This window comes from Planctomycetota bacterium, assembly GCA_038746835.1.
Classification (GTDB): Bacteria; Planctomycetota; Phycisphaerae; order Tepidisphaerales; family Tepidisphaeraceae; genus JBCDKH01.
The window spans coordinates 1-43,188 of sequence record JBCDKH010000008.1 but is presented as its reverse complement, the minus strand read 5'-3'; the positions used below and the strand labels follow the sequence as shown (position 1 = coordinate 43,188).

General features: G+C 65.9%; 39 protein-coding genes. 14 read left to right on the top strand and 25 right to left on the bottom strand.

Annotated elements, in window-relative coordinates:
- Positions 1 to 189 precede the first annotated feature (189 nt).
- On the top strand, positions 190 to 402 hold the full coding sequence (locus AAGI46_02075) for a DNA-directed RNA polymerase subunit omega (protein ID MEM1010990.1): 213 nt from the start codon (positions 190 to 192) through the stop codon (positions 400 to 402).
- Between the two features lie 25 nt (positions 403 to 427).
- Here AAGI46_02075 and AAGI46_02070 read toward each other — a convergent pair whose 3' ends face one another.
- The 6 genes from AAGI46_02070 to AAGI46_02045 form a co-directional block, all read right to left on the bottom strand.
- Complete coding sequence (locus tag AAGI46_02070; GenBank protein ID MEM1010989.1) at positions 428 to 3,274, bottom strand: hypothetical protein; 2,847 nt, start codon at positions 3,272 to 3,274, stop codon at positions 428 to 430.
- A gap of 29 nt (positions 3,275 to 3,303) precedes the next feature.
- Complete coding sequence (locus AAGI46_02065; protein MEM1010988.1) at positions 3,304 to 3,759, bottom strand: biopolymer transporter ExbD; 456 nt, start codon at positions 3,757 to 3,759, stop codon at positions 3,304 to 3,306.
- Between the two features lie 21 nt (positions 3,760 to 3,780).
- The gene (locus AAGI46_02060; protein ID MEM1010987.1) at positions 3,781 to 4,266 is read right to left on the bottom strand and encodes a biopolymer transporter ExbD; all 486 of its coding nucleotides are present in this window, start codon (positions 4,264 to 4,266) and stop codon (positions 3,781 to 3,783) included.
- Between the two features lie 22 nt (positions 4,267 to 4,288).
- Positions 4,289 to 5,209 carry a MotA/TolQ/ExbB proton channel family protein gene (locus AAGI46_02055; protein ID MEM1010986.1) on the bottom strand — a complete coding sequence of 307 codons (921 nt, stop codon included), beginning with the start codon at positions 5,207 to 5,209 and terminating at the stop codon, positions 4,289 to 4,291.
- A gap of 144 nt (positions 5,210 to 5,353) precedes the next feature.
- The gene (locus tag AAGI46_02050) at positions 5,354 to 6,436 is read right to left on the bottom strand and encodes a hypothetical protein (protein ID MEM1010985.1); all 1,083 of its coding nucleotides are present in this window, start codon (positions 6,434 to 6,436) and stop codon (positions 5,354 to 5,356) included.
- A gap of 22 nt (positions 6,437 to 6,458) precedes the next feature.
- Complete coding sequence (locus tag AAGI46_02045) at positions 6,459 to 7,466, bottom strand: hypothetical protein (GenBank protein MEM1010984.1); 1,008 nt, start codon at positions 7,464 to 7,466, stop codon at positions 6,459 to 6,461.
- Between the two features lie 170 nt (positions 7,467 to 7,636).
- Here AAGI46_02045 and AAGI46_02040 point away from each other — a divergent pair, with 170 nt between their 5' ends.
- Positions 7,637 to 8,575 carry a hypothetical protein gene (locus AAGI46_02040; protein MEM1010983.1) on the top strand — a complete coding sequence of 313 codons (939 nt, stop codon included), beginning with the start codon at positions 7,637 to 7,639 and terminating at the stop codon, positions 8,573 to 8,575.
- 116 nt (positions 8,576 to 8,691) lie between these two features.
- On the opposite strand, the gene rsmA is transcribed toward AAGI46_02040, so the two are convergent.
- The gene (gene rsmA, locus AAGI46_02035) at positions 8,692 to 9,522 is read right to left on the bottom strand and encodes a 16S rRNA (adenine(1518)-N(6)/adenine(1519)-N(6))-dimethyltransferase RsmA (protein ID MEM1010982.1); all 831 of its coding nucleotides are present in this window, start codon (positions 9,520 to 9,522) and stop codon (positions 8,692 to 8,694) included.
- A 23-nt stretch (positions 9,523 to 9,545) separates the two neighbouring features.
- Here rsmA and AAGI46_02030 point away from each other — a divergent pair, with 23 nt between their 5' ends.
- The 5 genes from AAGI46_02030 to nth all read left to right on the top strand — a co-directional run bounded on the left by AAGI46_02030 (position 9,546) and on the right by nth (position 12,321).
- Positions 9,546 to 9,878: a hypothetical protein gene (locus AAGI46_02030; GenBank protein MEM1010981.1), complete on the top strand. Its 333-nt coding sequence runs from the start codon at positions 9,546 to 9,548 to the stop codon at positions 9,876 to 9,878.
- A gap of 30 nt (positions 9,879 to 9,908) precedes the next feature.
- Entirely contained in the window at positions 9,909 to 10,136 is a 228-nt protein-coding gene (locus AAGI46_02025) for a small basic protein (protein ID MEM1010980.1), read from the top strand.
- Positions 10,137 to 10,231: 95 nt separating this feature from the next.
- Positions 10,232 to 11,200: a dihydroorotate dehydrogenase gene (locus tag AAGI46_02020; protein ID MEM1010979.1), complete on the top strand. Its 969-nt coding sequence runs from the start codon at positions 10,232 to 10,234 to the stop codon at positions 11,198 to 11,200.
- A gap of 143 nt (positions 11,201 to 11,343) precedes the next feature.
- Complete coding sequence (locus AAGI46_02015; GenBank protein ID MEM1010978.1) at positions 11,344 to 11,544, top strand: hypothetical protein; 201 nt, start codon at positions 11,344 to 11,346, stop codon at positions 11,542 to 11,544.
- 15 nt (positions 11,545 to 11,559) lie between these two features.
- Positions 11,560 to 12,321, top strand: coding sequence for an endonuclease III (nth, locus tag AAGI46_02010; protein ID MEM1010977.1), 762 nt, complete (start codon positions 11,560 to 11,562; stop codon positions 12,319 to 12,321).
- Here nth and AAGI46_02005 read toward each other — a convergent pair.
- The 7 genes from AAGI46_02005 to katG all read right to left on the bottom strand — a co-directional run bounded on the left by AAGI46_02005 (position 12,219) and on the right by katG (position 22,214).
- Complete coding sequence (locus AAGI46_02005; protein MEM1010976.1) at positions 12,219 to 13,769, bottom strand: hypothetical protein; 1,551 nt, start codon at positions 13,767 to 13,769, stop codon at positions 12,219 to 12,221. The genes nth and AAGI46_02005 overlap by 103 nt on opposite strands.
- A gap of 24 nt (positions 13,770 to 13,793) precedes the next feature.
- Entirely contained in the window at positions 13,794 to 14,984 is a 1,191-nt protein-coding gene (locus AAGI46_02000; protein ID MEM1010975.1) for a TIGR00730 family Rossman fold protein, read from the bottom strand.
- 25 nt (positions 14,985 to 15,009) lie between these two features.
- Positions 15,010 to 15,594: a hypothetical protein gene (locus AAGI46_01995; GenBank protein ID MEM1010974.1), complete on the bottom strand. Its 585-nt coding sequence runs from the start codon at positions 15,592 to 15,594 to the stop codon at positions 15,010 to 15,012.
- Positions 15,595 to 15,783: 189 nt separating this feature from the next.
- Positions 15,784 to 16,635, bottom strand: a complete 852-nt coding sequence (gene lpxI, locus AAGI46_01990; protein MEM1010973.1) for a UDP-2,3-diacylglucosamine diphosphatase LpxI — start codon at positions 16,633 to 16,635, stop codon at positions 15,784 to 15,786.
- A gap of 126 nt (positions 16,636 to 16,761) precedes the next feature.
- The gene (locus tag AAGI46_01985) at positions 16,762 to 17,703 is read right to left on the bottom strand and encodes a bacteriorhodopsin (protein MEM1010972.1); all 942 of its coding nucleotides are present in this window, start codon (positions 17,701 to 17,703) and stop codon (positions 16,762 to 16,764) included.
- Between the two features lie 22 nt (positions 17,704 to 17,725).
- Complete coding sequence (locus tag AAGI46_01980; protein ID MEM1010971.1) at positions 17,726 to 19,963, bottom strand: beta-carotene 15,15'-dioxygenase, Brp/Blh family; 2,238 nt, start codon at positions 19,961 to 19,963, stop codon at positions 17,726 to 17,728.
- A 76-nt stretch (positions 19,964 to 20,039) separates the two neighbouring features.
- Positions 20,040 to 22,214 carry a catalase/peroxidase HPI gene (katG, locus tag AAGI46_01975; GenBank protein MEM1010970.1) on the bottom strand — a complete coding sequence of 725 codons (2,175 nt, stop codon included), beginning with the start codon at positions 22,212 to 22,214 and terminating at the stop codon, positions 20,040 to 20,042.
- Between the two features lie 149 nt (positions 22,215 to 22,363).
- Here katG and AAGI46_01970 point away from each other — a divergent pair, with 149 nt between their 5' ends.
- Positions 22,364 to 23,185 carry a hypothetical protein gene (locus AAGI46_01970; GenBank protein MEM1010969.1) on the top strand — a complete coding sequence of 274 codons (822 nt, stop codon included), beginning with the start codon at positions 22,364 to 22,366 and terminating at the stop codon, positions 23,183 to 23,185.
- Between the two features lie 156 nt (positions 23,186 to 23,341).
- On the opposite strand, the gene AAGI46_01965 is transcribed toward AAGI46_01970, so the two are convergent.
- Positions 23,342 to 25,162, bottom strand: coding sequence for a DUF4132 domain-containing protein (locus AAGI46_01965; protein ID MEM1010968.1), 1,821 nt, complete (start codon positions 25,160 to 25,162; stop codon positions 23,342 to 23,344).
- An 841-nt stretch (positions 25,163 to 26,003) separates the two neighbouring features.
- Positions 26,004 to 26,429, bottom strand: a complete 426-nt coding sequence (locus AAGI46_01960) for a hypothetical protein (GenBank protein ID MEM1010967.1) — start codon at positions 26,427 to 26,429, stop codon at positions 26,004 to 26,006.
- Positions 26,430 to 26,665: 236 nt separating this feature from the next.
- Here AAGI46_01960 and AAGI46_01955 point away from each other — a divergent pair, with 236 nt between their 5' ends.
- Positions 26,666 to 27,055 carry a VOC family protein gene (locus AAGI46_01955; GenBank protein MEM1010966.1) on the top strand — a complete coding sequence of 130 codons (390 nt, stop codon included), beginning with the start codon at positions 26,666 to 26,668 and terminating at the stop codon, positions 27,053 to 27,055.
- Positions 27,056 to 27,063: 8 nt separating this feature from the next.
- On the opposite strand, the gene AAGI46_01950 is transcribed toward AAGI46_01955, so the two are convergent.
- The 6 genes from AAGI46_01950 to AAGI46_01925 form a co-directional block, all read right to left on the bottom strand.
- Positions 27,064 to 30,189, bottom strand: coding sequence for an efflux RND transporter permease subunit (locus AAGI46_01950; GenBank protein MEM1010965.1), 3,126 nt, complete (start codon positions 30,187 to 30,189; stop codon positions 27,064 to 27,066).
- A complete protein-coding gene (locus AAGI46_01945) occupies positions 30,186 to 31,448 on the bottom strand; it encodes an efflux RND transporter periplasmic adaptor subunit (protein ID MEM1010964.1) in 1,263 nt (420 codons plus the stop codon). Before AAGI46_01945 ends, AAGI46_01950 begins: the two co-directional genes overlap by 4 nt.
- Positions 31,449 to 31,455: 7 nt before the next feature.
- Entirely contained in the window at positions 31,456 to 32,874 is a 1,419-nt protein-coding gene (locus tag AAGI46_01940) for a TolC family protein (GenBank protein MEM1010963.1), read from the bottom strand.
- A 91-nt stretch (positions 32,875 to 32,965) separates the two neighbouring features.
- Positions 32,966 to 33,166, bottom strand: coding sequence for a hypothetical protein (locus AAGI46_01935; protein ID MEM1010962.1), 201 nt, complete (start codon positions 33,164 to 33,166; stop codon positions 32,966 to 32,968).
- Between the two features lie 187 nt (positions 33,167 to 33,353).
- Positions 33,354 to 33,725 carry a PQQ-binding-like beta-propeller repeat protein gene (locus tag AAGI46_01930; GenBank protein MEM1010961.1) on the bottom strand — a complete coding sequence of 124 codons (372 nt, stop codon included), beginning with the start codon at positions 33,723 to 33,725 and terminating at the stop codon, positions 33,354 to 33,356.
- Between the two features lie 26 nt (positions 33,726 to 33,751).
- Positions 33,752 to 35,218, bottom strand: a complete 1,467-nt coding sequence (locus tag AAGI46_01925; protein ID MEM1010960.1) for an NADP-dependent isocitrate dehydrogenase — start codon at positions 35,216 to 35,218, stop codon at positions 33,752 to 33,754.
- 57 nt (positions 35,219 to 35,275) lie between these two features.
- Here AAGI46_01925 and AAGI46_01920 point away from each other — a divergent pair, with 57 nt between their 5' ends.
- On the top strand, positions 35,276 to 36,727 hold the full coding sequence (locus tag AAGI46_01920; protein MEM1010959.1) for a hypothetical protein: 1,452 nt from the start codon (positions 35,276 to 35,278) through the stop codon (positions 36,725 to 36,727).
- Between the two features lie 162 nt (positions 36,728 to 36,889).
- Here the strand turns inward: AAGI46_01920 and AAGI46_01915 are convergent, their stop codons facing one another.
- The gene (locus AAGI46_01915) at positions 36,890 to 37,669 is read right to left on the bottom strand and encodes a suppressor of fused domain protein (protein MEM1010958.1); all 780 of its coding nucleotides are present in this window, start codon (positions 37,667 to 37,669) and stop codon (positions 36,890 to 36,892) included.
- 72 nt (positions 37,670 to 37,741) lie between these two features.
- Here AAGI46_01915 and AAGI46_01910 point away from each other — a divergent pair, with 72 nt between their 5' ends.
- Positions 37,742 to 37,972 (top strand): hypothetical protein, encoded by a 231-nt coding sequence (locus tag AAGI46_01910; GenBank protein MEM1010957.1) that lies wholly within the window; start codon positions 37,742 to 37,744, stop codon positions 37,970 to 37,972.
- Positions 37,973 to 37,980: 8 nt separating this feature from the next.
- A complete protein-coding gene (locus tag AAGI46_01905) occupies positions 37,981 to 38,940 on the top strand; it encodes a DUF368 domain-containing protein (GenBank protein MEM1010956.1) in 960 nt (319 codons plus the stop codon).
- Here AAGI46_01905 and AAGI46_01900 read toward each other — a convergent pair whose 3' ends face one another.
- A complete protein-coding gene (locus AAGI46_01900) occupies positions 38,941 to 39,498 on the bottom strand; it encodes a YraN family protein (protein MEM1010955.1) in 558 nt (185 codons plus the stop codon).
- Here AAGI46_01900 and rpsP point away from each other — a divergent pair.
- Positions 39,488 to 39,847, top strand: coding sequence for a 30S ribosomal protein S16 (gene rpsP / locus AAGI46_01895; GenBank protein MEM1010954.1), 360 nt, complete (start codon positions 39,488 to 39,490; stop codon positions 39,845 to 39,847). The two genes, AAGI46_01900 and rpsP, sit on opposite strands and share 11 nt — an antisense overlap.
- 8 nt (positions 39,848 to 39,855) lie before the next feature.
- Positions 39,856 to 40,548 carry a tRNA (guanosine(37)-N1)-methyltransferase TrmD gene (trmD, locus tag AAGI46_01890; GenBank protein MEM1010953.1) on the top strand — a complete coding sequence of 231 codons (693 nt, stop codon included), beginning with the start codon at positions 39,856 to 39,858 and terminating at the stop codon, positions 40,546 to 40,548.
- A 71-nt stretch (positions 40,549 to 40,619) separates the two neighbouring features.
- Here trmD and AAGI46_01885 read toward each other — a convergent pair.
- Positions 40,620 to 43,188: hypothetical protein (locus AAGI46_01885; GenBank protein MEM1010952.1), on the bottom strand; the 2,569-nt coding region annotated here is incomplete at its 5' end.

Genomic DNA, 43,188 nt, shown 5'->3' with positions numbered 1-43,188 from the left:
GTCGTGGTGTGGGGCCTGCTGCCCGCCCCCGGGTGGGGGCTTGTTTTTGTTCGACATTCTGGGCCCGCCCGCCCCCCCCCCCCCCAAAACCCCTCGGCGTCATCGCGCAACGCAAGCGCACACTCACCTCAGGATCCGTATGCGTATGAGTGGAGAACTCGGTTTGCCGCTCCTAGCCTCCCCGTCCCCATGATCGAGGCCCTCAAGAGTGACGAGATCGTCAAAAAGGTCGGCGGCCGATTCCGCCTCACCGCCCTCATTCAGAAGCGCCGCGTCGAGCTGATGCGCGGCGCCCGCCCGCTCATCGAGCGCACGCCCGGCATGACCGACATGGAAGTCGTCATCGAAGAGATCCTGCAAGACAAGATCGAGGCCGAAGCCGGCGAGCCCGTCGAGGCGTGAGTTTTCAAGCAAACCCGTAAGCGTTTCACTGCCCGCCGAGGTGCTCGGTGCGGAGCTGGGCGAAGTCGTCTTTCCATCTCGTTCCGCCCACAGCGTCACCGTTGAGGGCGACGAGGCGGCGTAGCAGTTGGACGGACGTGTCGGCGTTGCCGGTTTCAAAGCCGGTCTGGATGTACCGCAGCTGCGCTTCCCAGTAGAGGTCGTTGGGCTCGATGCGTGTGACGCCGTTCGATTCGACGGTCTGCGTCGGCTCGCCGAGCGTGCGGTCGTTGAGCAGTCGGCCCAGCCGCTGGCGGGCGTCGCTGAATTCACCGAGTTGGAAGAGGATTCGGGCTTGGTTCAGCAGGACTTCCGGGTCGTAGGCGACCTGCTGCCGCTGTTCGTCGGTCAGGCCGATGATGAGTTGTCGGAAGCGGTTGACGTTCTCCGCCTCGCCGAGTTGCTCGTACCGCTCCAGAGCCGTTCGCAGGCGACGCTCGCGGGTGGCGGCGTCGGATTCTTCCATCGCCGCCTGGAACTGCGTCTCGGCGTCGAGCGTGCGGAACGTGTAGGCGTACTTGCGGTACTCTGGGTCGTCGCTCGCTTCGATCCAGTCGACGAGCCTGGGCGTGACGGCCGCACGGGTGAGTGTCAGGCGACGTCGTGCCTCGTCATCGCTGCGCGAGACGGCCCGGTCATAGGCGTCGGCGAGGGTCTGGCGGAACTGCTCGATGTACTGGAACCCGCGGAGCGGCTCGGAGTCGTCGAGCAGCCGAAGCAGGTCGGCCGTCGCGCCGTCGACGTCGCCCGCGGCCGCCTGGGCCTGGAACCGCAGCGGCAAGGCATCGTCGAGGATCGCCTGAGCTTCCGGCAAGCCTTCGACGCGACGCTCCAGATCCGACAGCAGCTCGATCGCGGCCTGGGCGTTGTTGCGTTCGTTCAGACGCAGCCGGGCCAATGCAATGCGGGTGTCGGCAGCGCGGGTGCGGTAGATCTCGGCCAGGTTCGACGGTGCCGACTCGGCCGCGGCTTCCATCGTCGTCAGGGCACGCTGGCCCTCGTCGATCGCGCGGGCGACTAGGTCGCCGTAACGCGGGTCGTCGCCACTGGTTTGCGAGACCTGCTCGGCGACGGCGAGGAACTGGTTCTGCCGGGCCGTGGGCAGACGCGGGTCGTCTGTGGGAACCTTGCCGTAGTACTCGATCGCCCCGTCGAGGTCGCCCTGCCGCTGCAGCCGGACGGCGAGGTCGAACGCACGCTCGACGTCGCCGAACTCGTCGATCAGGATCGGCAGCAGTGTTGCCTCCCGCTCGTCGGCGGCGACGACCGCATCCTCGTCGCCGTCTGCCTTCACCTGTTCGATCAGGCCCAGAGCGCGGCGGTACGCGCTGCGCCGCTGGTCCGGATCGGCCGAGGGAAGTTCGCCGTAGTCAAAGAAGAGGTCGACGGCCTCGATCGAGTTGCCCAGCGTCTGCTGCATGAGCGCTGCCAGGAAGACCGCGCGAGCGGCCGTGGGTGCGTCGACGTCTCCGCCGGAGGTGAGGCGATCCTGCAGCTCGACGGCTGCGTCGACGCCTCGGCGGATTCGGTCCTCGTCGACGTCGGCAACCTCACCCGACGTCGCTGCGGCGGCGGCCTTGGCGGCTTCCTGTCGGCCTCGGTCGACAATCGCATCCAGCAGCAGTGGCGACAGACCCGACAGGTCTGTGTCGGCGTCGATGCGTGCCAGGAGCTGTCCAGTCACAACCGGCCGATATCCTTCGAATTGGTCGACGAGCGACATCAGGAATCGCGTCGATTCGGCCTTGGCGGCCTCGCGGGCTTCAGACGACGTGGCATTGGCGGCGTTGGCCTCGGCGACGCGGTAGCCGGCGACGAGCAACAGCGGCCGTCGGCCGGGAACCGTCTCTGGGCTTTGTGCGTCGAACCAGGAGTTGAACGCGTTGAGCTGCTGCTGGGCGGCATCGGCGTTGCCGTCGAGCGCTTCAACGACGGTCCGTCCGAAGTAGGCGTCGAAGAGGCGCACTGGGCTGGTCGTGCCGGCGATGGCACGGTCGTAATAGTCGCGTGCCTGCTCGCGGCCTTCCTTGCCGCCGCGGGCGAGGTAGATCTTGCCGAGCATAAGCTCGACGAACGCCCGGTTCGGATTCCGCGGTACGTCGAGCGGCTTGAGCTGGTCGGCGACGTCTTCGGCGAGGTTGATGCGGTCCGGCGTGTCGGGCACGGTGCCGAGCACGCGATAATAGTCGGCGAACGGAATCAGCGACCGCGCCTGACGCGCCGCCTGCTGGGCCTGCGTTGCGAGTTGTACTTCACGCTGCTCGGCAGAGACGATCTTGTCTTCCAGGGCCAGCTGCTCCGCGATGTACAGCTCGGCCGATCGCTCCAGCAGCTTGCCGACGGCGGTGGCGACGGTGCCGACGTAGCGACGGCGTTCCGGGTTGTCGCCGAAGTACTCGAGCAGGCGAACCTCTTCGCCGATGCCGCGGTCGATGAGCACGGACGCTCGCCGGATCATCTGCCCCGCGACTGCTGCCCGCTCGCGATCGCTCGGCTCGACGGCGATCTGCTCGTCGACGCCCGCGACGATGTCGAGCACCAGCGGCTGACGCTCGTCCGCGGGAATCATCCGCTCGCCTGTCAGACGTGAGAGCGCGATGTCCGCCAGATAAAGGTCGGCCTGGTCTTCGGGGACGCCCTGCCGTTCGAGCGTGTGGCGCAGAAGCGATTCGAGCCCGAGTTCGGTGATCTTGCCGAGCGTGGCCGCGTCGTCGAGGGCATCGAGGCCGGTGGCCGGCTGCTCCACCTGCGCGGAGACGGGCTGCAGAACGGCCAGTCCGAGGACGGCTGAGGCGAGGAGACGTCGTGTCGACGGCAGGAGCTGTCGCGGCATGGTGAATCGTATGGAAGACGCCGCGGAGACTACCGGCCGGGCGTGAAGGTGATGCTGCTGAAGCCGGCACGCTGGGCCGCCTCGTAAACGGTGATCAGGTGCTGCCAGATGACGGCCGACTGCGGGCTGATCTCGACCTGCGTCTCAGCAAGCGCCTCTTCGGTCCCGCCGAGCGCCTGGGCACGCTGCTGGAAGATCGTGAGCAGCTCTTCGCCGTTGGTGCCGGTGTCACCGCCGATGGTCGCGCGGTACTGGCTGGGCGAGGAGGGGGCGACGTCGACGAGGACGCGCAGCGGCTCGTCGGCGGCGGTGTACTCGCTCTGGCCGCCCTGTTCGAGGAGCGCGACCTTGCTCTGCATGTACGGCTGGGGCTCGATGAAGCTGGCCGTCAGCATGAAGACCACCAGCACCACCATCGCCACGTTGACGACGGGCGTCAGATTCGGCGGTTCGGGGTTGGCTCGCTGGGTCCGCGTGCGTGGCATGACGGTGGCTTCGTGAAATGCTCAGTTCGGTTGGGCAAACGCGTACTGCACGCCCGCCACACCCGCGCGACTCACGGCACGCAAAACCGACTCCGTGTCGAAGTACGGCGTGTTCCGGCCTGCGTGGATGTAGACCTCAAAGTCGTCTCGGCCGTCCTTGAAGTCTTCGATGAACCGCTGCAGCGTCGGTGCCTGCGTGTTGAGGTCGTCGACGTTGAACGACCACGTCTCGCCGCTGACGAGGTATTTGCCGTAGACGCGTGGGTTGCCGTCGACGAGGCTCGACTCGACGTTGACGACGAGGAAGCTGCTGGCGGCGCGTTCTTCTTCGAACTGGTCTTCGGTGACGCCGAGCGTGGCGACGGGCAGCTGGAGTTCGTTGTCCGCCCCGGTATCGATGCCGGCCTTGCTGACGAGCATGAAGAAGATCAGCAGCGACAGCATGATGTCGCTGAGCGGCGTGATGTTGACCGGCTGGCCGCGGGGAGGTTGTCGGCGACGCTTCATGAGGCGAAGGGAGCGTGTCGGCTTACTCGGCGGCGTTGTTCACGGGAGCCGGTGCGGACTGCCGGGCCGGGGCCTTGGCGGGCGTCGGACGCGGGCGCGGCTTGCTGCTGGACGACGAGCCGCCGGCCTTGTCCTTGTCGGGGCGGATCATCAGGAGGAACTCTTCTGCCGCGAGTGCCCCTTCGCTGGTGAGGCGATCGACCTTGTTCCGCAGAACGCCGTAAGCGACGAGCGACGGAATGGCGAGCACGAGGCCGAGCATCGTCGTGCCCAGCGCGGTCGAGATACCGCCGGCCAGAGCGCCGACGTCCGCCGAGCCGCCGGCCTTCTGCATCGCGAGGAAGGCGTCCATGATGCCGACGACGGTGCCGAGCAGTCCGAGCAGCGGACCCACGTTGGCGAGGATGTTGATGTACTCGAGCTTGCGGAACTCTTCTGCCGTCTCATCGGCAACGCCGGCTTCGAGGCTCTCGCGCATCTCGGTGAAGCTCGGAGCCCGCTTGAGCGCCGGGTTGAGGCTTCGGCTGACGAAGGAGTCGTCCTCGTCGGTGAACTCGATCAGTTCGCGGAAGTTTCGGCCCTGAATCAGCTCTTCAATCTGGGCGTCGCTCTCGTCAGGGAGCAGCACCGAGCGACGTGCACGAAGCGAGGCCTGGATGATGAGCGTCACGGCGACGACGCTGCAGAGCAGGATGACGATCGTCACCGGCTCCAGCGACGCCAGCGACTCGAACGGCAGCAACCATGCCGAAGCGGCGACGCTCGGCTCTTCGGCGCCCGCGGCCGCACCATCACCGTCCTGAGCCATGACCCGGCTGCCGAAGACGAGGATGCTGACGAGCAAGGCCGACAGGAGCAACGCTCGCTGACGCCACAGCGGCTGACCATGGGGCGGTTTGGCGACGGAGGCGGCAGACTGGATCGCGGTCGAGGAAGGACGCATCGGCTTCGTTCTTGAAAGGGCTCGCGACAGGGCCGACTCGGCGGGCGATCGCGATGGTTCCGGCGATGGGTGGAGCTGCCGGTGAGGGTGGGCGGTGGATTGTGACGCGGTCGCGTCTGCAGGTCAAAGGGCGGCGCGGACGGCTCACTGGCCTCCGAAGAAGTCTCGGCCGACGAAGCGGTACTCGCCGCCGGTGATCGCGGCAATCTCCTTGAGCACCTCTTCCGCCTGCTCGTCGCGGTTGATGAACTGGATCGTGTTGATCATCGGTGGAGCGGACGAGCTGTCGGTCAGACGCTGGATCGTGCTGACGACGTCGCCGTAGCTGACCAGGCCGTCGAATCGGCCGTCGGTGAGGAAGAAGATCAGTTGCGGTTGCTGGCGAAAGTCGAACGCGGCGCGGATGGCCGGGATCGGGTTGGTCTCGCCCGACATCTCGACCGAATCGAGCAGCCACTGGGCCGACTGCTCCTTGAAGCGGCTGGTCGCGGGCTTGAGTTCGCCCGGGAAGGCGGTGATGTAGTCGTCGTTGCTGAAGAAGACGACGTTGAACGACTGCCGTGTCTCCAGCGATTCGATCGCCGCGCGGAGTTCGTTGAAGAGGAGGAGCTGTCGCTCGCCGGCCATGGAGCCGGAGGAGTCGCAGACGAAGGCGATGCGGAAGACGTCGCCGCCGTCGCCGAGCGTGCCGGTGTCCATGCCCATGAACCCGCCGCTACCGCCTGCGTCGCCGAAGAGCGGCGAGCCGTCGCCCCCACCGCCGCCGAGGAAGTCGCTGACTTCGCCCATGCCGGTGATGCCGGTAATGCTGCTGGACGTCGCCCCACCGGCTGCGGCGAGCATGTCGGCGGCGGAATCACCTTCGCCTCGGCTGCGGAAGTCTTGGCTCTGCTCGACGGGGTTGAGGCTGGCGTTCTGCCGGGTGACGTCTTCGGTGTTGCCGACGTTGGGCGTCGCGCCGACGTTCTCGGTGGCGAGCTTGGTCGAGGCGACGGTCGCCTGTTCGAGGACCGGCCCGGTGTCGAGCACTTCGCGAACGGTGACGAGCAGTGCCAGCGCCACGCCGACCAGGCCGAGATGGACGACGAGGCTCGTCATCCACGGAACCAGCGTCTGCATCCATGAGCGACGCCAGACGTTGCGCCGGTAGTTGCCGGTGTAGTTCCCCTCGGCGTCGGGGGCTTCCGGGATCGCCCGGCTGGTGGTCGTCATCGGGTCGTCGGTCATGGCACGGCCTCGTGGAGGTGGATCATTCGGCGGCGAGGCGTTCGCTGGCTTCGGCGGCGGCGGGCGTTTCGGCGTAGGTGGTGGCGACGTGGCTGTAGAGCTTGGTCGCGTCCTCGTCGAGGCCGAGGTTGCGGTGGATGTCGCCCGCGGCGAGGAGTGCCGATGCCGCGATGGCCGTCGCGTCGGGTGCCTGCGCGGGAACCTGCACGTACGCGAAGGCGGCGTCGAGCAGCTTCGACTCGTCGTCGCCCGCCTCGGCCTCGGACGCCTGGGCGAGCTTGAACAAGGCTTCGGCCAGGAGCTCGGGCTCGATGAAAACGCTGCCTGACGACTCGATCAGCCGACTCGCCTCGGCCGGGTTGTTGCCGCGAAGCGCCAGGTCGGCTCGCGAGAGCGTGACGCGTGCGAACGTCGGCCAGTCCTGGCGGTTCTCTGGCACCGTGTCGCCGACGAGCGGACCCCGCTGTGGCACGGTGTTGGCCGCGGCATCGGCATCGCCGGCGGCGTTGTCGAGTCGGAGCAGGAACGACAGGAGCATCTTCCGCTTGGTCGCATCGCCCGACACGGCCGATAGACCCGTGCGAACACGCTCGCGGGCGTCGCCGATCTGGTTCGGTGTGACGCCCGCTCGGTCCGGCGACGGCTGACGCGTCGCGGCGGCTTCGGCGTCGAGGTCGACCAGCGCGACATAGCCGTCGACGGCCTCGCGGAACAGGTTCGCCCTGGCGGCGGCATCGACCAGCCGGAACGTCGCACGTCGTCGGACCCACTCGTCGCCGCCGCGTCGGCTCAGGTAGTCGCTGTACTGCCGGGCGGACCGTTCCCAGTCGCCGCTCTGGTACGCCTCTTCGGCCGCGTTGAACCGATCCTCGCCGTCGATCTCGATGCGGGACAGCTCATCCAGAGGCGTCTCGCGTTCGCGGCTACCGACGAGGTAGATCAGGCTGTCGCCGCGGAGCTGTCGGATCTCGACCTCCTGCCCCGCAAGTCGGCCGATCCAGATGCGGTCGGCCAGCGCGGACGATGCCATCAGCAACGTCCCGGCCGCGACGGCCACACACCAACGACAATGCTTCGAAGGGCTCCTCATCGGTCATTTGGCCCGCGACGACCGGCAGGAACGCCGGCGGGAGCCTGCGAGAGCTTATCCCAAAACCGCCCTTCCTGCGAACGGACGTGCTGGCGATAGGCTGACGTGCCATGTCCGAGCACATCTGCCACGTCGCCTGCGCGTTCGACACCCGCAACCTTTGCCGAGCTCTGGGCCCGGACTTCGGCATCGAGGCCGCGTTCAACGAGGTCTGGAACGACCCGGCGAACGACCTGATCGCCCAGTTCGGCGGCGTGACGAGGCGAGCGGACAACTTCTCGGCCGAGATGATCGCGTACTGCCGGCAGGAATCGAACAAGGGCGGCCCCGACGCCGACCCGAACTGGCGGAAAAAGCTCACGTTCACCCTCTCCGCCCTGTCACACCGCTCGATCGACCGGCACATGAAGCCGGTCTTCATGCACTTCAAGCAGGCGACCGATGCCGCCAAGGGCTTCAACGAGTGCACGATGTACTGCGACGTGATGATGCTGCGCAAACGCTTCGGCCGCGGCACGATCATGGACGGTGACATGCTCGACCCGGCGAAGCAGACCGCCAGCGACGACCTGGCGTCGCTCGCCCGCGAAACGATCCGCCGGGAGCTGATCCGCATGCACACGTTCAACCCGGACGACGACCACATCCACACGTGGCTCGACGAGATGATCGGCCGGGCCCAGCAGTTCAACCTGCGGCTGGCGGAGTACGACCGGATCTTCACGAACCCCGACCCCGACCGCGTTCGGCAGTACCTCGACGAGACAAACTTCTACGACGAGACATCGCCGCTCATTCAGATCACCCAGCGATTGGCGAACGGCGAGTCCGTCGAGCCGGCGGAGGTCGATCAGGCGGTCGCGACGACCGAGACGAAGCACGGCCGCTACGCGCGAACGCTCGCCCACGCCGTCGGCTACGTCCGGTCTGCGGGCAAGCTGTGGCGGGGGGAGCAGTCGATCGATGACACCAAGCCGCAGTTCGACATCGGCAACGCCGAGCTGGCGATGGTCTACCCCGAGCCGGGCGAACGGGCCTACGCAGGCTGAGCGACTCTCTTCGTCATCCCGAGCGAAGCCGAGGGACCTCGCCCGGTCAGGCGTGCAAGGCCGAGGCGAGGTCCCTCGATTCGCTTCGCTCGCTCGGGATGACGAAGAGGTCACAGCTAGTGCAGCGGCTGAGCGACCTTGTGCAGGAGGCGGACGATTTCGGGGCCGAGTTCGCCGGCGCGTTCGGAGCCGGTGAGTCCTGCCGACGTCAGCACGTCGTCGACGCGATCGCCGACGATCGCCTTGAGCGGATTGCGAATCGACTTGCGACGCTGCCCGTAGAGGGTAGAGACGAATCGGCTGAAGGCCGCGAGGTCGCCATCGACCCGGACGCGGCGGCGGAGGCGAACCAGGGCTGAGTCGATCGTCGGCCTCGGGTGAAATGCCGTCGGCGGGATGACGCGCAAGACCTCGACGTCCGACAGCGACTGGGCCACCACCGACAGCGGCCCGTACGCCTTGCCGTCGGCGGGCGTCGCCCGGAGTCGGTCGGCGACTTCCTTCTGCACTGTGAAGACCAGCAGCGGCGACCCGGCGATCAAAAGCTCGATCACCAGCGGCGAGGCGATGTTGTACGGCAGGTTTGCGACCAGCTTCGCATCGCCAGCTGCAGCGTCGGCGACGGCCGGGTGCAGCTCGTGCTTGCCTGCCATCGCGTCGTCTTCGATGACCTCGACGCGATCGCCGAATCGCTCGCGTGCTGCTGCAGCGAGGTCGCGGTCGATTTCGACGGCCAGCACCTTCGCCCCGCGGTCGAGCAGCTCGTCCGTGAGGGTGCCGGTGCCCGGGCCGACCTCGATGACGCGGTCGCCCGGCTCGATCTGGCCTGCGTCGGCGATGAGGCGGACGAGGTCGGGCTCGATCATGAAGTTCTGCCCGAACCGATGCCGCGGCCGCATGTCGGCCTGCTGGAGGACGGCCTCGATCTCACGCTTCGTCTGCGGCACCGGGCGGCACGCTACGGTCGGCGGTGGATCGCCCTGCCCTGGAAGCGGCCTGGCTCGACCTGACGCGCGACCGTCTGCCGAAGCTCGCCGCCGAAGCGGGTGACTGGCCGATCCGGTTCGACCACTGCTTCATGCGGGTGTGCCTCGACCACGCCGTCGGCGGATGCTGGTACGACCACATCGATCGCAAGAAAGGTCCGGCGTACCGCGTGGCGTCGGACGAGGTGCTGGCGAGGGCCGTTTCCGTCGCCCGCCGAATCGAGACCGGCGGGAAAGAGGCTCTGGAGCCGCTGAATCGCCAGTCGCTCGTCTGGCGCGGGAAACTGCCGGTGGAAGCCGGCCCGAAACGTCGCTAGTGTGCCGGCCCGAAGGAAAGAGCCGAAACCATGAGCCTGCACACCAGCCTGAAAGCCGCCGGAGGCCTCTCTCGGCACCGCAACGTCCTCACCAAGGCCGAGCGCCTCGCCAAGCTGATCGCCAACGGCAAGGTCGACAAGGATGATCCGTACGTCCTGGGCCTGCCCAAGACGGCCAACCGCAAGCTGGTCGTCGGCAAGAAGACCGTCAAGAAGCCTGAGGCCGAAGACGACAAGAAGGCCAAGAAGAAAAAGTAAGCCCACGCCGCGACGCCAGTCGCGGATGCCCGAACTGCTGCGAGCCGCGACCATCGTCGCGGCTCGTGCTTTTGATGCCGCGCTAGATTGATCGCGTGACGTCCGACCTTTCCGTCGATCTCGCGGGGCTCCGCCTCGACAACCCGACGATGACCTGCAGCGGCACCTGCGGCTACGGGCCCGAATACGCCGACTTCACCGACCTCTCGAAGCTGGGCTGCTTCGTCACCAAGTCCGTCACGCGCGAGGAACGCCCCGGCAACGCTCCTGCACGCATCGTCGAAACCCGCGGCGGCATGATGAACGCCATCGGCCTGGCCAACGTCGGGCTCGACCGATTCAAGACCGAGAAGCTGCCGCAGATCGAGTCGATGCCGTGCCCGGTCGTCGTCAACGTCGCCGGACATGCCACAGACGATTACGTCGAGGTCGTGGGCGCAATGAACGCCCTGCCAGCGGTGAAGGGCGTCGAGCTCAACGTCTCGTGCCCGAACGTCAAGGACGGCCTGACCTTCGGCACCGATGCCGACCTGCTTCGCGAGCTGACCCGCGCCTGCAAAGACGCCCTGCCGGACAAGCCGCTGATGGTGAAGCTCTCGCCGAACGTGCCAGACATCTGCGTGACGGCCGAGGCGGCGTGTGAAGGTGGGGCCGACGTGTTGACGCTGGTCAACACGTTCACGGCGATGACGGTCGACGTGAACAAACGAAAGCCGCGTCTGGCCAACGTCACCGGCGGACTCAGCGGGCCGGCGATCAAGCCGATCGCGCTCCACCTCGTCAGCCGGGTCTACCGCAACGTCACCCGCCACAACGGCGTCCCGATCGTCGGCATGGGCGGCGTGCAGACCTGGATGGACGCGGCCGAGTTTGTCCTCGCCGGCGCCTCGGCCGTCGCAATCGGGACGGCCTTATTCGTCGACCCGTCGACGCCCGAGCAGATCGCCAAGGGCCTGGCCGAGTGGTGCGAGCGGCAAGAGGTGGCCAAGCTATCGGACCTGGTCGGAGCCCTGGAGCTTCCCGACGATCAGCCGGCCGAGCCGCGGAAAACGCCGTACGTGTAGCTCGTGCAATCCGTCATCTGAGCGAGCGCAGCGAGTCGAAGGACCTCGTCTGTTCCCCGATGTAGAACGAGGCGAGGTCCCTCGGCTGCGCTCGGGATGACGGAGTGAGTTGCTGCGGAACAGGCTGAATGCGATGTCGGAGCATGCCGACGACCTCGCGCGAGAAGCCATGGACGACGCCCGCGACGAACGATCGCCCCAGCCGTCCCATCAAGTTTCCGCCTGCCAAGATGGGCTACGACGAAGACGACTACGGCGAACGCGGCGCGACGCTGCTGTTCACCGGTCTGTTCGGCACGATTCCCGGCTCGACCGCTGATCCGGTGAAGCTGCCGCAACGGTGACGGCTACGTTTTGTCGTGCCGTCGGTCGAGAGCTTTAAGAAGCGACGCGAGCGGGTCGCTGCGATGCTGCCGGTGCTCAAGGCCGAGCACCCGGACGCCCGCTGCAGTCTTGATTTCGACACGCCGCTGCAGCTGCTGGTAGCGACGATCCTGTCGGCCCAGTGCACCGACGCGCGCGTCAACCTGACGACGCCGGCACTGTTCGATCGGTATCGCGATGCCCGAGCGTTTGCCGAGAGCGACCCGGCCGAGCTGGAATCGATGGTCAAGAGGTGCGGGTTCTTCCGCCAGAAGGCCAAGTCGATCCGCTCGATGGCGGCGGACCTGGTCGAGCACTATGACGGCGAGGTGCCTGACACGATGGAGGCGCTGACGAAACTGGCCGGCGTCGGTCGGAAGACGGCCAACGTCGTGCTGGGCGACGCGATCGGCGTCTTCTACGGCATCGCCGTCGACACGCACGTTGGCCGGCTCTCGCGTCGGCTGGCGTTGTCAAAGCACGACGACGCCGTGAAGGTCGAGGCCGATCTGATGAAGATCGTGCCGCGGGAGGAGTGGGCGATGTTCAGCCACCTGCTCATCCACCACGGCCGCCGCATCTGCGACAGCCGTTCGCCCAAGTGCGACATCTGCGTGCTGTTCGACCACTGTCCGAGCGGGCCGAAGGTGATCGCTCAGCGGGAGAAGGCGACTTCGCGCAAGACGAAGCCGTCATCGAAGCGGGCCACCTCTTCAACATCCAAGAGGCGTCGGACGTCTTCGGCGGTGACGAAGTAGTCGCGATCGACCGAAGTGAAAAAGACGAACGTCGCCCCGCTGCCGCGGAGGTCGCGCAGCTGATCAAACCGCCGCGTGTTCGGCCGACCGGCGGTCTCGAACCGGCTCTTGGGCAAAAACATCGCGGGCCGGCGAAGCAAGACATGAATCGAATCAGCGGCGTCGGAGCGGATCGTCGTCGACGTTGGCTGCTGCTCGACCCATGCCAGCGTCGGGGAGGTGGTCCAGTCGGGAGACGCGTAGCCAGCACCGTGCCGGAAGCGGTCCAGCGTGAAGACGATGCCACCGAGGAGCGCGGCCATCATCGACATCAGCACGATGCTGAGGAACGGCTTGGCCAGCTTCGACGGCTCAACATCGCCGCGAGCATGGTCTGCGGTGAGCGACTCGTAGACATCGTCGTACTGTCCGTCATCGAGCAGTCGCTGCCGCTTTCGACGTCGCTGCTCGATGCGGTGAAACGTTCTGGCTGAAACGGCGATCGGCAGAAGGAACAGCAGCGGGAACCAGATCCGACCACCGAGCGGAATGTGTTGGTCGACGGTCGCCTTCGCGACGAGCACAACTGCGAGGTACGCGGCGATTAGAGCAATCAGCTCCCGGCGACTCCAGCAGAGGTAGCCGAACGTGGCGAAGACAAGGAAGCCCATCGCGAGCCAGAAGCCGTTGATCGGCACGTCGTGAGGCGTCGGCAAGATCCAGCGGGCAAACGTCTGGAGTGAGTCGCCCAGGTCCCACCGAGTCAGGCCGTGCCAGCGGCCGATGCGATCGGGCGGAACGCCCTGCCAGGCGACCCACCAGCGCCACGTCAGGTACGGCAACGCTGCCGCTGCGCTCGCAAGCAGGCCGACGCTCCACCAGCGTCGTTCCGCTGCGAAAATCGGCAGAACGAGCAGCGCGATCCCGACGTGCCGCGTCAGTAAAGCCAGCGCAACCAAACCAGCGACCCACCACGGCCGTCGGGCGAGCGTCGCCAGGACGGCACCGAGCATCAACGGTACGAACAACGCCTCGCTCCCCACGGCCGCGAAGGTCGCCTGCGCGTCCGGGTGCAGTGCGACGCACGTCACTCCGATCGCAGCCATCAGGGCCACAATGGCGGATGTGAATGATCGCATGTCCCACAGCACTGTTGTCCGCATGACGGCAGCCACCATCAGCACGCAGGACGTGATCAGGAGCAACCAGTTGCCCCACCGTGCCGTCCCGACAGCCGCCAGCCACGCCGGAAACAGCGGCGGGAAGTGCGTCGACGGCGTCGGCTCGAATGCGCCGAAGCCGGTCAGCGTCGGGCCGTCGCCCAGGCGGATGGATCGGGCGAGGTCGAGGTACGTCGCTGCATCGCCATCGAGTGCGAGACCGTGGCGTGTGGCGAGCGCAAACGCGATGGTCGCCGGCACCACAAGCAGCGCGGCAGCGCCCGCGAGGAGTCTTTGCCGCTCTGTCACGCGATCAGCGTAACGACCTTGCCCCTACGCCAGCGGCAGATCGTTCAGGTGATCGATCATCTGTCGGAGTCGGCCGTGATCTTTGCGGTTGAAGGGGAAGACAAGGCGATGCAGATGCCGGAGCTTCTTCTCGTTCCGCTCGACCTTCAGAGGTCCGCAGCTGCGCCATGCCCGCTCGCCAATCCGTTCGGCAATCTCAGGGTCGGCGATGTCGGCGAAACGCTCCTTGATGTCGCCGAGCTGCTGATCCGTCACCTTGTGCTTGAGCCGCAGAATGATCAGGTCGCGGCTGTAGCGGAGCGAGTGGAAGTTCTCGTAGAATTTGCGGCAATGCTCCGCGGCCTCGCGGATGTCCTGGGTGAGCGTGTAGAGCGACAGGTCTTGCTCGCTGATCAGGCCATCGCGGAGCAGGTGGTCCTTGACGTAGTCGTGCCACGCGGACCAGTAGTCGCTGCCGTCGTGGTCGACCATGACCAGCGGCATCGGCGGACTCTTGCCGGTCTGGATGAGCGTCAGCACTTCGAAGCCCTCGTCCATCGTCCCGAAGCCGCCGGGGAAGAGTGCGACCGCGTGGCTTGAGCGGACGAACATCAGCTTGCGCGTGAAGAAGTACTTGAAGTCGACCAGCTTCGGATCGCCGTGAATGAACTCGTTGGCCGACTGCTCGAACGGCAGCGAGATGTTCAGGCCGAAGGAGCCCTCCGCGCCCGCCCCGCCGTGGCCTGCCGCCATGATGCCGCCGCCGGCACCGGTGATGACCATCCAGCCGTTCTGCTCCATGTCGCGACCGAACGCCTCGGCCGCCTTGTAGTCAGCGTCAGCCTCAGGTGTGCGGGCGCTGCCGAAGATGCTGATCTTCCGAGTATCGCGATACGGCGCGAAGACCTTGAGGGCGTAGCGCAGTTCGGCGAAGGCGTTATCGATGAGCTTGACGTCGCCGCGATTGGTCTCGTCGCGAAGCAGCTTGATGCTCGTGCGGACGATGCGAGCGACGAGGTCGCCGTTGGGGAGCTCGTGCAGCTCGTCAGAGAGCTCATCGAGCGTGCGGACGACGTCGCGCAGGTCGCGTCGGCGGACGCTCATTTTGGGCTCGGCCGACTCAACGGTCTGCTCAAGATCTCGTGGCGGGGCCGAGCCGTGTTGGCCGCGGTTGTAGTGATCGCCTTCGACGGGGCGACGAGGCTTGCCGCGTCGTGGCTTGTTCGTGTTCTCCATGATTGCCCGGAGCGTATCCGGCACGTCAGGTCAGCGTCACCACCGAAGCCGCGGGAACGCCCAGGCCGATCGCAGCGAACAGCACGACGCCCGCCAGCATCGCCAGCTCGATCATGAGCAACGACGACGCGTCCGCCTGGTCACGATTGAACTGCCCCGCAGCCTCCTCCGATGCCTCGGGATCGTCGGCGACTTCGACATACCTCGCCCGGTGCCGCTCCGCCCGGGCCCGCAGGACGCGATTGCCGTACCACGCTGCTCCTGCGGCTGCGGCGAGCAACACTGTCCGCACGGCAGGAAGCAGAACATCTCGCCCGTCGCGGAAGACCAGCAGCCACTCTGCGATCGTCGCGATGCCCAGCATCACCATGGCCAGCAGCTCGATCGTCCAGAGGCGGCCGAGCAGATCGCCCACGATGCGCCCGCCGAGCAACGCCGCGTGCCGGCCTTCTAAGTTGACGCTCAGCACTGTCGGCAGCGTCGGGTCCGCCTCTTCGACAGTTCGATGCACTGTCGCTGCGGACATCACGACGAAAAACACCGCCCCAAACCACCCCGCCAACGCCAGCCAGTAGAGGATGGCCACAACCGTCAGTCCGTCGGCATTCACACAGGCAAGATAGGTTGGGCCGCCCTTCTGGCTGTCGTCTCGGAGATCGCGAAGACGCAAAGGCGCGAAGACAGACGCGAAGGTCGAGCAGGCGTTGCTCAGGGTCAGAGCAAGTCTCTCGGCTTCTTTTCTCTTCTTCGCGTCACTCTTCGCGACTTTGCGTCTTCGCGATCTCTGGCTCTGATGCGCTCAGTCGTCGCTTCGGCGACCGACGATGCACAAGCCCGCTTCGTTCGCGGCGGCGAGGACTCTCTCACGTTCCAGGAGCATGACGTGTCCCGCCTCGACGCAGACGCAGGACGCACCGGCGGCCTTGATGGTCTCGATCGTCTTGAGCCCGATCGTCGGCACGTCCATGCGTGGGTCGCGACGCGTGTTGCCGCGCTTGAGCAGCACCCATCCGCCGCCGCGGCAGAGGTCGCCGGCGCGGCGGATCATCGCGTCGGTGCCTTCGGTCGCCTCAATCGCCAGGACGTCGCGATCGCGAACGGCCATGCTCTGGCCGACGTCTTCGCGCGTCAGCATGCCGCCGAGGTGCCAGCCGCGTTCGATCGCGCGGGCTTCGGTTTCGGACGGCGAGCGACGCGTCATCACGCCTTCGTCGGCGAGTTGGTCTTTGTTGAACGTGGTGGAGTCGATGAGGGTCACCCCGCGCTTTTCAAGTTCGTGTGCGGTCCGCAGCAAGACGGTTTCGGATCGGCGGTCATGGCGAAACTCGGTGAACCAGGCCCAGAAGGTCGCCCAGTCGGGCACCTGACGCAAGGCCCAGAGCATCTCGTGCTTGACGTGCAGATTCTGCTTCGCCACCCGGCCGACCATGATCGCCTCGGCCACGTCGTGCTTGCGGAGGAAGCGCGTCCAGGACGTGACCCGGACGAAGCTGACGGGCCGGTAGGCGTCCACCTCGTCGACCAGCTTCGGGTCGGCCATGCCGTCGAAGCCGGCGCAGATCACGCGTCGCCCCGCCGCCTTTGCTCCGCGTGCGACGAGGATCGGGAAGATTCCCTCGCCCGCGATGAGTCCTAGTGGCCGAGCGTCCAAAGCGGGCGGACCGTAGCACAATCAACGTCTTGAGCTTCTGCGGCGGCGCCGCCAATGAAAGAGGCAGGGTCACGTTGATGGCCCTGCCTCCGGGTAAGACGTTCCGGAACGTCCAGTTGCCTGCGTTCAGGCGGTCGCCTCGGTCGTCGGGTCGTACTGACCCAGCTGCTTGCCGCCCTGGTCGTAACCAATGCGGTCGAGTCGGTCTTCGTTGTAACCCTCGGCGTTGCTGCGAAGGACCGCAACGTAGCCGAGCATGATGCCGTAGAGCACCTTCGAGACGATGTCGGCGATGGTGTATGCCATCTGACGGATCACGGCAGATTCTTCGGAGATGCTCACGGCCGGCATGAGGTAGCCGACGAGGTAGAGCATCCACGATCCGAAGAGCGTCCAGACGACAGCCTTCATCCACGCCTGGGCCTTGGGCGGCAGCTTGGCAAGGTTGTCCTTGTTCAGGCCGACCGCGAGCACCAGGTACAGAATCCAGAGGTAGAAGACGCAGGACACGACAAACATGAGCCAGTAGGTCGCGTTCTGACCGACGTTGCTGGCCAGAAGGTCACCACCGACACTGCTAGCGCCAGCGGCGATCTGAGTGCCAGCTTCTGGAACGGCCTCGAAGAACTGGCCGATGTAACCGAAGTAGATCATGAGCAAGCCGGCGATCGTGAACTGAATCACGGGCGACCAGAATTTCTTGCCCATGAGTCCGAAGACGACCACGAACTGCGCGAGCAGCACGGGCACATCGATCGACCAGTTCACGTAGCGGTAGCCGTTGCTGAAGCGCGAGCTGTTTTCGCCGACAGCGAAGAGCGTGGCACCGTCGGCACCGGTGAACGGCACGATCGAGCTTTTCCAGACGATGTACTGGTTGCCCAGTTCCAGAGCAGCTGAAACCATGACGACCGCGCCGAGCCAGTTGGCAACGCGGTACTTCGGGCTGATCTGCTTCGCCGTGACGATGAAGTAGACAAGCCCCGCAAACATGGCTGCAGCTCCAAGGCTCAGCACGTGGGCGATGATGAAGTTCGCCCAAGGGCTGAACACGATGAAGTTCTCCATGACCATCGGCAGGTCTCCTGAATTAGAGCGTTAGAGCGGAAGGTGAAACGGCGACCGAAGGGGCCTGCCGAACGGATGACGTCGCCTGCTGCTGTGCCACCACGTGGCGGCGAGCGGCGACGAAAACGAGAAGCATGTGCGGGACCGTCAGGCAGCCCAGCGTGACGAACACGACGCGAATCGCTGCAGACGTTGCCGACAGAGCGCCGCCAGCCAAAGGCGATGCCCAAAGCAACGGCCAAATGATCAATGCACCGGCGACCGGGGCAATCGTTGCGAAGACGACAGGTGCGATCGGACGCTCGGCACCACCGGCCGGAGCGTCGATGACGTCGCTCAGCAGGTGCCGCGTCGAATGCCAGAGGGCGAAGTAGACAGCGAACGCCAAAAGCGGCGGCACGAAGACCAACAACGCCGCGACGGCCACGAGTTCTGCGGCGGACAGCCAGCGTCTGGCTGCCACGTCCACCACGAGGAGCACGCCCACAGCCAACAACGTCGGCACGGCGAGGAACGCGAGCGTCGATGTCACGATCGCGGCGGACGACGGCGCGATCGCGGCGAGTGCGAACTGCACGTCGCCGGCAAAGATCAGAGCCGGCAAGGCGATCGGCATCAGCCCGCGGACAAGCGACTCGACGCCCTCGCCGATCGATCGCGGTGTCAGCGAAGGCAACTCGCCGAAGCCAAAGTGCAGTAGAGACAGTGCGAGGAAACCGACGAGCCAGACGCCGGGCGCGAGGAGGTACAGCCCCACCGCTGCCGCTGCGAGTGCGACATACAGCTGGCCGAATCGCGCACGCCCTTGAGCGGTGTTGCCGAAGAGTCGGCGTCCGACCCAGACGTCCGTCGCACCATGCGCCATGCCGACGGCTGCCGCAATCGCGAGCAGGCCGACCTGGACAGTTGCTGGAATCGACAGCCACTGCAGCAGGCCGACGAGAACCAACGTCAACACCGCCGTGACCGGAACGGCCAGGCGGCGGTGCGACTGCCAGTCAATCGACTTGATTCGACGTACGACGCCAAGCCCAGCGATCGCTTCTTTGGCAAATGGAAGCTTCGGCATCGCCATGACGACCGAGGCTCCATCGCGCGCGGTCGGGACGTCCGATAAGAAGCGAGCTAGCCGGTCCGGCCGGACTTGGCGGAAAAGCCTTGCAAACAGGCCTGGGAAGGCTTCGGGCTCCTTGCGCAGCTTGCGAACGAAAATGTGATCGAGGAGCTGAAGCCAGCGACTCCGGCCAGCTGGTGCAGGTGCCACAAGGTCGTCGCGGTGCGTCAGTTCGTCCGCCAGCTTTTGCGCTTGGCGTTGGATCTGGAGGAAGGCGTAACCGGTGCTCGGCCGGCACGCGCCGCCGCGAATGCCGAGGCGGACGATGCCGTCGTCTTTGGGTCGAACATCGCTCGCCGACGACATCGGCAACAGGCCCGACTCGGCGTAGCCGTCCTCGTCGAGCTCGAGCTGTGGGTAGTGCTTTTGGACCCCTTCGATGAGCCGTGCTTCTGCCTCGCTCCATGCCAGCGGGGCTCGGAGCATGCCAGTCCAGTCGACCAGCACTTCGTCGTCGCCGACGGGCAGGACGTAGAGGAACGCGAGCCCGGTCTCTGTCTCGGAGTCCTCGTCGAACTGCATCACGGTCGCGAGCGACTGATCCAGCTTGCCTCGGAACGTTCGGCCGACGAACTGCTGAATCAGGTCTTCGTCGCCGTCCGAAGCGCCGACCGACTCACGCGTCGTCGGGTTGGGCCTGTAGCTCGCGGGCGGACGAGTGTCGACGACGAATCGCGCTGCGAGCTCGACCGACTCGCCATCTCGACGGATCCGAGCACCGGTCGCGTCGACACGGTCTGCAGACCAGCCGCGATAGAGCGTGGTCTTCTTGAGCGTCGGAAGGATCGCGTCGTAGTAGTCGGTCGCCGTGAGCCCGGCATACGAGAGCCCGGGCATTGACCGAATCACCGCATCACCCATCCCGCCGTCGACGGCCCACTTGGACCATCGCCAGCGGATGTTCTTGCGAACGACTTCCGGAATCGCGTCGGCAGGATCACGCCGGTCGGGCGATTCGTCGAGCCAGAAACACCAAGTGCGATCGCGACCGTAGTCAGTGCGCGGCTCGACGACTGCAACGCTCAGCGACGACGACTCCAAGCGGTGTGCCAGCGCCAGTCCCGCGCAACCGCCGCCGATGATCAAAACATCGACGGCACACGTGCCGGGATAAGACGACGACTCCTGCACTGTGTTGCCGACCATGCACTTGCCGTGCCAGCAACATCATGTTCTTCACATCGAGTTGTGTCCGTATGGCGGTGCTTCGTCGGATCGGAACTCAACGGTCGAATCGATCGAGTTCCATCACCTTGTTCCACGCTGTGATGAAGTCGTGGATAAACATTTCGCCGGCATCGTCGCTCGCGTAGACCTCTGCAAGCGCCCGCAAGATGCTGTTGCTGCCGAAGAGCAAGTCGACGCTCGTGCCCATCCACTTGGTCTCGCCCGTCTCGCGGTGCTTGCCCTCGTAGAAGTGGTCGCACATGGTGCTGACGCCCCACTCGTACTGCATGTCGAGCAGGTTGACGAAGAAGTCGTTGCTCAGCGTCCCCGGGCGTTCGGTGAACAGGCCGAGCGTCGGGTGACCGACGTTGGTGCCGAGGACGCGCAGTCCGCCGACAAGCGCCGTCATTTCCGGCGCGGTCAGGTTGAGCAGGTGGGCCCGATCGATGAGCAGCTCGTGGGCCGGCTTCGTGTGGTCGGATGAGATGTAGTTGCGGAAACCGTCGGCCGTGATTTCGAGCACGTTGAACGAGTCGACATCGGTGTGCTCCTGCGACGCATCGGTCCGACCCGGACGGAATGGCACGGTCACGTCAACGCCGCCCTGCTTTGCCGCCGATTCGACGCCGGCACATCCGCCGAGAACGACGGTGTCGGCGAAGCTGATCTTGCGGTCGCTCGACGCGTTCCAGTCGTCGGCGACTTTCTCCAACACCGGCAGAACCTTCGCGAGCTCGTCGGGTTGATTGATCGTCCAGGATTTCTGTGGCTCGAGACGAATGCGACCGCCGTTGGCTCCGCCGCGCTTGTCGGTGCCGCGGAAGCTCGACGCTGCTGCCCAAGCCGTCGAGACGAGCTGGGCCGTGGTCAGGCCGCTGTCGAGCAGCTTCGCCTTGAGCTGCTTGACGTCCTCGTCGTTGACGAGCTCGCCTTCGACCGCGGGTACCGGATCCTGCCAAAGCTGCGGCTCGGGCACTTCCGGCCCGAGCAGACGCTCGTGCGGGCCCATGTCGCGGTGGGTCAGCTTGTACCACGCCTTGGCGAATGCCTGGCCGAACTCTTCGGGATTCTGCTGGAAATGCCTCGAAATCTCCTTGTACGACGGATCCTCCTTCAGCGAGAGGTCCGTCGTGAACATCATCGGCTTGTGCTTCTTGCTCGGGTCGTGCGCGTCGGGCACGAGGTCGCTCTCATCGACGTCGCCGACCGGCTCCCACTGCACGGCACCCGCGGGCGAACGCGTCTGTTGCCAGTCGTACTTGAAGAGCTTGTCGAGGTAGTCGTTGTCCCACTGCGTCGGCTTGCTCGTCCAGACGCCTTCCATCTCGCTCGTGATCGTGTGGGCACCGCGACCCGATTCGAACGAGTTGCGCCAGCCGAAGCCCTGATCGGCGATCGCGGCGCTCTCCGGCTCGGGCCCGACGTGCATTGCCGGCTCGGCCGCCGCGTGCGACTTGCCGAACGTGTGCCCACCGGCGACGAGCGCGACGGTCTCGTAGTCGTTCATCGCCATTCGGCCGAACGTCTCGCGGATGTCGTGTGCCGACTCCTTCGGATCGTGTCGACCGTTGCTGCCCTGCGGGTTGACGTAAATCAGGCCCATCTGCACGGCACCGAGCGGCGTTTCGAGCATGCGCTTGCCGGGCTCTTTGCCGTCGTACCGCTTGTCGGCGAGCCACTCTTGTTCCGGGCCCCAGTAGATGCCATCGTCCGGCTCCCACCGGTCGACGCGTCCGCCGCCGAAGCCGAACGTCGGCAGGCCCATCGACTCGATCGCGACGTTGCCGGTCAGGATCATGAGATCACCCCACGACAGCTTGCTGCCGTACTTCTGCTTCACCGGCCAGATGAGCCGGCGCGCCTTGTCGAGGTTCGCGTTGTCAGGCCAGGAGTTGAGCGGCGCGAAACGCAACATGCCCGACCCGCTGCCGCCGCGACCGTCAGCCGTGCGATACGTGCCGGCCGCGTGCCACGCCATGCGGATCATGAACGGCCCGTAGTGCCCGAAGTCGGCCGGCCACCAGTCGACGCTGGTCGTCAGCACCTTCTCGATGTCCTTCTTCACCTCCGCCAAATCCAGCGACTCGAACGCCTTGGCGTAGTCGAAATCGTCCGCCATCGGGCTGGCCTTGCCGCCGTGCTGGTGGAGGATGCCGACGTCGAGCTGATCGGGCCACCAGTCCTTGTTGGCGTAGCCGGACTTGCCGAGGGCGAGGCCTGAAATGCCCATGACGGGACAGCGTCCATTGGTCGTGATTCGTGCGTCAGCGGCGGCAGTGGTGGACATGGCGTTATTGGTAAAGGTTCGGGGAGAACGGCAAAATAGCCGTCTGAACAGGATACGCCCAGCCTCGAAACTCGCGGCCGTACGCTCGTTCCATGCCGGCCGATTTTGAAGACGAGGACGGCTTCGACAGCTTCGACGCCCAGGACAACGTCGCCGCCGATCCCGAGACGCGAGCACGCGAGGTCGTCGAGCAGCTCCGCATCCACGGCGAGCTCGCCGCCGTCTACGAGGGCCCACGCAAATTCGACGCGGCGATCATCAACCTCGACGCCGAGGTCGCCCGCGAGCTGCAGCAGACAATCGGCAAACTGGAGAAGCAGAAGGACACCAACACCGGTCCGATCCTGCCCGCCGATGGCGTTGATGCTGCCCGTCGCGTGCTGACGATGCCCGTCGCGCAGCCCCGGCTGACGACCAACGATTACCACATCCTGCGTCGCCCCAACGAAGCGATGATCGTCCGCTGGCTCGCCGGTGACGAGGTCGACAGCTTCTACGAACGTTACAAGGCCCACGTCGAGGTGGCCCTGGAGCAACGCCGCGAAGACGAACGTCAGGAGCTCGGCTGGCGAAGCGACGAAGCCGACCAGAAGTACCTCGAAGCGCTCGACGAGATCGAGGCCGACCCGGCCGCGTGGTATCTCCGCGACACGCTCCAGAAGCACGGCTTGTTTCTGCTCTCGACGCTCGCCGTCGACGAGATGGACATCCTGCACCTGTGCGACACGCTGATGAGCGTGCCCGCCGTCGACGTCGTCGGCCGGGCCTCCGTTCCGGACCCGGATGACGAGAGTCCGCTGGAATCCGAACGGGCCTGGTACTTCAAGCTCTTCAGCCTTCGCGGCGTGGTCGAGAAGCAGGAACGCATGTGCTTTTTCGCCTTCATGCAACGCACGACCGACGACCTCTGGTGAGGCCGGCGCGCCGCTTGCAATAAACCTGGCATGGGCAAACCCGCCGCCGATTGACAAGATCAGTACACAAAACCGAAGCTTCACAAGAAGCTGAAGGGCGAGATCAAAGCCTCAAGCAGAGGCGGCGACACCTCGACCACGAACTCGCCGAGGCGATCAGCGAATCTGAGAAATGATCGTCGAATCCGTAATCTTCGTGTCATCCGCCAGCAGCAGCGCTTTGCTGACGATGACGCTCATCGTGCGGTCGCCCTCGAACGGCAGGTAGCTCTTTTCCGTCGCCGCCTCCGCCCGCCTGTCGGGCACGATGCAGAGGTACTGATCATTCGGCTCCATGAGAATGTTGCCGCTGCCGAGGTGGATCTTGTACGTCCGCACGTCCCCGTGAACGACGAGGAACTTGTCGGAGAACGAGCAGCGCTCCGCGATCTTCAACCGCGGGATGAGCTTCTCCAACACCGCCTTCCGCGTCTGAGCCGTCTGGCCAAGGTCGCCGAAGGAGAAGTCGTGCCAGTAGTCTCGGTAGCGTTGCTCAACGCCACGGTCGCGCCACTGCGGGTCGTTGCCGACGCTTGCGAGGCCGACGAAGAGGTCGACATCTCGCATCACCTCGCTCAGCACGACGGGAGGCACGCGATCCAGCGGCATCGGGTCCTGCTCGCCGAGCTCATGGAACCGAACCTGATCCGTCGCGAGGTAACTCGGGCCGAAGCTGTATCCATCATCCTGATCACCGTCGCCGACATCGGCTTCGTCGACCCAGAACTCTGCTCGCATGTTCCACGCGGGCAGCTCTGTCTTCGGTGACGATTCGCCGCCGAAGAGCCCGACCACCCAGCGACGTTTCTGGGCCACCGCGACGAGTGTCGGCGTCTTCAGAATGTGTGCCGCAAAGCGATTCGAGTAGACACTCGTCTGACGCTCGGCATCCGTCAGGACGTAAACCTCCCGATGCGCCTGCTTGAACGGCTGCGTCACGCCCGTTGCTTCGAGCCGCTGTCGCCATCGAAGTACGTCGTCTGCCTTGGCCGTAATCGGGTGCCACAGTTGCACTTTTGCTGTTGCCGCGAACTCGATCGGCTTGCCTGCGACGTCGTGAAGCCTTCCGTCGATCCAGACGACCTCAATGCCATCGATCGACCAGATGAGGCGGCGGGCAACCGTCCCGACGAGGCCATGGTCCAGGTATGCGGACCGCCAGGCATCGAATCGCCACGTGCGCGTCTCGCGGAGCATTAGCTCCAGCCGCGACCTCTGAGCCGGGAGAAGCGACTCGATCTCCTTCGCCTTTCGCTTGATAGCTTCGACGGCTTCGGGCTCCGAGTCGCGGACAGCCTTCGGTGCCGATCGGGACGTCTTGGACCGACCCTTGCCGTCGACATAACTCCAAGCGACCACAACTCGATCGCGCGGAGCGACGGTCAGCTCGGCTTCTGCATCGGCGACTCGTTCGCGCACGCTCCCGTCGACCAAGCCGTAGTCGGGCACCGCCGCCTCTTCGAGTGTGGCACGCTCCTCGCCGAGGTCCTCGCACAGCTTGGCGACTGCCTTGTTGATGGTCTTGCGGTGTTTCGGCTGGCGAACGAGGTGCTCCAAACGCAGCAGCTGCACGGCCGCGTCGCGGGTCGATGTGTTTGCGATCGCGCGGACGAAGCTGTTGCCCAGCGACTCGCAACGAACGCCGACCTTCGGAATGTTTTGGTAACACTTCGCCGCAGCGTCGGCCACTGCCGTCAACGGCGGATCATCACACCCCGAGCACGCCGCCCAGGCGAGTCCGGCCAGGACAGCCTGGTTGTCGAAGAGCGGCACCGAGCGTGATGGGTCGTCGAGGTAGCCGTTCCACTGGCGTTCTACCGATCCGGCCAGGCCCACGAGCGGAAACCAGCGTCGGACCGCGTCGGAGACCGACGTTTGCCCAACCGCCTCGACCAGCGGACGGGCCTGCTTCATCCACGGCTTGGACGCCTTTGTCACGTTGACCGTTCGGCAGAATCGCAGCAGTGCCTGCCAGGTCGAGGAGTGTTCTGTGTCTGCGCTAAGTGTGTCCGACCAGACGTCGCCGCCGACTAGTTCGAACGTCTCATCACCCAGCAACTCCTCAAAATCGTGTTGAAGCTTTCGAACGTCCGTACCGGCATAGTGGCAGTCAGAGACTAGGTCTCGAAGACGTTGTGCCTCTTGGCGAGTCTGAGAATCTATGTCGCCGTGACTTCTCCAGTACGCGATGATCAGCCTCGAGACGCTGACTGACTCCTTACTCGCATACGGCCAGTCACTTCGCTCTCGATGAAAGTGCTTCGCGACAGCAATCAATGCAGTAAGCTCTCGTAAAGGAGGCACGCTTCGACGCGACCAGAGACGCTGCCGCAGGTCATCGAGTGCCCGTGTCACTTCGGACCACGCAATTGCCACCGTTCGAGTATCAGACTTCCAGGATCTGTCGATCAGCGGCGTCTGCCACAACCACCTACCGAGATGCTCTGCGGCTAGAAGCGTTCGGGTGGTAAATGATTGCTTCGAGCTCTTGATTAAGCTCTTGTAGGATTCCATGTCGCCGACAAATGACGAATGGGCGCTCAGCCGGTCATCGATGAGCTTTCTCAGGAGATGCGCAAGACGCTCGTATTCTGATGCCAGCTCGGCGTAAGGAAAGAGCTCGACGCGTGCGTGGAACTGATCCGCTTTCGCGAAAGCCTCATCGAGCAATGGCCGCGGGCCGGGCCAAACCTGCTGAACCAAGTCAGCTGCCTCCGGCGACCAGGGTCGCGGCTCGTCGTAGACGGTCAACGGCGGCAGGTTTTGTTCCCCCATCGCCTCAGCCTCCCACCAACATGGTGAGCCGAACAAATGCGACGTCGGTGCTCGGGCCGAGCGTGATCGCGGCGTCGAGGTCGGTTAACTGTTCGTCATCGACCAGAATCAGAAAGCCGTTCCGCTCGAACGCGTCGATTGCGGCGTCGAACTGCTTGCGCCAGTCGACCTCCTTGGCCAGTAGCCGGCCGTGCTTCGGGCCGTTGAGCTCGCGTTCGGCGTCGGCGGGCGTGACGAGGCCGCCGTACGGCTGGGCACCGGCATTGGCCTCGCGGACGCGGCGGTTGTGGTCGTCGGCCTCCTGGTAGACGCGGGCCCGGATCAGCTCGCGGACGGTCACCGTCTCGGCCAGCCCATCGAAGGTCAGCTCCGTCGGAGCAGCATCGCGCTGGCCGTCGAGGGTCTGGTCGTGAATCTGCAGCGTCGTCATGGCCGCTCCAGCGTACCGAACCCTCGGCCGGCTGCTAGTGGGACTGGATGAACGGGTGCGGCACAGGGGCAGACGGTGCACGTTCGAACAGGCTTACGTCCCGCCAACTCTTTGCCTCATGCTTGTCCATGGAGTGCGATGGTCAGTGCGGTTTTGTCGCTATGGGTCAGCGCGTCGCTGGATACAGCCGCGTCGGTCGTCACCCTTCGACGGACGATCGCTAGCGTCGCGGCGTCATGGATGGGTCGACGCAGCTTCGGGTGGCCCGGCCGACGAATCGGTTGGCGGCGATCGTGGCGATGTATCGCGATGGGCTCGGGCTCGAAGTGATCGGCGCGTTCGACGACCACGACGGCTTTGACGGCGTCATGCTCGGAAGTCCGGGGGCGGCGTATCACTTCGAGTTCACGCACCATCGCGGCCACGTTGTGCCGGATGCACCGACGCAGGATCATCTCGTCGTCTTCTACGTCTTGGACTCAGCCGAGTGGGAGCAGCGGTGTGAACGGATGGTGGCGGCTGGGTTTCGGCAGGTCGCGTCGTACAACCCGTATTGGGACCGGGCTGGGCGAACGTTCGAAGACCTCGACGGCTACCGCGTCGTCATCCAACGCGGTGCGTGGTGAGACGGCCACTAGGCCTGCGTTGGCGAGCTGGCGAGTGACGGTTCCTGGGGCGCTGTGAGGCGGTGCCGTAGCCGGACGATGTCGTTGACGACCAGGAGCCCGGCGGGGACGGCGAGGGGGAGGATCAGGCCGCTGACGAGCGTGCCGACGCCCAGCGCGATGGCCATCGGGACGAGGAACAGTGCCTGTGGGTCGGTTTCGAGGATCATCGGAGCCAAGCCGGCGAAGGTCGTCAGGCTGGTCAGCAGGATCGGCCGCAGGCGACGGCGCGAGGCACCCGCGGCGGCGGCGAAGGGGTCGGCGTCCTCCTCGTCGCGACGGCGATTGGCTTCTTTGACCAGGACGAGCCCGCCGTTCACCGCCAGGCCGCCGACGGCGATGATGCCGAACAGGCTGACGACCGACAGGTCGTAGCCGAGCAACACGTGACCGAAGATGGCCGCCGCGACCGCGACCGGCACGACGCCCATCACGACGACCGCCTGTGCGTGGCTGCGGAACAGCGCGGCGAGCAGTGCGTAGATGAGGATGCCCGCGACAAGCAAGCCGGTGCGGAGTTGCTCCATCGCCCGCGACTCCTCGCGTTGCCGCCCGCCGAAGCCGACGCTCAGGCCCGGGAACTCGGACCGCAAGTCGGCCAGCACTTCGTCTTCCAGCGCGGCCCGGACGGCACCGGGATTGGCAACGTCCAGGTCGATGTTGCCGGTCACGCTGACGACGCGTCGGCCGTCGATGCGTTCGACTTCCGTTGGCGCCCTGCCGGGAATCAGCTCGGCCACTTGGCTGAGGGTCGCCTCGCCACCGCCGGGCGTTCGGACGATGAGGTTCTCAACCGCGGCCAGGCTTCGGCGCTCGTCTTCTGGCAGGCGGACCATCACCTGAACCTCGTGACGCCCGCGCTGCAGACGCAGAGCCTCGGCCCCGAAGAAGGCGGCGCGAACCTGCCGGGCGACGTCCTCGCTGGTCAGACCGAGCGATCGGCCGGCAGGTTTGAGTTCGACGTCGATCTGCGGCTTGCCCGCGGCGAAGCCGTCACGCACGTCGTCGACGCCGGCGTACGTCTCCATCTGCTCGGCGAGCGATGCGGCGGCGAGTTCGAGCTGCTCGCGATCGGGATGGCTGAGTTCGACCGTGAGACCCGCGCCGCTGCCGGGCCCGCTTTCCCACTCGAAGTAGATCGCGTCGAGGCCGGTGACTTCGCCGATCTCTTCGCGCCATACCTGCGCGAAGGTGGCCTGATCGAAGTCGCGGTTCTGCGGCGGGACGAGGATGAAGTTCACGTCTGCCCAGTTTTCGCCGAGCCGGCCGATGACGTTCATCCGGCCTCGGAGCACGCTTTCCGGGTCGCCGTCGCTCAATTGGTCGGCCGCGCGATACCCGGCGGCGGCGACGTGCTTGGCGACGCGAACGGTGTCGGCGAACGGTGCACCCGGCGCCGTCTCAACCTCGGCGTCGACGCGCAGTCCCGCGATGACCGGCGTGAAGCTGTAGTTGATTCGCCCGCTCTGGTAGTACGCCAGGACGACTGTCACGCCGGCCGTGACGACGGCGAGCGTCATGTAACGGTGCCGCAGAGAAGCGTGCAGCACAGGAAGAAAGACCTTGTCGGCGAAGCGTTCAAAGCCGTTGCTGAACTTCCGCTGCTGACGCGCGAGCCACCTGACTTTTCCGCTCTCGCGCCCGTGGCCGAGGTGAGCCGGCAGGATGAAGCACGCCTCGATCAGCGAGACGGCGAAGACCGCGATCACGACAGCCGGCAGCGGTGCGAAAAAGCGCCCTGTCTCGCCCGGCACGAGAAGCAGCGGCACGAACGCGATCACGTTCGTCGTCACCGCAAACATGACCGGCACGGCCATCTCCTTCGCCCCCTCGACGGCGGCCTGCATGCGTGGTAGGCCTTCCTGGATCTTGTGGAACACGTTCTCGCCGACGATCACCGCGTCGTCGACGACAATGCCGAGCGTCACGATGAACGCGAACAGCGAGATCATGTTGATGCTCGCCCCGAGCAGCGGCAGCAGCGCGACGGCCCCGATGAGCGTCACCGGCACGCCGATCGCCACCCACAACGCCAGCCGTGGTTCGAGGAAGAGCCCGCTGACGAGCATGACCAGCGCCAGGCCCATCGCGCCGTTCTTGGCCAGCAGCCAAAGCCGCGACTCGTACTCGGCGGCCGAGTCGTCGAGCACGTCGAGCCGTGTGCCTTCGGGCAGCGTCGGATTGATTTGGTCCATGTACCGCCGGACCGCGGCGGCGACCTCCAGCGGCTTCTCCTCGCCGACGGCGTAGACGAAGATGAAGACGCCCCGACCGTCGTTGTAGTAGTTCTCCTGCGGGACATCGACGAAGCCGTCCGTGATCGTCGCAACGTCGCCGAGCAGCACCTTGCTTCCCTCGGCCGTGCTGACGAGCGGGATGTCGGCGTACGCACTCGCGGCGTGACGACGCTCGGCCGCACGCAGCAGCACCTCGCCGCCCGGTGTCCGCACGCCGCCACCGGCCACGTCCTGCGCGCTCTGGCCGACGACCTCCGCGACTTCGCGCGGCGTCAGGCCAAGCGCCCGCAACGTCGCCTGTGGAATCTCGACGCTGATCTCCGGGCTCCTGGCGAACCGCACGTCGGCCCGGCTGATCTCCGGCGTGTCGATCAGGTCGCTCCGCACCCGCTCGGCGAGGTGGAACATCTGCCGCTCGTCGAGGTCGCCGTAGAGCGCGAGCCACATGATGCGACGCTGCTCCTGACGCAGCGAGATGTTGGGCCGTTCAGCGTCATCGGGGAAGAAGTTCACCCGGCCGATGGCGTTGGTCACGTCCTGCACCGACCGGTTCGGGTCCGCGCCTTCGGCCAGCTCGACCGCGACCCGCGCTCGGCCTTGCTCGGCCGTGCCCGTGACGCGCTCGGCGATGTCGAGCGCCCGCAACTGCTCTTCGATTGGCAGCAGGATCGCGTCGGCGACTTCCTCCGGGCTCGCGCCCGGGTAGGCCATCGAGACGTCGACGAAGTCGAGCTCGAACGACGGGTAGACCTCTTGCTTGATGTTCAGCGCCGCCGCCCCGCCGCCGATCAGCAGCGCGGCCATCACGAGGTTGGCGGCCGTGATATTGCGGGCGAACCAGGCGATCAGGGCGTTCATGGCTGCGTCTCCCGGATGCGGACCGGCGTGCCGGGCAGCGGGTTGTCGAGGTAGCTGACGATGACGGCGTCGCCCGGCTCGAAGACGCCGACATCGAGCAGCGACGTCTCCTCGCCGGCGAAGCGGACGTCGACGTCGCGGTACTGCAACAGCCCGTCGGCGTCGCGGACCCAGACCTGCTGATTCTCCCGGACGGCAGCCCGCGGCACTTCGACCACGCCGTCGGCTTCGCCTGCTTCGAACGTCACGCGGACGTACGCCCCGATCGGCAGCTGCGGCGCGTCGTCGTGCAGGGCGATCGGATCGTCGACGGCGACGAGCACGCGGGCCATGCGTCCCTCGGCGTCGACCTGCGGCAGCACGCGGATCAACCGGCCAGGACGCTCGCCGGCATCGGTGAAGACGGTCGCCTCCTGTCCCGCTGACAGCCGAGCGGCCCGCGCCGGCGCGACGGCCGCCTCGACCCAGAAGGTTCTTGTGCCGGCCAATGACAGCAGCCGCTCACCCACGGACGCCCATCGGCCGACTTCCACTTCTTCGGTCACCACGATCGCATCGAACGGTGCGTGGACCGTGGTGCGTTCCAGGTCGAGCTTCGCCTGGGCGATCGCGTTGTCGGCCGCCAGGACGGCGACCTCGGCCTGACGCAGTTGCGGCTCTCGGTTCGCCAGCGCTGCCGACCGGTCTTCCTCGCCGACACTCGACAGGGACTTTCGGAATCGCTCCCACTCGCGTTGGGCGATCATGCCCCGGCCGCGTTCGAGTTCGAGGTCTGCCTGTGCCCTGGCGAGGTCTGCCTCGGCCGCGGTGACGGCAAGCTCGTACTCCGCCGGGTCGATCCGCACGAGTAGGTCGCCTTCACGCATCACGCCGCCCGGCTCGACGGCGTCGCCGATCTCGACGATCGGGCCGGTGACTTCCGCGGCCAGCGCCGCCTCGCGTGCCGGACGCACGACGCCGAAGCCTTCCACGGTCACGGGCACGCTCGCCGGTTTGACTGGCACGACTTCGACCGTCGGCACGAGCGGCTCCGGCGGACTCGTGCCTTGCTGCGGCGCCGTCGACAGCAACAGCCACGCGACGCCACCTGCCGCCACCACGATGACGACGGGCAGCAGTCCGAGCACGACCTTCAGCACCACCGCCGACGCACCGCTAGGCCCACGCGCACCGGGCCGATCAGGTTCCGGTTCGGCTTGGCCGTTCGCGATCAGGCGGTCGGACGCCGGTGCGGCTTGGGGCGTGTCTTGATCGGCCATGTCGATCTCAGGAAGCATTGGTTGAGTTGGACGTCGTTGCTGTCGGGTCGAGCGGTTCCGTCGGCAAGGCCGTGCCCAGCCCGCCGCCGGCAGCGCGGTGCAGATCGATGCGGAGCTGCACGAGGTTGCGTCGCTCGGCCAGCAGTTCGCGCTGCGTGTCCTGCAGATCTTCGAGGGCCGTCAGCACGTCGAGGTAGTCGCCCTGCCCGCCGGCGTACCGCGCGCGGATCTCGGCAACGGCCGACTCCAACGCATCGACACGGTCGGCCAGTGCGTCGACACGCTCGCGCTGGCGACGCTCGGCAAAGAGCAGCGAATCGACCTCCGCGACAGCCGTGACAAACGCGTCGCCGTAGGCCGCCAGGAGCGACGCGTACTCGGCCTCTCGTTCGACGACGACGGCTTCGCGAAGGCCCCAGTCGACGAGCGGTGCGACGAGGTCGCCCAGCAGCGAGCCGGCCACGCCCGAGCCCATCGCGTTGTCCGCGTAGCCGAGCGTGCCGACGAGTGTCACCCGCGGCAGGCGATCCGCGACCGCGACGCCGATGCGGTAATCGGCCGCGAGCAGGCGATCCTGCGCCGCCCGCAAGTCGGGTCGACGCGTCAGCAAATCGCTCGGTACACCGACGGCGGCCACCGTCGGGAAGTCGGCGAGTCGATCGCCCGCGACATCGCCGCCGTCAGCTGCCCGGCCGAGGAGCGCATCGAGCGCGTTCTCCGCCCGCCGCAGCTCCGCCTGCGCTGGCGGAACGAGGGCCGCGACATCCGAGACCTGCGCCCGCTGCCGCAGGAGGTCCGCGCTCGTTGCATTGCCCACCGCGAACCGCAGCTCGATCAGCTCCAGCAACGTCCGGTCTCGTTCGAGCTGGTCGTCGAGCAACTCGAGCAGCAACCGCTGTTCGGTCGACCGGAAGTACGCCGTCGCGACGTCGGCCGCGACGGCCAACCGCACGGCTTCGAGGTCGTTGGCAGCGGCAGACGCGTCGGCGACGGCCGCGTCTTGGGCCGATCGAAGCCGGCCGAACAGGTCGAGCTCCCAACTCGCCGCGACACCGACACTCGAACCGAACTCGGCGTTGTCGAAGGTCTCGCTGTCGAGCCCGCCGTCACCACCGAACGTCCAGCCGGCCGACCCGACGCCGTCCACCAGCGGACGTCGCACGGCACCGGCCTGACGCGTCCGCGCTCGCGCCGCCACCAGCCGCGCGGCGAAGTCTCGGGCCGAGAGGTTCTGCTCCAGCGCCTGCGCGATCAGGCCGTCGAGCTGATCGTCGCCGAACTCGAGCCACCACGCATCCTCGACCGCCGGCGCCGACTCCGAAGGAAACGCCGCCGGCATCGTCGCGGGCGGCATCGGGTCGGGCGTGACCTCGTGCAACGTGCACCCGGCGACGAGCGGCACGGCGATGAACAACAGACGATGCACGGCGAGTCATGCTTCGCCGCTGTCTTGCAATTGTCACTGTTCGTGCCGAGACGACTCAAATCGGCTCGAAGCCGAAGCCCTCGGCCGGGCGTCACGCCTCGACGGCGGGCTCTGCGGTGCCCAGCGACCACGCGAGATCAATCACGCCCCAGAGGCTGACGGCCGCACAGATCAGGTAGGCCGTCGCGAGGTCAGGATACGGCGCGGCGATGCCGGAATGAATGAGAGCCGCGACCACGCCGGAGGCACCCAGTGCGATCAAACCACGCGTTCTTCGCTTCGCTCGTGTCATTGAGGTCTCCGTGCCGGGGGCAGTGATCAACCGGTCGTCAGCATGCTGCCGATACTGCCCGTTTGCAGCGCTTCTCGACCGGTGGCTGCTAGACCATAGAGATATTGACAGGTTTTCGCAACGCTTCGAGTCCGCTTCGGGTCCCGTGGGACTGGATCTTGCCATCGCCGCGGCTAGCTCACTTCAGCTATGTGCTCGACGTGGTGGCAGCGGCAGCGCCACCGGCAGCAGCGGTTGTGGCGGCGACCGCGGCGGCTTGAGCAAGCGACGCAGCCGCGGCGGCTGTTGAGCCCGCGATAGCCAGCGTTGCCAGCGTGTGCCTCATTCCCGGCAACTCGCGTTCCCACAAGATCCGCCCGTCGGCTTTGTCGAGCCGGTACAACGACCCGCCCGTGAAGGCGAATAGCTGGCCGTTCACGTCGGCGACGGTCACGAATCGGTTGCCACGCGAGAACACACCTGTCCGAAGCTCCGATTGCCACACGATCCTGCCGTCGACAGGGTCGACGCACCAGACGGAAGACTTGCCGCCCACGAAGAGGTTGCTGGGTTGGTCCATTGCGACCGGAGCGTAGTTCGTTGCGGTCACTCACCCTGGCCGAGTGCGTAGGCCGGCTTGCCGTCGAAGGTGTAGAGGTGCTCAGTTTTAATGAACGACAGGCCAGCGTTGTGGATCGACTGGAGCAGGCGAATCACGCCCTCCGGCGACGCGGCTGAGTCGCTGGCAGCCTTGAAGCGGCAGCGCCAGTGGTCGGTGCAAAACGTCTCGGGCAGGCCTTCGGGCCAGACTTTGACGCCACGGTTCGAGATCATGGTGAGTGAAAGCCCGACATCCGCGGCTTGTGCCGCGACGTTCAGGTGCTTGGCGAGCGCGTCAGGGCTGCGACCTTCTCGGTCCCAATGCAGGAAGACATCGACGCCGACCAAGGCTTTGGTGACGGGCGTGTGTTGCTTGAGCTCGGGGATCGTGATTGCAGCGGTGCCCGTGGCTTCGACCGTGGGAAGCCGGTTGGGCGTCTTGCCGAGGCGTGCGATGACGGCATCGGTGAACGCGTCCGTGCCGAGCGGCGGCGAGCCGGCGCTGTCGTGCTCGGGCCTCATGTCGCCCGTCCGGACGCCTTCTTCGACGGCGGTCAGCCACGCGTTGTGAACCGTCGCCGCAACCTCGCCCTGCCCAAGGTGGCGAAGCATCATCACGCCCGCGAGCAACAGGCCCGACGGATTGGCCTTGTTCTGCCCGGCGATGTCCGGCGCGCTGCCATGAATGGCCTCGAACATCGAGCAGCTCTTGCCGATGTTGGACGACGGCGCGAGGCCGACGCTACCGGCGACCTGGGCCGCGACGTCGCTGAGGATGTCGCCATAAAGGTTGGGCGTCACGACGACGTCGAACATCTCCGGTGAGTCGGCCATGCGGGCGGTGCCGATGTCGATGATGAGGTGGTCCGTCTCGATCTGCGGGTACTCGCCAGCAATCTCCTCGAAGACACGACGGAACATGCCGTCGGTGATCTTCATGATGTTGTCCTTGGTCATGCATGTCACCTTGCGACGGCCGTTGGCGACGGCGTAGTCGAAGGCGTAGCGCACGATCCGCTCACACCCTGGACGCGTGATGAGCTTGAGGCACTGGGCGACCTCGTCCGTCTGCTGGTGCTCGATGCCGGCGTAAGTGTCTTCCTCGTTCTCGCGAACGATGACCAGGTCCATGCCGGGGTGCTTGCTGCGGACGAACGGCGCGTAGCTGGCACACGGCCGGACGTTGGCAAACAGGCCGAGGGTTTTGCGGGTGGTGACGTTGAGCGACTTGTACCCGCCGCCCTGGGGCGTGGTGATCGGTGCCTTCAGGAAGCAGCCGGTGCGACGCAGCGAGTCCCAGACCTCCGGCCCGATGCCGCTGGTGACGCCGCTCTCATAGACGGCCTTGCCAATCTTGACCTCCTCCACGTCCAACTTCGCCCCGGCCGCATCCAGGACGCGGAGCGTGGCGTCCATGATCTCCGGACCAATGCCGTCGCCACGAGCAACCGTGATGGAAGCAGCTTGCGTCATGCGGCGAATGTAGGACAGAGGGTTGGAATCGTGGAACGTCTTGGAGACGATGTCTGCATGTGGCGATCCGGTCTCCTAATGTTGGCGTTGGCGTTGCCCACCTCGGCAGCACTTCAAGATGCTCCGTTCATCGTGGAGGCGAGGGAGCAACTCGTTGAGGCGAGACAGCCGCTCCGCGATCGTGGGCTGCCATTGACGCCGGCGGCGTTCGACGCCAAGTACACAGCTGTCGACGATCGCCTGAACGCGGCTGTGCCGATCATGGCGGCGGTTGAGGCGATGAAGCAGATCGATCAAGAGGCTGTCGACCGCTGGAAAGGACTTCAAGCTTTCGACGCCTTCTTCTATCCGCTGCTCCCCGGCGAACGGCCATTGCCTTCGATTATCGAAAGCGACTTCCGCTTCACTTGGGACCAGGTTGCCGAAGCGCACGCGCCCTACTTGGCCGCGCTGAGTGAGCTCGATGCTCTCGACGGTGTCGCACGCCCCGCCGTCGACCGAATGATCGCCGACTTCGGAGTTCGCTGGGACGATCCAGAGATCACGTTCCTGATCGACGTTCTTCTAGTGCATCTCAGTGACGTGCGATCGCTTGAGCAACCGCTCGCGTGGCAGACGCTGATCCACACCGAGAACGGCAAGAGTGTCGAAGCGTTTGTATCCGCACGACGGCTGTTTGCAGTTGCCGAGTCGCTGTCGACTTCTCATCCGTCAACACCCTCACACTTGACCGGGCTGGGCATGGCAGGCACGGCAGCGGAGACGTTGGGACGCGCTCTTCCCCATCTCGAGTTCGGCCCTGACGGGATCGAACCAAAGGAGGCTCGGGCGTTTGTTGATGCACTGCTCGATCGAAGTGCCGGGGAACGTCAGTGGAACGGCATCATGGAGGCTGGGATCCTGTTCCAGCAGCACACCGTCGACCAGTTGCTCGCGGGCCAAGCTCCTCCAGATTACTGGGACCTCGGCAACCAGCTGCGGCTGATTGCCACCGCGGGCGGTTCGGGTGAAGTGCTCGTCGACGCGATGCTCCCGCTGTTGGACATCGGGAAGCAGAAGCGTTGGCCCGCTGCGCGCGAGCTGGTCGAGCAACACGAGGCTGTCGCAACAAGGATCAGTGACAACCGCATGAAATTTGATCTCGCGTCGAAACTGCTTCCACGATTCCGGCCCATTGCCAAGTCGCACTTCGAAGCGCAGAACGACCGGCACCGGACTGCGGTCGCACTGGCGATCGCGTTGTATCGAGCGGATCACGACGCCGTGCCACCCACGCTCGAAGCGCTTGTCCCCGAGTACCTGCCCTTCGTCCCGCCGGATGTGATGACCGTCGATGCAACCGTCCGCTACGACCAACAGCGCGGCCTCGTCTGGACCGTCGGCGGCGATGGGGTCGATCATGATGGCTTCAGCAAAACCGACCGATTGCGTTTGTTGCCATCCGCAACACGCGAGGAACTCGAAGCGATGGGTTGGGATGAAGTTGTCGCCGTCGCAGTCCCGAACTGAGCAGACGCACCAATTCGAGCTCACGTCAGGGATGCCCAACTGCCCGGCTTACGACGCCCAAGCTGCCGAAAGGAGTCGGCGTGCATCTTGCGGCGATTGTCGGGCGCGGTTACGAACCCGAGAACGGCTCGTCGGCACGCACCGGTGCGACCGATTAACCCCTCAAAAGGGCCACCAGCGCGACCGCTTCTGGATCGCCGACTTGCGCTTTGCATCGATCACCACGCCGACGTCAGCTTCGATGAGCCGATCGAGTAGCTCGTTAGCACCTTTCTGAAGCTTGAAGTCCATCTCGCCTTCTGTGAGCGGCATGACCAGAAGTAGCTGGACGTCGCGATCGCCTGCGGTGAAGCGTGAGAACTGTTCCGGAAGGTTTGCCGCAATGCTGGCATCGACGAGCATCAGCCCGATGAAGTTCGTGTCCTCAATCGGCTCGGCTGGATCGCCGTTTGGAATGGTGTGGCCGTCCCAGAACCATGCGCCGTGTTCGTGGGCAAAGCGTGGCAACCATTTGAGGCCATGCAAAGGCCAGAAGAAAGACTCTTTCGCCTCGTCGAACGCCATTGACTTCTCTGGGTCAAAGTCGTCAAAGAGCGGCCAATCCGACGGAAGCAGAGTGACTAGCTCCGCATAGCGACCACCGCCGTACAAACCACGAGCACCCGGCGGAAAACTCATCGGACGCTCAGCCATGCCTGTTGTCACACACGTAAACGCGTCAATCTTCTCGTTTGGTGGGACGATGTGGATGTCAAGGTGAATCGTCGGAGAGATCAGCTCGTGAAAGACCTGCCTCGGCACACCGGGAAAGCAGGTGTCCAAATGGCTGTCCAACGCATCCATCAGCCCTCCATCACCTGTCGAGAGCTCTGGCTCGCTTTCGATTGGGACGCCGCTGTAGCGATGGATCGGGTCGCCGCCGGGTGTTTCTTCCACGCCCATCACGTCAAGCTAACAGATGCGCCGCTCGATGCACGTCGTTCGCAACGGAGGTTGGACGACCTAAGTTGAAGCGTGCCTGATCCCCTGCCTTACGACGCACACGCTGCCGAGCGGGAGCAGCGGCGGAAGATGATGCGGCTGTTCTGGGCGATCATCATCGCCAAGGTGCTGCTGGTCATTGCCAACACCTTCGGAGCGTTCAGCGACGTGCCGGCGATCCTGAAGCTGGCGGGCGTGGGCATGCAGATTTCGCTGACGGTCGTCTTCCTGCTGCTTTTGCTGAAGCTGACGGCCCGTCGATAACCTGCAACATGAGCACACCGGCCGACGCTGCCGAACCGTCCGACATGCCGCCCGTCGTCCGCACCGGCATCGCCGGCGGGTTGATGGGCCTGGCGAACCTCGTGCCGGGCGTCAGCGGCGGGACGATGGTGCTGGTGATGGGCGTTTACGACCGCTTCGTCGACGCGGCCGCGGGCGTGAGCCGGGGCAAGTTCACCAGGAGCCGCGTCGTCTTCCTCGCGATCCTCGTCGCGTCGGCGGCCGTGCTGGTCGTCGGGCTGGCGGGCGTGATGAGCGACCTGGTGCGCGAGCGGCGGACATTGATGTACAGCCTCTTCATCGGCATGACGCTCGCCGGCACAGGCCCGCTGTGGAAGATGGCCGGTCCGCTGAAGAGGCCGATCAAGCCCGCGATCGTCGTCGCATTCCTCGCCGGCCTGGCGGTGATGATCGTCATCGCCGCCACGCAGGACTCGGAGGCCAAGGAAGCCGCCAGCGCGCTGCGCGAGACCGAGGAGTTCCGGCCGCAACCGAGCATCCCGCGCGACCTCGCCGGCGGGACGCTGGCGATGAGCGCGATGGTCCTGCCGGGCATTAGCGGCGCACACATGCTGCTCGTGCTGGGCCGGTACGAGCACGTGACCGGCGCCGTCAGCCTGCTCAAAGACGGCCTGACCGGCGGCGGATCGGCCGACGTCGTCGACGCCCTCTGGGTGCTTGTCCCCGTCGGCGTCGCGGCGATCGTGTCGCTCGTCGTGCTCTCCAACGCCCTCAAGTGGATGCTCGCCAACCACCCTCGACTGATGGGCGGTGCACTGCTGGGCGTCCTCTGGGGAAGCACCCTGGCGATCTGGCCCTTCAACAACGCCAGCACCGGCAGCGACTACGCGACCGGCACGCTGGCCTTTCTCATCGGGTTCGGTGCCGTCTTTGCCCTCACGCTGCTCGAGCCACGTGAGAAGGCTGCGAAGGACGCGCCCGCGTCGTAGTCACACGAAGTCGTCCTCGTGGTGACGCACGACCGGCTTCTCGCCCGGAAGCAGCACGACGGCCACGACGTCGAACCGGATCAGCGGCTCCTCGCGCAGCCTCGCGACGTACGCACCGGCGACCTTGCGGATCTGCCGTCGCTTGGCCTCGTTTACCCGCTCCTCCGGATCGCTCCCAAGATCGCTGCGGGTCTTGACCTCGACGAAGACCAGCACGTCGCCGTCGCGTGCGATGAGGTCGATCTCGCCCAGATGGCACCGCCAGTTGCGGGCGAGGATCGCGAGGCCCTGCTTCCGCAGGTGTTGCTCGGCAAGCCGTTCGCCCTGCCGTCCAAGCCCGTGGCGTGGGTCGCGGAAGGCCGGCCCACGGTCGAGCCAGCGGACGAGTCGGCCGAACAGCACGCGTCGCTTGTACCGTCGGCCGGCCGCCTCGCCAAGCCGGTTGCCCGGCAGCAGACGTCGCCTAGACTGCCGGCCCGGCTGACGGAAGCTCCGTCGGCCATCGACTGCACGCTCGCTTTCCTCCAGACACGCACGCTCTTTCCAGATGGCCGTCAAGATTCGTCTCAAGCGCATGGGCCGGACGCACCGCCCGTTCTACCGGGTTCAGGCGATGACGGATCGCGACAAGCGTGACGGCCGTGCTCTGGAGCAGCTGGGCCACTTCGACCCGGTCGCGACGGACGAGAGCAAGCAGTTCGTCTGCGACCTCGAAGCCACCAAGAAGTGGCTCGACACGGGCGCGATCCCGAGCGAGACCGTCAGCAGCCTCCTCAAGAAGGCCGGTCTTGAGCACAAGATGCTCCGCCTGCCCAAGCCCGGCAAGCCCAAGAAGCCCGAGGGTGAGGAAGCCGCCGAGGGTGGTGAAGCGAAGGCCGAGGCTGCCGAAGAGGCCAAGGCGGAATAGCCGCCGCGATGCGGATCGATCTGGTCAGTCTGTTTCCAGAACTGCACTCGGCCGTACTCGGCACGAGCATTCCCAAGCGGGCCGCCGAAAAGGGGCTTGTAACGTACCACGTCACCGACATTCGTGACTTTGGCGAGGGGAACTACCAGAAAGTCGACGATCGCCCTTTCGGCGGCGGCCCCGGCATGGTCATGATGCCGCAGGTGCTCGCCGCCGCAACGGATGCTGCATTGGCCGTCGATCCGATGCCAGCCCGCCGGCTGATTCTCTCGCCCGTCGGCCGACGCCTCGATCAGCCGTTCGTCGACCAGCTCGCGACGGAAGATCGCCTGCTGATTGTCGCGACCCACTACGAGGGCTACGACGAGCGCTTCGTCGAGGAGTACGAGCTGGAGGAAGTCAGCCTCGGCGACTTCGTCACCAGCGGTGGCGAGCTGCCGGCCCTCGTGCTCATCGACGCCGTCGTCCGCCTCATCCCCGGCGTCCTCGGCCACGACGACGGCCCACGCCAGGACAGCTTCGCCCCCGACGTCGATCGCCTGCTCGAAGGCCCGCAGTACACCCGCCCCCGCGAATGGCGCGGCCGCTCCGTCCCCGACATCCTCATGTCCGGCGACCACGCCAAGATCAACGCCTGGCGCCACGCCCAACGCCTCACCCGCACCCGCGCCCGCCGCCCCGACCTGCTGCCTGGCGAGTGACAACCGCCGCTCGACGTGTCCCAAGCGGTGTAACGCAGGCCTCTTTTTGCTTTCTGCCATTCTGTCGCGCATTACACCAGGCGTACTTCGCTGAAAGTGCCGGGGTTGCCGGTGGCGTCGAGGGTGGTGATGCGGAGGACCGTGTCGTCGTCGACGCCGTCAAGTTCGAAGAAGCCCTGGCCGCCGAGGGTGGTGAGCTGGGTGAACGCCCCGCCGTTGTCGCTGCGGAAGATGGCGACGCGTTCGGCCTCGCTCGGCACGGCGAAGTAGACGGTGGCGTCGCTGCCGTTGCGCTGGGCGGTCACGCCGACGGGGGACGGGGTCTGGTCGGCGGGTTCGATGTTCTTGACGATGTAGACGTTGTCGTTGTAGTCGAAGTTGAAGCCGGTGAAGTCCATCGTCACCAGCCAGGTGTCTTCGACGATGCGGCCGCGGCTGTCCTTGACGGGGAAGAAGCGGAAAAGGTGCAGGTCGTCGCCGGCGGAGCCGAAGTTGTCGTCGTTGAAGTCATCGACGCTGTATTCGTTGACGACGCGGAAGCCGAAGACCTCATCGCCAGGCTCGAATGTGCCGGCGGCGGGTTCGGTGCCGTTGCGGATGGCGGGGAGGAAGCTCTGGGCGGCGTTGGCGTCGTGCTGGAAGATCGAGACGCTGTTGGCCGACGCGGTGGCTTCGCTGGTGGAGCCGTCGCGTGGGAACCAGAAGATCTGGTCGGCAAAGCCGGTGTTGTGGAAGGCGGCCATCTGGTAGACCTCGACGGGCAGGTCTTGCTGGGCGGCCTGCCAGTAGAAGCTGATCACTTCGTCGCCAACGGGGTCGGACGTGCCGGTGAGACGCTCGGCCTCGGTGCCGACGTCGGTCGTCAGGCCGAGGATCTCGATCATGTCGTCGAGGATGGGCTCTTCGTTGACGCTGCCCATGCCACTGAAGGAGTTGTCCTCGCTGTAGGGCATCCAGTAGCCGGCGACGGGGAGCGTGAAGGAGCCGCCGGTGTGTTCGATGACGATGTCGCCTTCGTAGATGCCCTGTCGGCTGCCCTCGTTGGTGGCGGTGAAGTCGATCTGGAAGGCGGCGGTCTGGCCAGGGGTGAGGGAGGTGCCGACGAGGTTGGTCGCGGCGAAGCCGTCCGGCGCGGTCACGCCGGTGACGGTCAGCGATGAGTTGCCGGCGTTGGCGAGTTCGAACGTGCGCGACTGTCGGGTGAGCTGCGTCGCGGCGTTCGGATCTTGCCCGGCGGGATCGATCTCGGAGAAGATCAGGCGTTCGAGGCCTTCGTCGGCGCCGTTGCTCGTGACGGCGAGTCGGCCTGGTGCCTGGGCGGCGGGCTCGACGTTGGTCATGACGAGGACGATGTCGTTGTAGTCGTCGGCGAACTCGAACTCTTCGAAGCTGACGGCCAGCGCGTTCTCGACGCCGGGAATCTCGTAGACGGCGACCTTGTCGCGCTCGCCGGGCGTGGGTTCCCAAATGTTGAGGACGGCCTCGGAGTAAGCGGTCCGGCCGCGGGTGTCGGAGATGCCGGGGCCGATCACATCGCCGAAGGCCGGGCTCTTGGCGTAGAGGCCGAAGGTGCCGCCTGGGAAGAACTTGTCGGGTCCGGTGACCAGCGGGTCGAGGCCCTGGTCGGTGAAGACCTCGCCGAGCTTGGTCTGGGCCTCGCCTCGGCCGGGCTGGTAGAAGCCGTAGCTGAGGACGGGGTTGCCGTCGGGGCTGAAGCTGGCGATGACGTCGATGGCGACGGGCTTGTCGGGGTTGGCCGGCTGGAAGAGCTGCGTCGACAGGCCGCCGAGCTGGCTGAGGGTGATCTCGGTGGTTGTCGGATCGGGGTCGCCGGTGGTGATGCCGAGGTCGTAGTAGTCGAAGATCTGCTGGAGCGAAGGCTCGTTCGCCCCGCCGTCGCCGCGCTTGACGACGCCGGTGACGCTGCTGCCGACTTCCGGAGCGTCGGGGTCGCTGGTGCGGACGAAGGCGAGGGCCTCGAAGGTGTCGCCGTCGCTCGCGCCGGCCGGGGCGTTGAAGCGGACGGTGAAGCTGATCTCTTCGCCCGGCTGGACGGCGGTCGCCTGGGTCGGGGCGTTGACGAACTCGAACAGGTCCTTGTCGGGTCCGGTCAGGCCGAGCGTGTAGGGCGAGACGACCAGCGGCTCGGTGCCGAGGTTGCGGACGGTGAGCGGTCGCTCTTCGGACGTGTTGGCGGCGGCATCGATGAAGATGCGGCGCCTGTCGACACTCGCCTCGCCGCCGGCGGCGACGGGTCGGAGCAGCGTGATCCGCTGTGTGTTGGGGTCGACCATCGGCACCTCTCCCTCGCGATCGCCGAACTGTGCGACATAGAGCACGCCGCCAGGACCTTCGGCGAGGTCGAGCGGATTGGAGAAGCCGTCGAAGCCTGGAATGTCGGTGACGCCCTGCCGGATGCCGCCGGTCTCGTCGACGTCGAGGACGATGAGGTCGTCGCTGCCGCTGAAGCGAGTGACGATGAGCTTGCCGTCAAGGTCGCCGTTGAACGAGCCGCTGCCTGAAAGGCCGTATTCGACTGCACCGTTGGGGCTTTCGTTGAGGCCGAAGTCGAAGGCGAAGCCCTGGTAGTCGTTCTGGGGTTGGGTGCCGACGGGGTAGTCGGGGACCTCGGCCGGGTCG

What these genes read in the sequence shown, in the direction of transcription:
- AAGI46_02075 (MEM1010990.1), top strand. Translation starts at nt 190, where the DNA reads ATGATCGAGGCCCTCAAGAGTGACGAGATCGTCAAAAAGGTCGGCGGC.
- AAGI46_02070 (MEM1010989.1), bottom strand. Translation starts at nt 3,274, where the DNA reads ATGCCGCGACAGCTCCTGCCGTCGACACGACGTCTCCTCGCCTCAGCC.
- AAGI46_02065 (MEM1010988.1), bottom strand. Translation starts at nt 3,759, where the DNA reads ATGCCACGCACGCGGACCCAGCGAGCCAACCCCGAACCGCCGAATCTG.
- AAGI46_02060 (MEM1010987.1), bottom strand. Translation starts at nt 4,266, where the DNA reads ATGAAGCGTCGCCGACAACCTCCCCGCGGCCAGCCGGTCAACATCACG.
- AAGI46_02055 (MEM1010986.1), bottom strand. Translation starts at nt 5,209, where the DNA reads ATGCGTCCTTCCTCGACCGCGATCCAGTCTGCCGCCTCCGTCGCCAAA.
- AAGI46_02050 (MEM1010985.1), bottom strand. Translation starts at nt 6,436, where the DNA reads ATGACCGACGACCCGATGACGACCACCAGCCGGGCGATCCCGGAAGCC.
- AAGI46_02045 (MEM1010984.1), bottom strand. Translation starts at nt 7,466, where the DNA reads ATGGCATCGTCCGCGCTGGCCGACCGCATCTGGATCGGCCGACTTGCG.
- AAGI46_02040 (MEM1010983.1), top strand. Translation starts at nt 7,637, where the DNA reads ATGTCCGAGCACATCTGCCACGTCGCCTGCGCGTTCGACACCCGCAAC.
- AAGI46_02025 (MEM1010980.1), top strand. Translation starts at nt 9,909, where the DNA reads ATGAGCCTGCACACCAGCCTGAAAGCCGCCGGAGGCCTCTCTCGGCAC.
- AAGI46_02015 (MEM1010978.1), top strand. Translation starts at nt 11,344, where the DNA reads ATGCCGACGACCTCGCGCGAGAAGCCATGGACGACGCCCGCGACGAAC.
- AAGI46_02000 (MEM1010975.1), bottom strand. Translation starts at nt 14,984, where the DNA reads ATGGAGAACACGAACAAGCCACGACGCGGCAAGCCTCGTCGCCCCGTC.
- AAGI46_01985 (MEM1010972.1), bottom strand. Translation starts at nt 17,703, where the DNA reads ATGGAGAACTTCATCGTGTTCAGCCCTTGGGCGAACTTCATCATCGCC.
- AAGI46_01980 (MEM1010971.1), bottom strand. Translation starts at nt 19,963, where the DNA reads ATGGTCGGCAACACAGTGCAGGAGTCGTCGTCTTATCCCGGCACGTGT.
- katG (MEM1010970.1), bottom strand. Translation starts at nt 22,214, where the DNA reads ATGGGCATTTCAGGCCTCGCCCTCGGCAAGTCCGGCTACGCCAACAAG.
- AAGI46_01970 (MEM1010969.1), top strand. Translation starts at nt 22,364, where the DNA reads ATGCCGGCCGATTTTGAAGACGAGGACGGCTTCGACAGCTTCGACGCC.
- AAGI46_01960 (MEM1010967.1), bottom strand. Translation starts at nt 26,429, where the DNA reads ATGACGACGCTGCAGATTCACGACCAGACCCTCGACGGCCAGCGCGAT.
- AAGI46_01955 (MEM1010966.1), top strand. Translation starts at nt 26,666, where the DNA reads ATGGATGGGTCGACGCAGCTTCGGGTGGCCCGGCCGACGAATCGGTTG.
- AAGI46_01950 (MEM1010965.1), bottom strand. Translation starts at nt 30,189, where the DNA reads ATGAACGCCCTGATCGCCTGGTTCGCCCGCAATATCACGGCCGCCAAC.
- AAGI46_01945 (MEM1010964.1), bottom strand. Translation starts at nt 31,448, where the DNA reads ATGGCCGATCAAGACACGCCCCAAGCCGCACCGGCGTCCGACCGCCTG.
- AAGI46_01935 (MEM1010962.1), bottom strand. Translation starts at nt 33,166, where the DNA reads ATGACACGAGCGAAGCGAAGAACGCGTGGTTTGATCGCACTGGGTGCC.
- AAGI46_01930 (MEM1010961.1), bottom strand. Translation starts at nt 33,725, where the DNA reads ATGGACCAACCCAGCAACCTCTTCGTGGGCGGCAAGTCTTCCGTCTGG.
- AAGI46_01925 (MEM1010960.1), bottom strand. Translation starts at nt 35,218, where the DNA reads ATGACGCAAGCTGCTTCCATCACGGTTGCTCGTGGCGACGGCATTGGT.
- AAGI46_01920 (MEM1010959.1), top strand. Translation starts at nt 35,276, where the DNA reads ATGTGGCGATCCGGTCTCCTAATGTTGGCGTTGGCGTTGCCCACCTCG.
- AAGI46_01915 (MEM1010958.1), bottom strand. Translation starts at nt 37,669, where the DNA reads ATGGGCGTGGAAGAAACACCCGGCGGCGACCCGATCCATCGCTACAGC.
- AAGI46_01905 (MEM1010956.1), top strand. Translation starts at nt 37,981, where the DNA reads ATGAGCACACCGGCCGACGCTGCCGAACCGTCCGACATGCCGCCCGTC.
- rpsP (MEM1010954.1), top strand. Translation starts at nt 39,488, where the DNA reads ATGGCCGTCAAGATTCGTCTCAAGCGCATGGGCCGGACGCACCGCCCG.
- trmD (MEM1010953.1), top strand. Translation starts at nt 39,856, where the DNA reads ATGCGGATCGATCTGGTCAGTCTGTTTCCAGAACTGCACTCGGCCGTA.